Source organism: Alteribacillus iranensis (assembly GCF_900113025.1).
GTDB classification, from domain to species: Bacteria; Bacillota; Bacilli; order Bacillales; family Marinococcaceae; genus Alteribacillus_A; species Alteribacillus_A iranensis.
Genome location: NZ_FONT01000006.1, coordinates 173,014 through 219,133, shown reverse-complemented (window position 1 = coordinate 219,133; position 46,120 = coordinate 173,014). Strand labels below are relative to the sequence as shown.

46 protein-coding genes, 1 tRNA gene, 1 riboswitch and 1 other annotated feature (1 of these 49 cut by a window edge) are annotated in these 46,120 nt (G+C 40.8%); of the genes, 15 read left to right on the top strand and 32 right to left on the bottom strand.

All coding sequences use genetic code 11. The annotated features are described in order from the left end of the window. Positions 1-179: 179 nt before the first annotated feature. The 6 genes from BM095_RS13870 to BM095_RS13845 form a co-directional block, all read right to left on the bottom strand. Positions 180-368, bottom strand: coding sequence for a hypothetical protein (locus BM095_RS13870; protein ID WP_091663047.1), 189 nt, complete (start codon positions 366-368; stop codon positions 180-182). Positions 369-546: 178 nt separating this feature from the next. Continuing rightward, positions 547-2,898 carry a DNA translocase FtsK gene (locus tag BM095_RS13865; RefSeq protein ID WP_245757914.1) on the bottom strand — a complete coding sequence of 784 codons (2,352 nt, stop codon included), beginning with the start codon at positions 2,896-2,898 and terminating at the stop codon, positions 547-549. A 124-nt stretch (positions 2,899-3,022) separates the two neighbouring features. After that, a complete protein-coding gene (gene ytpR / locus BM095_RS13860; RefSeq protein WP_091663045.1) occupies positions 3,023-3,649 on the bottom strand; it encodes a YtpR family tRNA-binding protein in 627 nt (208 codons plus the stop codon). Between the two features lie 62 nt (positions 3,650-3,711). Next, positions 3,712-4,509 carry a DUF1444 family protein gene (locus BM095_RS13855; protein ID WP_091663042.1) on the bottom strand — a complete coding sequence of 266 codons (798 nt, stop codon included), beginning with the start codon at positions 4,507-4,509 and terminating at the stop codon, positions 3,712-3,714. A gap of 126 nt (positions 4,510-4,635) precedes the next feature. Next, a complete protein-coding gene (locus BM095_RS13850; RefSeq protein ID WP_091663040.1) occupies positions 4,636-4,965 on the bottom strand; it encodes a thioredoxin family protein in 330 nt (109 codons plus the stop codon). A 10-nt stretch (positions 4,966-4,975) separates the two neighbouring features. Then, complete coding sequence (locus tag BM095_RS13845) at positions 4,976-5,986, bottom strand: PTS transporter subunit IIC (RefSeq protein WP_091663037.1); 1,011 nt, start codon at positions 5,984-5,986, stop codon at positions 4,976-4,978. 132 nt (positions 5,987-6,118) lie between these two features. Between BM095_RS13845 and BM095_RS13840 the strand changes: the two genes are divergently transcribed. Continuing rightward, complete coding sequence (locus BM095_RS13840; RefSeq protein WP_091663035.1) at positions 6,119-6,565, top strand: YtoQ family protein; 447 nt, start codon at positions 6,119-6,121, stop codon at positions 6,563-6,565. Positions 6,566-6,687: 122 nt separating this feature from the next. Here the strand turns inward: BM095_RS13840 and BM095_RS13835 are convergent, their stop codons facing one another. Beyond that, positions 6,688-7,209 carry a DUF84 family protein gene (locus BM095_RS13835; protein WP_091663032.1) on the bottom strand — a complete coding sequence of 174 codons (522 nt, stop codon included), beginning with the start codon at positions 7,207-7,209 and terminating at the stop codon, positions 6,688-6,690. Then, positions 7,209-8,282, bottom strand: a complete 1,074-nt coding sequence (locus tag BM095_RS13830; RefSeq protein ID WP_091663102.1) for a M42 family metallopeptidase — start codon at positions 8,280-8,282, stop codon at positions 7,209-7,211. The genes BM095_RS13835 and BM095_RS13830 overlap by 1 nt, the downstream gene beginning before the upstream one ends. Positions 8,283-8,433: 151 nt before the next feature. On the opposite strand from BM095_RS13830, the gene BM095_RS13825 reads away from it, so the two are divergent. Beyond that, complete coding sequence (locus tag BM095_RS13825) at positions 8,434-8,739, top strand: PepSY domain-containing protein (RefSeq protein ID WP_091663030.1); 306 nt, start codon at positions 8,434-8,436, stop codon at positions 8,737-8,739. Between the two features lie 50 nt (positions 8,740-8,789). On the opposite strand, the gene BM095_RS13820 is transcribed toward BM095_RS13825, so the two are convergent. The 3 genes from BM095_RS13820 to BM095_RS13810 form a co-directional block, all read right to left on the bottom strand. Beyond that, complete coding sequence (locus tag BM095_RS13820) at positions 8,790-9,632, bottom strand: YtnP family quorum-quenching lactonase (protein ID WP_091663027.1); 843 nt, start codon at positions 9,630-9,632, stop codon at positions 8,790-8,792. A gap of 527 nt (positions 9,633-10,159) precedes the next feature. Beyond that, positions 10,160-10,807, bottom strand: coding sequence for a tRNA (guanosine(46)-N7)-methyltransferase TrmB (gene trmB, locus BM095_RS13815; RefSeq protein ID WP_091663024.1), 648 nt, complete (start codon positions 10,805-10,807; stop codon positions 10,160-10,162). 12 nt (positions 10,808-10,819) lie between these two features. Then, entirely contained in the window at positions 10,820-11,653 is an 834-nt protein-coding gene (locus BM095_RS13810; protein ID WP_177194830.1) for a phosphotransferase family protein, read from the bottom strand. Positions 11,654-11,993: 340 nt separating this feature from the next. On the opposite strand from BM095_RS13810, the gene purU reads away from it, so the two are divergent. Further along, positions 11,994-12,866: a formyltetrahydrofolate deformylase gene (gene purU / locus BM095_RS13805; protein WP_091663021.1), complete on the top strand. Its 873-nt coding sequence runs from the start codon at positions 11,994-11,996 to the stop codon at positions 12,864-12,866. Between the two features lie 55 nt (positions 12,867-12,921). Here purU and BM095_RS13800 read toward each other — a convergent pair whose 3' ends face one another. From BM095_RS13800 to thpR, 4 genes are read right to left on the bottom strand one after another with little or no spacing between them, the layout of a single operon-like run. Next, positions 12,922-13,875 carry a nuclease-related domain-containing protein gene (locus BM095_RS13800; RefSeq protein WP_091663019.1) on the bottom strand — a complete coding sequence of 318 codons (954 nt, stop codon included), beginning with the start codon at positions 13,873-13,875 and terminating at the stop codon, positions 12,922-12,924. Positions 13,876-13,892: 17 nt separating this feature from the next. Continuing rightward, positions 13,893-14,582, bottom strand: coding sequence for an LrgB family protein (locus BM095_RS13795; protein ID WP_091663016.1), 690 nt, complete (start codon positions 14,580-14,582; stop codon positions 13,893-13,895). Beyond that, positions 14,575-14,940 carry a CidA/LrgA family protein gene (locus tag BM095_RS13790; RefSeq protein ID WP_245757913.1) on the bottom strand — a complete coding sequence of 122 codons (366 nt, stop codon included), beginning with the start codon at positions 14,938-14,940 and terminating at the stop codon, positions 14,575-14,577. Before BM095_RS13790 ends, BM095_RS13795 begins: the two co-directional genes overlap by 8 nt. 40 nt (positions 14,941-14,980) lie before the next feature. Further along, the gene (gene thpR / locus BM095_RS13785; protein ID WP_091663013.1) at positions 14,981-15,538 is read right to left on the bottom strand and encodes an RNA 2',3'-cyclic phosphodiesterase; all 558 of its coding nucleotides are present in this window, start codon (positions 15,536-15,538) and stop codon (positions 14,981-14,983) included. A gap of 167 nt (positions 15,539-15,705) precedes the next feature. Between thpR and cysK the strand changes: the two genes are divergently transcribed. Further along, positions 15,706-16,644 (top strand): cysteine synthase A, encoded by a 939-nt coding sequence (gene cysK / locus BM095_RS13780; protein ID WP_091663011.1) that lies wholly within the window; start codon positions 15,706-15,708, stop codon positions 16,642-16,644. Between the two features lie 353 nt (positions 16,645-16,997). Further along, a complete protein-coding gene (locus BM095_RS13775; RefSeq protein ID WP_091663010.1) occupies positions 16,998-17,216 on the top strand; it encodes a DeoR family transcriptional regulator in 219 nt (72 codons plus the stop codon). A 101-nt stretch (positions 17,217-17,317) separates the two neighbouring features. On the opposite strand, the gene BM095_RS13770 is transcribed toward BM095_RS13775, so the two are convergent. The 4 genes from BM095_RS13770 to BM095_RS13755 form a co-directional block, all read right to left on the bottom strand. Continuing rightward, the gene (locus BM095_RS13770) at positions 17,318-18,034 is read right to left on the bottom strand and encodes a pseudouridine synthase (protein WP_091663007.1); all 717 of its coding nucleotides are present in this window, start codon (positions 18,032-18,034) and stop codon (positions 17,318-17,320) included. A 278-nt stretch (positions 18,035-18,312) separates the two neighbouring features. Further along, the gene (gene ftsW, locus BM095_RS13765; RefSeq protein ID WP_091663005.1) at positions 18,313-19,452 is read right to left on the bottom strand and encodes a putative lipid II flippase FtsW; all 1,140 of its coding nucleotides are present in this window, start codon (positions 19,450-19,452) and stop codon (positions 18,313-18,315) included. A gap of 148 nt (positions 19,453-19,600) precedes the next feature. Then, positions 19,601-21,220 carry a putative polysaccharide biosynthesis protein gene (locus BM095_RS13760; RefSeq protein ID WP_091663001.1) on the bottom strand — a complete coding sequence of 540 codons (1,620 nt, stop codon included), beginning with the start codon at positions 21,218-21,220 and terminating at the stop codon, positions 19,601-19,603. 118 nt (positions 21,221-21,338) lie between these two features. Next, positions 21,339-21,761, bottom strand: coding sequence for a secondary thiamine-phosphate synthase enzyme YjbQ (locus BM095_RS13755; protein ID WP_091662998.1), 423 nt, complete (start codon positions 21,759-21,761; stop codon positions 21,339-21,341). A gap of 122 nt (positions 21,762-21,883) precedes the next feature. Here BM095_RS13755 and BM095_RS13750 point away from each other — a divergent pair, with 122 nt between their 5' ends. After that, positions 21,884-23,152 (top strand): BaiN/RdsA family NAD(P)/FAD-dependent oxidoreductase, encoded by a 1,269-nt coding sequence (locus BM095_RS13750; RefSeq protein ID WP_091662996.1) that lies wholly within the window; start codon positions 21,884-21,886, stop codon positions 23,150-23,152. 545 nt (positions 23,153-23,697) lie between these two features. Here BM095_RS13750 and leuS read toward each other — a convergent pair. After that, the gene (leuS, locus tag BM095_RS13745; RefSeq protein ID WP_091662994.1) at positions 23,698-26,118 is read right to left on the bottom strand and encodes a leucine--tRNA ligase; all 2,421 of its coding nucleotides are present in this window, start codon (positions 26,116-26,118) and stop codon (positions 23,698-23,700) included. 350 nt (positions 26,119-26,468) lie between these two features. Next, positions 26,469-26,699, bottom strand: a binding site (T-box leader). Positions 26,700-26,912: 213 nt separating this feature from the next. On the opposite strand from leuS, the gene BM095_RS13740 reads away from it, so the two are divergent. Beyond that, on the top strand, positions 26,913-27,470 hold the full coding sequence (locus BM095_RS13740; RefSeq protein WP_091662992.1) for a beta-class carbonic anhydrase: 558 nt from the start codon (positions 26,913-26,915) through the stop codon (positions 27,468-27,470). Between the two features lie 27 nt (positions 27,471-27,497). Here the strand turns inward: BM095_RS13740 and BM095_RS13735 are convergent, their stop codons facing one another. Continuing rightward, the gene (locus tag BM095_RS13735; protein ID WP_322787618.1) at positions 27,498-28,277 is read right to left on the bottom strand and encodes an alpha/beta hydrolase; all 780 of its coding nucleotides are present in this window, start codon (positions 28,275-28,277) and stop codon (positions 27,498-27,500) included. A gap of 109 nt (positions 28,278-28,386) precedes the next feature. Between BM095_RS13735 and BM095_RS13730 the strand changes: the two genes are divergently transcribed. Next, positions 28,387-28,908, top strand: a complete 522-nt coding sequence (locus BM095_RS13730) for a gamma carbonic anhydrase (protein ID WP_091662991.1) — start codon at positions 28,387-28,389, stop codon at positions 28,906-28,908. Between the two features lie 70 nt (positions 28,909-28,978). Here the strand turns inward: BM095_RS13730 and allB are convergent, their stop codons facing one another. After that, a complete protein-coding gene (allB, locus tag BM095_RS13725; protein ID WP_091662989.1) occupies positions 28,979-30,379 on the bottom strand; it encodes an allantoinase AllB in 1,401 nt (466 codons plus the stop codon). Between the two features lie 252 nt (positions 30,380-30,631). Then, the gene (metK, locus tag BM095_RS13720; protein ID WP_245757912.1) at positions 30,632-31,843 is read right to left on the bottom strand and encodes a methionine adenosyltransferase; all 1,212 of its coding nucleotides are present in this window, start codon (positions 31,841-31,843) and stop codon (positions 30,632-30,634) included. Positions 31,844-32,035: 192 nt separating this feature from the next. Beyond that, a riboswitch (SAM riboswitch) is annotated at positions 32,036-32,147 on the bottom strand. A gap of 519 nt (positions 32,148-32,666) precedes the next feature. Here metK and pckA point away from each other — a divergent pair. Together pckA and BM095_RS13710 are read left to right on the top strand one after the other, a co-directional pair. After that, entirely contained in the window at positions 32,667-34,271 is a 1,605-nt protein-coding gene (gene pckA / locus BM095_RS13715) for a phosphoenolpyruvate carboxykinase (ATP) (RefSeq protein WP_091662986.1), read from the top strand. A 663-nt stretch (positions 34,272-34,934) separates the two neighbouring features. Then, complete coding sequence (locus BM095_RS13710) at positions 34,935-35,882, top strand: IS30 family transposase (protein ID WP_091662984.1); 948 nt, start codon at positions 34,935-34,937, stop codon at positions 35,880-35,882. Positions 35,883-35,941: 59 nt separating this feature from the next. Here BM095_RS13710 and ytkD read toward each other — a convergent pair whose 3' ends face one another. The 4 genes from ytkD to BM095_RS13695 form a co-directional block, all read right to left on the bottom strand. Beyond that, positions 35,942-36,418: an RNA deprotection pyrophosphohydrolase gene (ytkD, locus tag BM095_RS13705; RefSeq protein ID WP_091663091.1), complete on the bottom strand. Its 477-nt coding sequence runs from the start codon at positions 36,416-36,418 to the stop codon at positions 35,942-35,944. Between the two features lie 60 nt (positions 36,419-36,478). Beyond that, complete coding sequence (locus tag BM095_RS13700; protein WP_177194829.1) at positions 36,479-36,949, bottom strand: YwpF family protein; 471 nt, start codon at positions 36,947-36,949, stop codon at positions 36,479-36,481. Positions 36,950-37,132: 183 nt separating this feature from the next. Beyond that, entirely contained in the window at positions 37,133-37,288 is a 156-nt protein-coding gene (locus BM095_RS16640; RefSeq protein ID WP_177194828.1) for a hypothetical protein, read from the bottom strand. A gap of 126 nt (positions 37,289-37,414) precedes the next feature. After that, positions 37,415-38,578, bottom strand: a complete 1,164-nt coding sequence (locus BM095_RS13695; RefSeq protein WP_091662981.1) for a MalY/PatB family protein — start codon at positions 38,576-38,578, stop codon at positions 37,415-37,417. Positions 38,579-38,832: 254 nt separating this feature from the next. On the opposite strand from BM095_RS13695, the gene sda reads away from it, so the two are divergent. Beyond that, a complete protein-coding gene (gene sda / locus BM095_RS13690) occupies positions 38,833-38,994 on the top strand; it encodes a sporulation histidine kinase inhibitor Sda (RefSeq protein ID WP_143083235.1) in 162 nt (53 codons plus the stop codon). A 60-nt stretch (positions 38,995-39,054) separates the two neighbouring features. Here sda and BM095_RS13685 read toward each other — a convergent pair whose 3' ends face one another. Both BM095_RS13685 and BM095_RS13680 read right to left on the bottom strand, forming a co-directional pair. Continuing rightward, positions 39,055-40,101 (bottom strand): glycoside hydrolase domain-containing protein, encoded by a 1,047-nt coding sequence (locus BM095_RS13685; protein ID WP_091662975.1) that lies wholly within the window; start codon positions 40,099-40,101, stop codon positions 39,055-39,057. Between the two features lie 159 nt (positions 40,102-40,260). Next, positions 40,261-40,336, bottom strand: a tRNA-Ala gene (locus BM095_RS13680). Positions 40,337-40,465: 129 nt separating this feature from the next. On the opposite strand from BM095_RS13680, the gene BM095_RS13675 reads away from it, so the two are divergent. After that, on the top strand, positions 40,466-41,488 hold the full coding sequence (locus BM095_RS13675; RefSeq protein ID WP_143083234.1) for a potassium channel family protein: 1,023 nt from the start codon (positions 40,466-40,468) through the stop codon (positions 41,486-41,488). On the opposite strand, the gene BM095_RS13670 is transcribed toward BM095_RS13675, so the two are convergent. Together BM095_RS13670 and yugI are read right to left on the bottom strand one after the other, a co-directional pair. After that, entirely contained in the window at positions 41,489-42,844 is a 1,356-nt protein-coding gene (locus tag BM095_RS13670) for a glucose-6-phosphate isomerase (protein WP_091662970.1), read from the bottom strand. A 214-nt stretch (positions 42,845-43,058) separates the two neighbouring features. Beyond that, positions 43,059-43,481, bottom strand: a complete 423-nt coding sequence (gene yugI / locus BM095_RS13665; protein WP_091662967.1) for a S1 domain-containing post-transcriptional regulator GSP13 — start codon at positions 43,479-43,481, stop codon at positions 43,059-43,061. A gap of 258 nt (positions 43,482-43,739) precedes the next feature. Here yugI and BM095_RS13660 point away from each other — a divergent pair, with 258 nt between their 5' ends. The 3 genes from BM095_RS13660 (at position 43,740) to BM095_RS16430 (ending at position 46,005) form a co-directional block, all read left to right on the top strand. Further along, positions 43,740-45,083: a sodium-dependent transporter gene (locus BM095_RS13660; protein ID WP_091662964.1), complete on the top strand. Its 1,344-nt coding sequence runs from the start codon at positions 43,740-43,742 to the stop codon at positions 45,081-45,083. Positions 45,084-45,154: 71 nt separating this feature from the next. Further along, entirely contained in the window at positions 45,155-45,769 is a 615-nt protein-coding gene (locus BM095_RS13655) for an isochorismatase family cysteine hydrolase (RefSeq protein ID WP_091662961.1), read from the top strand. 47 nt (positions 45,770-45,816) lie between these two features. Then, a complete protein-coding gene (locus BM095_RS16430) occupies positions 45,817-46,005 on the top strand; it encodes a hypothetical protein (protein ID WP_143083233.1) in 189 nt (62 codons plus the stop codon). Positions 46,006-46,115: 110 nt separating this feature from the next. Here the strand turns inward: BM095_RS16430 and BM095_RS13650 are convergent, their stop codons facing one another. Then, a protein-coding gene (locus BM095_RS13650) for an S-ribosylhomocysteine lyase (protein WP_091662959.1) crosses the window boundary here: on the bottom strand, positions 46,116-46,120 show its end. 466 nt of this gene lie beyond the right edge of the window; 5 of the gene's 471 nt are visible here — the last part of the coding sequence; its start codon lies beyond the right edge, outside the window; its stop codon occupies positions 46,116-46,118.

Here is a 46,120-nt window from a genome sequence, read left to right as displayed (position 1 = left end):
ATGAGGCACAATGGAAAGTGTGCCACTTACAGGCGATTCATCTCCCACTTTACACTTCGTAGGAAGTGGAAGTCTTCTCGCCTAAAAAGATAAAAGAAACTGTCCCTAACAAGGCATGACCAGTGCGAAGTCTGGCGCCCACCTTTTCGGAGACAGTTTTCCTCATGTTCCTATCATTTTTAATGACACACAAAATCTTTACCGCGTTCCATGATAACAGCCTCGACAATTTCTTGTACATCTGTTTTACTCACGTCACGCAAACCATCTTGCAGCACGATTGGGACATGCTTTTCTTCTTCTTTCAACAACTCTAAAAATGATGGATGCATAAATTCTACCAATACATCGAGCTGAATCTGTTCCATAAGAGCTCCTCCTTTTCTATTTAAGAAGTCTACTTACGTAAAAAATTCAGCCTATACTGCGATAATTGCTGCGTTGCCATAGAAGTTAAATTGGTTGTCAAAAGGCTGGTCTTGGTTCTATAGATCTGTGTACTATTTCATCATATATAAAATTCTCCACAATGACAAGGAGAGCGGCTCATATAGTGATATTTTCTTCAATCTCCCGCGAAGTCATCAATACACGACGTGGTTTGCTTCCCATTGCTTCTGATATAATCCCGCGTTGTTCCATCGCATCAATAAGTTTAGCAGCTCTATTGTATCCAATGGAAAACCTTCTTTGAAGTAAAGAAGAAGACGCGCTTCCTTGGTCCGCTACGAATTGACAAGCCTCTTCAAAAAGTTCATCAACATTATCTTGATGATCTGCTTTTTTCTTCAATTCTTCTTGATCAAACAAATAAGATGGCTTTTGTTGAGACTTTGTGTAATCCGTTACCACTTCAATTTCTTCGTCTGAAACAAAAGTTCCCTGCACTCGTATGGGCTTAGCCGACCCGTTTTCATAAAATAACATATCCCCTTTACCAATTAACCGCTCTGCTCCTCCTATGTCAAGAATGGTACGTGAATCTGCCTGTGAGGAGACCGCAAATGCTGTCCTGCTTGGAATATTTGCTTTGATCAATCCTGTTATAACATCTACAGACGGCCGCTGGGTCGCTAACAATAAATGAATTCCGCAGGCTCGAGCTTTTTGGGCGATACGACAGACCGCATCTTCAACGTCTTGGGGAGCTACCATCATTAAATCTGCAAGCTCATCAATTACGATCACAATATAGGGCATCTTTTGAGCGTGATTTTGCTGTTGTTCCATGCGCTCATTGTATTTTTTTATGTCTCTTACCCCTTCATGGGCTAATTTCTCGTACCGTTCTTCCATTTCCTCCACAGCCCATTTCAATCCAGCCGTGGCCTGTTTTGCGTCATTAATGACTGGAGTGACAAGATGAGGGACGTCCTTATATGATGCAAGTTCAACCATTTTAGGATCTATTAACATTAACTTCAATTCATCAGGTCTCGCTTTGTAGAGAAGGCTTAATAAGATCGAATTAATACACACGCTCTTTCCCGACCCCGTGGCGCCCGCTATTAAACCATGTGGCATTTTCTGCAAATCAGAAACTACAGGGTTCCCTGAGATATCAAGCCCCATCGCCACAGTTAACGGAGACGTACTCCTTGTAAATACATCCCTTCTTAGTATTTCTCTGAGAAATACTGGTTTGCTTGATTGATTCGGGACTTCAATACCTATCGCACTCTTACCCGGGATAGGAGCTTCCATTCTTAAGTCTTTTGCTGCAAGTGCAAGCTTAATGTCATCCGTTAGGTTTGTTATCTTATTTACCTTTACTCCTGCCTCCGGTTGTACTTCAAACCTTGTAACGGCTGGTCCTTTCGTTACGTTAATAACTTTTGCTTTCACATTAAAATTGTGGAGCGTCGCTTCTAACTGTTCCTTTTGATTTTGCAGATCAACGCTGTCTTCATCATCTACACGTGGCGGAATATTTAATAAGGACAGACCTGGAAATTGATACGTACCATTTGTACTTCTGTACACAGGATCATTTTTTTTTGTTTTCTTTCCTTGATTAGGGTACATCAATACATTGAAAGGTACTGCAGTGGTCTTATCATTGTCCGTTTTCTTTTCTTTTTTTCTCTCTAATGCTTGTTGTCTTCTTCGCTCACTGCGACTTAGGTGGTTCTCTTCTTCAGACTCTGCGCTCACCTTGCTCTCTTCTTTATATGTTTCTGACTGTATGTTTTCCTCTTCAACTATTTCCTTTTCCTCCGCGTGGTCTCCCCCGTAATCATTCCCGCTATCTAACTCTAAGCTGTTTATTATATTCTGTTCTTTTTGTTCTGCAGGTTTCACCAGATCATGAGTTGATGCATCGTCATGCTTTGGCTCTCTAAGCGATTCTTCTTGGAGAGGTTGTTTAGATTCAATTTCCGGATCTCTTAGTATCATTTCCGTTGTTTTTCGGTAGGCATCCGGATGGAGGGAGTATTTTTGATATCCAAAAACAGGAGAAGGTATACTCCCAGCTTCAAAATTATTGCCCTGGAAAAACGATCGTTTCTGAGCAAACTCCTCTTTAACAGTATTGTTCCTCTCTTTTTCTCTTGTTTGATTCACTTGTTTCTGAGGAGCTTCTTCTCTTTTCTCGCTTGTAGGCAACGATTCTGAAACTTCTACACTCCTCTCTTTTTTCTTTCTCATAGCTCGTTGTTCTCTTATGTCAGTCAAGCGATTCCCTCTAGCACTCTCCACTCCTTGTCTAGGATAATGGTGAACCATTTTTACTCCAGAAGCTTCTCCACAAGCCACTCTTGGGCCTTTCTCCCGTCCAGTCCCACTAGAACGATTAGCTGCATGGTTTTCTTCCCTTCGTGGGCTGGATACTTCGGTTTCTTCTCCAAATAAATAATTCTGTAAACGTTTTATTATATGTTTAAAGGAACCGGCCACATTACCATCTCCTTACAATTTTATCTTCCATGTTCTTCTAGATTCTATTGTAGCGGAGGCAGAAAAAAACCACTAGCCTTTGCCAGTGGTTTTTTTGAAATCAGACGTTTTTCTCATCTCACAGTTAATGTGCTAACCTTTGCTTCTGCAGTAAAAAGTCTATTCCTACTTCATATTTATCTTCTAGGACTAGGATCCCTTTCTCTTGGGGAGCATCAGCGATAGCAAGCTCTTTTGCTGAACAAATCATTCCATTGGAGGGAACACCTCGAAGCTTCGATTTCTTTATCTTCATTCCTGTTGGCATAACTGCTCCAGTCAATGCAACCGGGACTTTTTGACCTTTATCTACGTTAGGAGCTCCGCATACGATTTGTAACGTTTCTTCTCCAGTATCTACTTGACATACACTTAATTTATCAGCATCTGGATGTTTCTTTTTATCTTTTACGAAGCCCACTACGAATGCAGGTTGTGTCGGAAATTGAATTTGCTCTTGAAAGCCATTTTCTTCTAGTGCCTTTTGAAGAAGCTCTTTAAGTTCGTTAGTGATTGGAAGCATTCCTCTGCCCTCTACTGTGCCATAGCGGGTAGCCTGGAATATATGATACCCCGCTGTTTCACCGCTGTCTTTGTGATAGAGGCGAGCCACATCTCCCTTCCGTTCAACGACTCTTTTTTCTTTTTCTATCTCTTTTAAAGAAATGAGTAAAACGTCTCCGATTCCAAGATCGTTATAGAATGCATTCATTTTTTACTTCTTCTCCCTTTTTATCCAAAATTTCCTATCCTATTGTATCATAATATAGTTCTCTATTTTTCCGGTTTCTTACGGGCTAATATAAAAATGGGTTCGAGTTTATTATTCTCGTATAAAAATGGCAGCGCAGTAATAGGAACCCGGCCATCAGAATAAAAACGAAACGTCATTTGTCCTAATATATCGTAACCTGTTTTGTTACGAATGTCCGCTATTATTAATACATCTTGATGCGGAACAGATATCGCCATTTCCCCTTTTATTTTGCCTGCCATCATTTCAATAAATTTTTCATTGAGTATTCGGCTGGCATCATACCCGTCATTTGTGTTTACAAAATAAAAAGTATTTCCGGCAACTTCGTCCGATTTATAAGACACATCCATAGCACGTATATTAAACAGGGCAGCCTCTGAAATTTGCTCAGCTGTATACCCTTCCTTCTCTACTGTTTCTCGTTCTAGCATCGTATACGCTTCTCCTAAATCCAAAGCGTAATATATACGTGTCTCTGCCGTATGTTCAGAGAATAAAAGTTCTTTTCCATCTTTTGTTTTTGTTGGAAAGGAAGTGGAACGGACAACAGGAAAAATATACTTCTCTTTTCCGGTTATCTTGACTTCTTTTTCCATAACTTCAAAAGAAGATTGAATAATTCGAGCGGCCTCTTCTAGTGCTTTTTCCTTGTTCTCTGTGTTTTTAGCTAATAATTTATTAATGTCGAGATCCATCCCTTTTTTCAAGGCGATATGTTCCACTCTCATGATCGCTTTTTCCTCGTCGAAAGAAAAAGATCGGTTTGGACCTCGAAGGCGTTGTTCTAATTCTTTTCTGAATTTATTAGTATCCATGCCATCGCCTCCTCGTTACAGTGTACCATCAATGCTATGCACGTCAAAATAACACAACCTTAACCAGTGTCTCCTGCATAATATAAAACAATGAAACACTCGCCAATTCCGCGAGTGCTCCCTTTGTTAATGATCTATCTTCTCTCTTGTTTCATTCAGATAAGATTGAACATCTTCTGGTGTTTTTCTATCTTTGCTTACGAATCGTGATACTTCTTCTCCCCGGTGGAACGTAATAAAGCTTGGAATGCCAAACACTCCATATTCTTGACATACATCTAATAGAGCATCTCGATCTGCATGATAGAAAGTAAAATCCTGGTTGTTTTCTACGAGGTTCGGAATAGCTGGATCGAGGATGCGACAATCAGGACACCAATCGGCTGAAAACATAACAACTACTCTTTTGTTTTCTTTTGCTTCTTTAAAATCAACTTTGTTATTTAATTCTATCATTGGTTTCCACCTAACCTTGATCAATTTTCATATCTCCGAATGTAATCCAATCTTTCTTTCTCATCCATTCCGATAATAACAGACTAACGACAGCTGGACCAATAATTTGCAATAAGAGTACTCCCCATAATACTTGTGACGAAAAGCCCATCACTGTAAACGTCATAATTTGGCCTACTAGTCCGCTCGTTCCCATGCCGGCGCCAGCTGCATTATTTTCCATCATGAATACCATAGTGGATAAAGGAGCAAACACGGCTCCAGCTACGGTAGGCGGGATGAGAATATGTGGCTTTTTTAATATATTAGGGACTTGAAGCATTGACGTCCCGATACCAAGAGCAGCTAATCCGCCAACCCCATTTTCTCTATAACTGCTAACTGCAAAACCAACCATCTGTGCTGCACAACCAACAGTAGCTGCTCCCGCTGCTATCCCTTCCAAATCAAGCATAATAGCAATGGCCGCACTTGAAATGGGAGCTGTTAATGCTAATCCCATCAAAATTGCTACAATAATACCCATTATGAAAGGTCTTAACTCAGTTGCCCACATAATTAGCTCTCCAAATCCAGTCAACCCTGCATGAATAAAGGGTCCAATAAAATGAGCTACTGTAAAACCAACCAATATGGTTACAAAAGGTGTAACAATAATATCAAGTTTGGTTTCTTTTGACACTAACTTTCCAATCTCTACGGATAGGAGAGAAGCAATAAAAGCACCAGCCGGTCCCCCTAACATCGCTCCGGCTGCACCAGTAATTACAGCTGAAAATACGATAAGCGGAGGCGCTTGTAAGCCTACAGCAATAGAAACACCTATAGCTGGACCCATGAGATCCATGGCGAGCTGCCCCATGTCGATAAAAAATGGCCATTGCAGCTGTTCTCCAATTGTCTTAATAATTAAACCGATAATTAAAGAGGAAAACAACCCCAACGCCATATAGCTTAAAGCCGTCACTGTATATGTCTTTACAGATAAGTTTACACCCTTACGCAAAAAAAAGGAACGCATTCTTCTTCCCCCATATCTTTCTTGTGATCTTTTTCACGATCATATCATAACCTGTTTGCTTTCTAAATAGCAAGCATATTAAGATTATAATAGAACGCGTTGCAACACATCTAATAAAAAGGAGGAAATAACATGGAACTTAACGTATATTTAGCTGGTCAAATTCACGACGATTGGCGTGAAGAATTACGTGCAAAATCTGAGAAAATGGGACTTCCTTTACATTTTTTGGGGCCGATGGAGAATCATGAGCGTTCGGATAACATTGGTGAAGAAATATTAGGAGAACAACCAGACAATATATTTAAAGATGAAGCAGCCAGCAGCCTGAATAACCTTCGCACTCAAATACTTATGCAGAAAGCGGACGTTGTCATCGCTTTATTTGGTGAAAAATATAAACAATGGAATACGGCTATGGACGCCGGAGCTGCTGCTGCCCTTGGGAAACCATTAATTGTTATTCGCCCGGAAGAGCTTCATCACCCCGTCAAAGAAATAGCAAATAAGTCACAGCTCACTGTAGAATCGATGGACCAAGCCTTACAAGCATTATCTTATATTTTCGAGACGAAGTAACTTCTACGACTATCTAAGAAAAGCGCAAGGCGTCTGTAGCTGAACAACACTCCACGAATGTTATACCTTCCAATCTTTTAAAGAAACCAGGCAGCAACATTGCCCTGCCTGGTTTCTTTAAATCACTTATGGGGATAACGATAACACCATTGGCCATATAGCATTTCAACAATATGGGAAAACATTTTCGTACGGTCGATTTTACCTGCTGTAAATATACCAATAGCCCCTTCAGCCTGACTAATTCCTTCTTGCTCGGTAAAATCCTTCATTGCGCTTTTTAATTCTTTTCCATCATATAAATCAGCCGCGATATTTTCGGGTAATTTTATTTTTGCTCCTGCCGCTGTAGCAACAAATCCATCAATAGTAACCAATGCTCCCCAGTTACAGAGGTATAAGCCATCCTCCATTGGCTGAACTCCGCCTTCTAACCCAATTCCTGTTTTTTCCCCATACTCATCGATCACTACTTTCGCTCGTAAAACAGCTCCTTTTTTTGTTTCTTCGTCAGAGAATGGTTGAGCTGAAACACCACTATCTACGGAATAGCTATTCAACACATAGTCGTTTTCATGAAACACCTTTTGAACAGCTTTCATTTTTGCTTTATTTTTAGATCCTATCCCAATTGTTTTATTCATTACACTTCTTTCCTGATTTGTTCGAGAGTGGATTGATCTGTATTCTTCACTAGTTTTACTACAAGCTCTTTCGCAGCCGCATAATCATCAACATGGAGAATGGAAGCGGCGGTATGAATATATCTTGAACAGACACCAATCACCGCTGAAGGTATCCCTTCATTTGCTATGTGTACGCGTCCCGCGTCCGTCCCTCCCTGGGATACGAAATATTGGTAAGGTATATTGTTAGACTCTGCTGTGTCCAGAACAAATTCTCTCATTCCTCGATGAGTCACCATCGTTCTATCAAATATGCGCAGCAATGCACCTTTCCCAAGATGGCCGAACGCATTTTGACCTCCAACAGCATCATTAGCCGGACTAGCATCAAGTGCATAAAAAATATCAGGCTGAATCATATGAGCCGCTGTCGCAGCTCCTCTCAAACCAACTTCCTCCTGAACAGTCGCACCAGAATACAAAACATTAGGAAGAGATTGATCTTGCAACTCTTTCATAAGCTCGATGGCCAATCCTACTCCGTAGCGATTATCCCATGCTTTCGCCAATATTTTTTTGTCATTTGCCATTGGGGTAAAGGGACAAATCGGTAAAATTTGTTGACCTGGACGAATACCAATTCGTTCGGCATCTTCCTTATCGTCTGCGCCGATATCAATGTACATCTTATTTAACGGCATTGGCTTCTTTCGTTGGTTTTCATTTAACAAATGAGGTGGGGTAGACCCTACTACTCCTACTACAGGCCCGTTTTCCGTAAAAACTTCTACTCGTTGGGCAAGCAGTACTTGGCTCCACCAGCCGCCAAGAGGCTCGAAACGGATAAGTCCTTTTTTATTAATAGATGTAACCATGAAGCCGACCTCATCCATGTGACCGGCCACCATTACTTTCGGACCTTTTTCTTCACCTTTTTTCACGCCAAATATGCTCCCGAGCTTGTCTTGAATAATTTTATCACTATACTTTTCTAATTCGTTTCTGACAAACTTACGAACTTCATGTTCGAATCCCGGGGCTCCTGGTAACTCCGTTAATGTTTTAAACATACTCATTGTTTCCTGATTCATCACCTTTATCAAACTCCCCTTTCCGTATTAGCGCCATTTCCATTTTACTGGAGAGAGGGGCATTTTTCTACTGAATGAATGATTTGCGTTTGGAAAAAGAGTTTCGATAAGCTATACTTAAAAGAAACAGTAGGAAGGAGAGATCTGTACAATGAAAGCAAGAAATATTTTATTAGGAGTTGGGATAGGATTTCTAGCTGGATATGCATTAAAAGAATACACCGGCGGAGATCAAATTTCTCCAGAAAAAGCACTTAAAAATGTGAAAGAAAATGTAAAGGGTCAGGTTCCGGTGAATGGATCTTGGATTCATATGACAACGGAAAACTATACAAAAGATGACCTGAATTATAAAGTGTACCGTGGCGGCATCTCCAGTACAAAAGACGGCGAAACAAAGCAGCTAGATTTTGTAGTTGACGCTAAAACAGGCACCATTTTAGAACTTACTTCTTAATCGATATAGTAGCCGCTCCTCTATTTACAGGAAGCGGCTTTTATCTTCTTTCACTTCTCTCTTAAAACTTTGTTCTGTATGTTCCCACTGCTGTCAAATTGAACGGCTCTATACTTATAGTCGTGATAGAACGTAAACCACGCTTCATTGTTATAGCCTATATCCATATACTGTTCCTTTACTTTTATTGAATCGATAGGGTAATCATCGTAGGCCATCACCCATAGCACATTTTGGTGGGCATGAGTAGCCATATTATCAGCCATATGTATGAGCAGTTCGTCTTCCTGTTCAATAGTAATCACGCTCATTCCATTACTATGTCCCCCAGTTCTCGTCATCGTGATACCTGGAGCAGGCTGTACTTCCTGCGAAAAAGAATAGACATTGTTTTGAACAGGTTTCCAATTCTGTTCCCAGTATGTATTTCGTGACCGAATATTGGGAAACCTCATTTCCTCCCATTCTATATCAGATACATAAATTTTTGCATTTTCAAAAGTAGGAACCTCATTCTCACCCACTTTCTTGACAAGTCCGTTGGCGTGGTCGAAATGCATATGTGTCATAAGTACAGCGTCAATGTCGGACGTCTCTAATCCTAGTTTCTTTAAATCTTCCTCTATAAAAGATTCTTCCGTTACCCCTTGATTTCTTCTGTGCTTTTCGCTTAACCGATCATTTCCCAAGCCAGCATCAATAAGTAAGTTATGCCCGTTTCCTTGGATGAGAATAGGATCTGTTCGCAACTCGACTTGATTTTTTTCGTTGACTGGATATTTTTTGGACCAAAGGGGTTTGGGAACGACACCAAACATAGCTCCCCCGTCAAGATGAGTCACCCCGCCACGTAGCCAAGTTAGCTTATACTCACCTAGGCGCATTGTTTCCATCATAAACTCTCCTTTCAGTAAAATAATTCATACAATCAACCTCTTTGTACACTATAGTGGCATTTTATTAGAAAAAGCGCAAGGATCCCACTAATCAGCGAGATGTATGGGAGAGATATCTGCCGAGATGCCTTATATAGTCGCAGAACATCTAAGGATGTAGAGGGCGATGACCCTGACATTTGGCTTCACGAAGAGATGTTCTTATGTTTTAGAAAATCCTTCGAAAGGAGCTTTGACTACTAGCTGCTCTGGGCGAGTGCTTTCATCATAAACATGTAAACATGGTTTAAGACTCCTCGGAAAACAACAACTTTCTGTTAGTCTCAAAACTCATAGTAATCTCCCCCTCCCACTCAACCAGAAAAGCATATAGGGCCCGGATCGTACGCCATACATGTTGTGTTTCCATTCCCTCTAAAAAAACCTTCCGTCATATGCGGAAGGTTTTTTGCACGTTCTCTATCTTTAAGCGAAACTATCTTATTTCAAGCGCTTCAAGATATGCCCCGCTAGAAGCAGGGAAATCATTCATTCATATTGGCAAATGCAGCCTCGAGCCTAAAAATAGGCTGACCTTTAGCGGCAAATTTCTCTTCGTACTCTGTCATTACATTTTCAGACGCTAGTTTGCTGGTATGTAAATCTAAAGATATGTTTTTTAACTTCATTCCATACTGAGACATGCTTTCCAATGAGTATTCAAACAACCCTTGATTGTCTGTTTTCATATGAATTTCACCTTCTGGCCGTAACACTTTCTCGTACAGAGTTAGAAAGGACTGATAGGTCAGCCTTCTCTTCTCATGGCGCTTTTTAGGCCAAGGATCAGTAAAGTTAATAAACAGACGATCCACTTCCCTATACTGAAAATATTGGAGTACATCAGCAACATCCCCCAAAATAAACCGAATGTTATCGGACGGGTTTTCAACGAGCCGCTCCACTCCCGTAACAAGCACACTCTCGTACTTCTCTATCCCGATGAAGTTAACCTCGGGATATTTCTTGCTCATCTTATCAAGAAATTTTCCTTTTCCCGTTCCGACCTCTATGTATAGGGGATGATCATTTTGAAAGACCTCCTTCCAGTGCCCTGAAGGAGGAGCTGTTAATACGTATTCCGGGTGACTGTCCAAATACTCTTTTGCCCATGGTTTATGGCGAAGTCTCATTGAACTTCCTCCTTACGACTGATGAAAAGGATCCGCTAGCAGCTGATGCAACTGTTCGAGCCATGAGCTGGCCTGCTGCGGACTCGTATTAATGTAATAAAGGACATGATAAAGCGTATGGGAAATGACGTACCAGTACATTCTTCGTTCCAAATCGGCAGTTAGAGATACTCCATAATTATGAAGCCACTGCTTCCATTCCATACGAGGAACATATTCATACAGCAGCAATCCTAAATCAAATGCAGGATCGGCTACTGCAGCACCGTCCCAATCAATCAAGTATAATTCATTAGAGGAATTAATCATCCAATTATTGTGATTAATATCCGAATGACAAACTACCATTCTGCGCGGTGCTACTTTGCTCCGATGGGAAATGAGATACTCTAGTGCCGTAGTAACGTCAGAATGGGCAGCTCCAAAGGTCAAAAATTGATTTTGGAGTTCCTCCGTGATGGTATAAGGCGTCAAAGGCTCATTTCCAATACGTTTAAACATATCAAGAAGTTCACTAGAGGTATGGATTTTACTTAATAACCTTGCTACGTCTGGGCGATTCATATCAGACGGGCTCAACTCACGACCATCAACCCATTTTTGCGCTGTTATGACGTCACCGTTTTCAAGTCGCTTTGTCCATAGCAGCTTTGGAACAATTCCTTCAGCAGATAATACAGCTAAAAAAGGAGATGAATTTCGCTTCAAAAATAACTTCTGTGTGGCAGAACAAGCAATGTACGCCTCTCCTGTCGATCCTCCTGCCGGTTTCACTTTCCATCCATCTTCCAATAACGCTTCCAACACTTTCACCCTTGTTTCTGTAAGTTGATCAAAATAGTTCATGGCGTGATCCTTTTCTGAAATATTACCGCAAACTGATAAAGTGAATCTTCATGAGATAGGTTTACTCCCCGTCCACTGACCATTTATGCGGGAAAAAACGTAGAAGTAAGCAGAGCCTCTTCAGGAGAACTCTGCTTAACGAAAGCCAGAACATTACAATGTATTAGTGTTAAACATGTATATATATTTTTTTGGGAATCGCTTTTTATACTACCAAAGAAACTTATTTTCCGTCAATAAAGAACTTTAGAAAGACAGCTTTCGCGAACACTTTTTTTTCATTATAGGGAGTGGTAAAGTATAATAAAACTTATTTTCATAAAGTGGGGGAAACTGACCAATGATTGATCAATCAACATCTAACAAAGCGCGACTTTTGATTTCTTGTTCGGATCAACCAGGAATTGTAGCTTCTATCTCAGAATATTTATTTAATCACGGAGCTAATATTATTCAATCTGACCAATATAGCACAGACCCTGAAGGCGGGATGTTCTTTATGAGAATAGAGTTTGCCCTTCCTGAGTTTGAAGAACGTTTTCACTCGGTTCGAGAAGACTTTTCAGCTATTGCAGAGCGTTTTCACATAGATTGGCGCTTAGAAAGTGAGCGGAGAACGAAAAAGATGGCTATATTTGTCTCGAAAGAAGACCACTGTTTACTTGAGCTGCTATGGCGATGGCGTTCTGGAGAGTTACAAGTTGACATACCTCTCGTCATCAGCAATCATCCTGATTTAAGAGAGATCGTTGAGAGTTATCACATTCCTTTTTATCACATTCCTGTTACGAAAGAGACGAAAGCAGAGGCAGAAGCTCAAGCAGAAAAATTAATCAAAGAGCATAAGGCTGATTTTATTGTCCTCGCTCGTTATATGCAAATTCTGTCTTCTGATTTCGTTGATACTTTCGAACATAGGATTATAAATATTCATCACTCTTTCTTACCTGCCTTTATAGGTGCAAACCCTTATAAAAAGGCATTTGATAGAGGTGTGAAGTTAATTGGAGCTACCGCACACTACGTGACGGATGACTTAGATGAAGGTCCCATTATCGAACAGGAAGTGTTACGTGTGAACCATCGATACTCTACCGAAGAACTAAGAGTGGCGGGTAGAAATGTGGAAAAAATCGCTTTAGCCCGTGCGGTTAATTGGCATGTGAACGATGAAGTGCTCGTACATAAAAACAAGACTATTGTTTTTAATTAATTATTGTAAAATACAAATCGTTCTCTCCTATCAATAAAGAAGAGAACGATTTGTATCATTCATCCCTGGGTGTATCACTCTCTTCTTCCACAACGTCCTGGCGAGGGGCCGCTGAGGTCAAAGAGTGATTTAACAACCTTTCTGAAATATCTAATTGTGTTTTCTTGATCGGTGAAGGATGACGCTTTCTTTTTTCTATCCATTTCTTTATATTCCTCTTATCAACCACCTCTATAAATAAAGATGACGGATAATCAATCATTGCCTCAGGAGCATAAAGAATCCCTTTAATTGTCGTAGATCCTGTTATTGACGAAAGAGACGTCTCTATTATTTGCCTCATTCGATGTAAAGACGAAAGGGGGCTAACTACTTTCCTTCTCTCTTGGTTAATATACTCCGTCCAATACCTCCCCGTTCCAGGGGTGTAGATGCTAGTAGACTTTCCAGGCAACTCAACTAGAGTGAACACTTCAGTCGGGCTAATAATAACAATATCCATTTCCACATTTGCTCGCCCGGTTTTCATAATAGGGTAATACATGACCATATAATTATCCGGTAGTTCTCTGAGTAAATATCGCAAACGGCGATCATACTTGTATTTAATATCTAAAGAAGATTCTTCTATTAGGGAGGAACTGGCCCACTTTAATTGGGCTTGAAACAATTCTTCATAAAAGACCTCTTTTAAGTCTTCTAAAGATTTACTACGATAATAATTAGTTAGGCTTTCTGCTGGAGGTGTATTCTCTTCTGTCGGTGTTTCCCGATTCGTGACTTTTTTTAGCCGAGCCACTGTGCTTGAAAATATATTTCTTTCTTTAGGTTCAAACCAATTGTGCTTTTCTGCTTCCTTTTCCCTCGACACCATACGATTCGCCCGTTCCCAATCGCTTTTCATTCTTTGCCAACGTTCTCGCTTCAGCCTAGAAAATTGACTAGGATAGCGTTGTATGTCTTGTTCATATCTTGACGTATAATCTGAGATTTTTATGAGATGTGCCATACCTTTCACCTTTTCTTTCAAGACATAAGAGGGTAAAGCAGCGGGATCAGAATAGATACAATGACAGCAGACATTGTCATAGCTATTGAACTTGCTGCTCCTTCCTCCTCACTCTTCTCAATGGCTTTTGCTGTGCCAATACCATGAGATGCATTTCCTAAACCGATGCCTCTCGCAAGTGCATGATCGATTTTACACCATTTATACACATAAGGAGATAAAACAGCTCCTCCGGTTCCTGCTACCATTACTAGTACTACTGTTAATTCGGGTATCCCATGGATAGAGAGCGAAAGATCCATCGCAATCGGCGTCGTGACCGATTTTGGTACCATGGATGCTACTAATTCTTGATCGACACCAACCCATTTTGCTAAATACCCTCCTGTGGAGATACCAATAATTCCTCCAACTGTCACACCGACGGTAACATTTAAAAAGTTTTTTCGTACCATATGTCTTTGATTATATAATGGATAAGCTAAAGCTACTACAGCCGGCCCTAATAAATGCTCAATGAAGCGGCCTCCCGTCATATATGTATCATAAGAGACATTTGTCACTAGCAAAAAAAGAATAATCGTTAACGTGCTTGTTAAAATAGGTAAAGTAAACGGAGAATGAAAACGTCGATAAACTTTCAGAGCTGCAATGTATACAGAAAGAGTCCCTATGATTGTTATTACAGACCACAACCAATTACTCATGACGAGCCCTCCTATGAGTTAGTAGTTGAACCGTCCACCCCGACAGAGCCATCACGAGAATCGTGCTCACTAAGGAAATAACAAGCAGCCATAAACCAACACCTGCAAACAAGTTTAAGTAGGAAATCACTCCTACGGTCGCCGGTAAAAACAATAAAGGCATATGTGAAATTAAAAGCTGCGACCCTCTCTCCACCCAATCGGGCCGTAACACTCTAGTGTAAAAAAATAGAAAAAGCATCAGCATTCCAATAATACTTCCTGGCAACGGTAGATTTAGCCACTGCTGCAGCCACATACCAAAATAATAAAACAAGTATAATATTCCTACATGAAGAAGTACACGTATCACTTCCACATAGGTCCCCCCTCTCCTAATTAATGATCATGAACACACTTTAAAGCATTCTGTTTAATTTAATAGAATGGATTTCTTCGTATTTAGGGGTCCGGTTTAAATGGGTTTGAAACAGAGAGAACGTATCCACCTGCCATTGATTGGATTGAATTAGAGGCAACTCAGATTTGGAGAATGGCTCTTTTCTGTCCCACTTCCTCGCTACCGTAATATGAGGACGATACGGTCTATTTTCCTGCCGAAACCCCAATGTTTCTCCATGATGAGATAAATGGTGCTGCAACTTCTGAAGTCGTTCGCTTTTCTCCACCCCAATATGCAGAATGCGTGGGGAATCAACTTTTCCGAACACTCCTGGCTCTGTCAGAGTAAGAGGAAAAGCGGCAAAATCTTCAGCCACACGGTCTGCTTCTTTTATAAATAATTGCAGCGTCTTCTCATCTGCAGCACCTAGAAACAAAAGAGTAATATGGTAATCTTGAGGGTGTACCCATTTTTTAAATAACAATTGACTTTGAGCTGTTTTTGTCCATTGGTTTATTTCGCTTCTGATTTTTGCAGGAAGAGGTACAGCAAAAAAGTAATGAGGAAGTGTCATTGATTTCCCTCCTAATTCTCGTTTTATGTGGGCATACTTCCCATTATACCGAACGTACCACAGACTTTAAATTACGATCAGTGTTATGCGATTTATTGGTTTAAATGTGTTAAAATGATGAGAGATAATACTACGCAGGAATATAGTTGGAAAGGAACGTGTCTAGTGTGGGATACACATTTAATAACATATCTGAGCTTGTTGGCGGTACACCATTAGTAAAATTAAATCGCCTTCCTGCCGCAAATGGGGCAGACGTTTATTTAAAACTTGAATTTCAAAACCCAAGTGGCAGTGTAAAAGATAGAGCTGCCAAAAACATGATTATCCAAGCAGAAAATGAGGGTCTCCTTACGGATGAATCTGTAATCATTGAACCGACATCTGGGAACACGGGTATTGGCCTAGCTATGAATGCAGCAGCGAAAGGATATAGATGCATTCTCGTCATGCCAGATACCATGTCCCAGGAGCGTATCAACTTATTAAAAGCGTATGGAGCAGAAGTCGAATTAACGCCTGGTGAGAAAAAAATGCCAGGTGCTATTGATCATGCTCATGAATTGGTAAAAAAAATTCCGCATAGCTTTATGCCGATGCAATTTGAGAATGAGGCCAACCCTGACGCCCATCGTGCCACGACTGCGGTCGAAATCAAAGAAGCAATGAATGATTTGGGAAAAGATTTGGGAGCTTTCATTGCTGCGTCTGGCACCGGTGGTACTGTGACAGGAACAGGAGAAGAATTAAAGAGATTTTATCCTGGGCTTCCTGTATATGTTGTTGAACCATTTGGATCGCCTGTTCTTTCAGGCGGAAAACCTGGTCCTCACAAATTAGTCGGAACTAGCCCTGGATTTGTCCCACCTGTTTTAAACCAAGACGTTTACAACAAGATCTATAAAGTTACGGATGAAGATGCTTATGAAGTAACTCGAGATCTTGCACGAAAAGAGGGCATTTTAGTCGGACCTTCATCGGGGGCAGCTTGTTATGCTGCCATGGAGACTGCTAAGAAATTATCACCCGACAAAGCAGTCGTTGCTATTGCTTGTGACACAGGCGAACGGTATTTATCCACTGATTTATTTGACTTTGAATCCTAATGTCCAATATATACAAGTCACGTTAAAAGCCATGGCTATCCCTTTCAAATGGGGCCATGGCTTTTTAACCTTTTCATTCTTGTTTTTATCCTCTTTATTATATTCTCTTATGCACCAATTTCGATACCGTTACTTAATTTGCGAATTGCGCGAAATTGGTATATAATATAGTATGAAACAACGCATATTCAATATATGAATTCAATACAAATAATATAGCTAACGTCGTACTATTCGTTCCAGTAACCAATCTTCTTAAGTTAAAAATTACTAGTTTGATGTATCTTTTGCCTCTCTTCGCAGATAGTAAAGATGACCAGCGTGTTTTTATATGAAGCTTAAGGAGTGGTTTTTTGAGACCTTCAACCGACCGAATGATCACCCGTGTAAAATCCATTTATTTTTACATTAAAGAGAAAGGGACGGTGACAACAAAGGAACTGGTTGACGAATTCGGAACGACTCAACGTACGATACAACGTGATTTGAACGTCTTGGAATATAATGAACTTGTCCATAGTCCAGTACGCGGAAAGTGGAGTGTCACTCGTAAGAAAGTAAAAGTATCTTAAATAGATAGTGACACACTAGAAAAGAGGTGTAGTTTTAAGGTCTTAAACTACACCTCTTTTCTCGGACAAAACCCTAACCCCGAGCTTGCATCTTACCTCTTTCACTCTTCTACATGCCCCTTCGCTTTTTCTAACTCATCTTGAGAGAGATCACGATATTCTCCTTTGCCTAATTTAGGGTCTAGTGATAGATACCCTATCTTCACTCTTTTCAAGAACAGTACTTTATTTTCTCTTGCTTCAAACATTCGTTTCACTTGGTGAAACTTACCTTCTGTTATAGTCACCTGTATATGCCTTCCTGACTGATCTAAGCTCTCCAACTGAGCAGGCTTTGTTTGATAACCGTCGTCTAACAGAATCCCTTCTTCAAAAGCCCTCATGTCGTTTTCTGTGATACTCTTAGCGAGTTCTGCTTGATATACCTTTGGAACCTTCTTATTCGGCGAAGTGAGTGAATGAGCAAATTTCCCATCATTTGTTAGCAAAAGCAATCCTTCTGTATCCTTGTCAAGTCTCCCTACAGGAAATGGCTCTCGAACAGCGTCTTCAAATTCTAATAGATCAATGACAGTGTTGTGTAAATTATCTTCGGTAGCTGATACAACACCTTGGGGTTTGTTTAACATTAAATAAATGAACTTTTGATAATGTAATGTTTCCCCTCTTACTGTAATCTCCTGTGTTTCTGGATTTACATGTGTCGCTCCATTTTTCAGTTTTTCTCCGTCCGCTTCCACCGTGCCGCTCTTCAATAATTTTTTTACTTCTTTTCTACTTCCAAATCCGGTGTTAGCCAGTAATTTATCGATTCTCATTCTTTCGCTCCTTCTCCTTTATTAAAAAGCCAACATAATATTATGTGTCCAAACTACAGCTTCCTTCTCAAAATATCGTTAACTATCTTAATCATTATCTTTGAAGTACTAGCACTTTCCTTTCAGATCCATTCTTCTATTTTCTACTCATAAGCAAAGACACTTCTAAACAGGAGAACTTCCCGTGCTCGCGCTTTGTAAGGAGTTCTTCTTTTAGAAAGTGCCTCTTCTCTGGTATATGTTCTAGTTTAATTCAAGTTAGTAGGAGTCCTCTTTAATCATGCTGCTTGTGAATCTTCACTTTTTCGTTTCTCTTTACTGTTTTCTTTAGAGATACTTGCTAGTATCCCAATAGCAGAAAATGATACGAGCAATGATGATCCTCCGTAACTAAGGAATGGGAAAGGGAGTCCTGTTATCGGCATCAAACCAGTGGCAGCCCACGCATTCACCAGCGCTTGAGAAACGATCTGAAAAACGATCCCGAAAGAGAGAAGTGTACCAAATGTAGTTTTGTTTCTCACCCCAATTAGTATACCGCGCCAAGCGATAGTTAACAAACAGACCAACACGAACAAAATCCCTAGTATTCCTAACTCTTCTGCAACCACCGCTAATATAAAGTCAGTATGAGGCTCTGGCAAAAAATGCATCTTCTGCACACTCTGTCCTAAGCCTGTGCCCGTTAACCCACCGTGGGCAATTGCAATGTATGCTTGAATCAACTGATATCCGCTTCCACTCATTGTTTCTGCCATCTCAAAGGGATCGCGAAAAGCGGTTAAACGTTGAATACGGTATGGTTCACTTATCGCAAAATAAGCGATAACTCCGGCTGATAACGTAACTAATACAGCTAGATGCCTCCATCTCGCACCGGATAAAAAAACAATGATACCCGCCGTCATCAGAATAGATGCCGCGGTACCAAGGTCCGGTTGCAGCATAATTAATGAAAAAATGAAGACCACGACAACGAGTGGCGGGATAACGCCGCTAATAAATTTATTAATATACTGTTGTTTTTTCGAGTATACTTGCGCCAAGTAAACGATCACAGCGAGCTTCACAAATTCAGCCGGTTGAACACTGAATGGGCCAATAGCAAACCAACTTGTCGCTCCATTCACTTCCCGACCAATAAATATGACAAGAAGAAGTAATAGCATAGACCCTATAATTAAAAACGGCGATAATTTTTTTAAAAAACGATACCGAAAATGCATAAAGAACATCAAAAGACAGAGGCCGACCGCTAACCAAATGAGCTGTCTCACAAAGAAGTGAGAAGGATCCCCATACAAATCAATAGCAAGCGGAAAACTGGCACTATAAATCATGATGACACCGAATATACTTAGTAGCACCGCTGCTGAAATAAGCCACCAATCATAATCTCTATACATTCTTTTTAACATTGTTCCTCCCGGCTTTCTGCTTGACGCCCTTATCATTCCGTCCCCATATCGAATATGAAACGATCAGCAAAATTGTTGTTACATTATACCATTAAGGCTCTTTCATAAAAAAGAGTCTTTTTCGCTAATATAAAGCTCTTTCGAGTTCTCACTTTTTCAGGATAGTAAATCGGTCACCTAATACTTTTCCTGCTAAGCCACTTTTCACACTAAGTATAAAGTATAGCCCAGCTCCTGTTACCACACTAAACAACTCCACAAGGAAGGCATTTCCCCATGACTGAAGAGGAAACATAGTAACTGCCCCTTCCTTAACCAGAAGGACAGCGGCTGACATGATGACAGTAAACAAAGATATGAATAAAAAGTGTTTTCCTACGTTTTTATACTCAAAATCGGTAAATTTTCCAATAGCCCACATATTGAATATTACTGCAACACCGAAGCCTAACAACGTGCTAAAACTCGCACCCGCTGGCCCTCCAATATAAATCAACGGATATGCGCTGATCACTTTAATTATCAAACCTGCTACAAGAGATACAACGGCATAACGCTGACGATTTATACCTTGTAATACTGCTCCTGTCACTGAAAATAGAGAAAATAACACAGCAACCGGTGCGTAATAACGTAAAATATACCCTCCTACTTCCATATCTTCAAATCCAAATAATACTGCGAATGTAGGGTAAGACAATACGCTTAAACCTGCTGCTGCCGGGATCGATAAAAACAAAATAACTTGATATGTCTGCGTAATCTGTTGTTGTAATAATTTTGTATTCTTATTCGTGAAGGACTCTGTAATCGTTGGAATTAACGTAACAGACATGGCCGTTGCGATAGCAACTGGTATTAATATCAATTTATGAGATGATCCAGCAAATGCTCCATATGCAGTTTCTGCCTCTCCTTGGCTAAAACCTCCCGAAGCAATTAGCGCATTGTTAAATGTGAACATATCTACTAATTGAAATAAAGGGATAGCCAGTCCGACAAAGGAAAGCGGCAGAGCGTAAGATATTAATTCTTTATACATCTTAGTCAGAGGTATGGGCTCCGTTTCAACACTGTTCTCAACTTGTTTTTGAATAAAGCCCTTTCTTTTTTTCCAATATACTGCTAAAACTACTAATGCTCCCAAACCACCAATAAAAGCCCCAAACGTTGCAAAGCCAATAGCCGTTCCTAAGTCACCATTCCATATGTATAAAACAGCATACGCTACAGAAAGAATAAAAATAATTCGTACCACTTGCTCAATTACTTGAGAGACAGCGGTAGGCCCCATTGACCGAAATCCCTGAAAGTAACCCCGTATAACGGACATTGCCGGTATAAGTATTAAAGCAACACTAACCATACGTATGGTGAAGACAACATCTCCCCGCTCATTCCCCTGAATGTCATCGGGATTCGATATCACCCAATCAGAAATAATGGGAGCTGCAAAAAACAATACGAGAAACGCTGCAAATCCAGTCAGCGTCATAAATATAATTCCCGAACGAAACAACCTCTGCCCCGTTCTGTAATCACCTAACGCATTATATTTAGATACGAACTTTGATACAGCCATCGGGACACCTAGCGTAGCTAAACTTAAAAGAATGGTATAAGGAGTATACCCATATTGATACAATGCAAGCCCTTGTTGTCCGACCATAGCTGCAAACGGAAAAATATAAATCATGCCAAGAAATTTTGACATGAACGTCGCAAGTGACAAAATCATCGTCCCACGCAAGAATTTCGAATCTGACATTATTTCATCTCCAATAAGACAAAATGTAATCTGCCAACGCAGAAAACATTCTTACATTCTTCTACTTACATCCCCAAAAATTTTACCATACCTTTCATATAAATCGTATTCCTACCCTCTAAACCGAGCCGTTGTTATTTTCATCCTGTAATCCATTTATTAATACAGAGCGTGTTCTTGGACCATCGAATTCACAAAAATAAATTCCCTGCCACTTACCAAGCTGCAATCGCCCTTGCTTTACGATCAAAGTTTGTTGGGTCCCTACTGTACTTGCTTTTAAATGAGCCGCTGAATTTCCTTCCGCATGTCTATATTGAGAATGATCCCAAGGGTATACTTCATCCAACCTCATTAGCATGTCGCGTTTCACGTCTGGATCCGCATTTTCATTTACCGTTATACCTGCCGTCGTGTGGGGACAATACACAATAACTAGACCATTATTAAAGGATGTTTCTCTTAAATATTCGTTTACTATATGTGTAATTTCTATCATCTCATCTCGTTGTCCTGTGTGAATCGTTCTTTCTTTTATCATTTTCATTCCTCCAACGTGTGAGTATTGATATGTTTAGTGTATCATTACATTATGTTTGCTTTCTCCTTTTGCGGGAAAAATAAACATCATTCTATTACATTTCAGTTAGGCAGGTAAACGGTATGAACTACGATACAATTATTATTGGCGGCGGGCCATCTGGACTGATGGCAGCAGTTGGAGCTGCCGAACATGGTTCAAAGGTTCTTTTAGTAGAAAAAGGGAAGAAGTTGGGCCGTAAACTGGCCATCTCTGGAGGAGGCCGTTGTAATGTCACCAACCGGATGGACCAGAAAGAATTGATTGAACATATACCTGGCAATGGAAAGTTCATGTATAGCCCCTTCTCTATCTTTAATAATGAAGATATTATTTCCTTCTTCGAGGGATTAGGTATTCCGCTTAAAGAAGAAGATATGGGCCGCATGTTTCCCGTAAACGATAAAGCCATTACAGTTGTCCACACTCTTTTACAAAAAATAAAAGACCTGAACGTAAAGACTCTTCTGGAGACAAGAGTGTCTCATTTACTGTATGAGAAAGATAAGGTTACTGGAATCTCGTTAGAAGACGGATCACATATACATGCTAAATCAGTTATCGTCGCAACCGGTGGTAAATCGGTTCCTCACACTGGGAGCACCGGAGATGGCTATCCTTGGGCGGAATCAGCCGGTCACACAATAACAGACTTGTACCCTACAGAGGTTCCTATTACCTCAGAAGAACCGTTCATTAAAGATAAACGCTTGCAAGGGCTTTCTCTTGGTGATGCTGAGCTTAGTGTGTATCAAAAAAAGAGGAAACAGGTCGTCAGCCATCGTGGTGGTTTAGTATTTACTCATTTTGGCGTCTCTGGACCTATCGTATTACGCTGCAGTCAATTTGTAGTAAAGCAATTGAAAAAATCAAAAGAGAAAGAAGTTCAATTAGGATTAAATACGTTCCCAGATACAAACGAAGAAGAAATGTTTCAACAACTTGTCCACATAAAGAAAAAAGACGGGGCGAAAACAAGCAAAAACGGATTCAAAAGCCTAGTAGCAGAACGTCTTCTTCTATTTTTCCTAGAGAAATCAGGGATTCCATTCAATCAACCATTACGAGATATCTCTAATGACTCTTTGCGTAGGCTGGCTCAGCACTTGACTGATTTTCGATTTATGGCGAATGGAACCCTCTCTTTAGAGAAAGCTTTTGTAACAGGAGGCGGGGTGTCCATAAAAGAAATTCATCCGAAGCGAATGGAATCTAAGTTTAAGCAAGGGTTATTTTTCTGTGGAGAAATATTAGATATCCACGCCTACACTGGTGGATTTAATATAACATGTGCCTTCTCCACAGGTTACACAGCTGGAAAAGCTGCTGCTGATTATTTAAATGATAAATAAATACCCACAACCTGTGGATAAAATGTTAGGAACTTTTCCTCAACACAAACTCCCTAAAATTCGACATTTTATTCATAGTGTGGGTAACCACTATGGTTATTAACAATGATATTCACAAAAAATAGAGTTATCCACAATTTTATGCACAAATACACATGTTCGCACGTGGACATCCTTTCGTACTGAGTAAATAAAACGCAAGCTTCCTGTTCCTGACAAATGTCTAGGAAGCGCCGAGGCAACTTTGTCGTGTATGAACGGAAACCCTTTCAAACCGATAGAGGTGACGAGGCTTCTCCAAAAAAATTAATACTATATTTATTATGCTATTTTCCAAAAAAAAAGAAATACCCTCCTCCTCCACATCAGACACGAGTATCGCTGTAGCTATTGCCTACTTGCGACTTCAATATCGACGTTTCTATAGAGATATTCCTGCGGCAGTGTGCCGCAGGAATAGTTAGGTATTTCTTAATGGATATATCTACTCTCTTCTTTGTACTTTGTTTACCTAACAGCTTAGTGTCAGGAAAACTATGACTGCATCAAGTAGCCACAATATTAACGAGCTTACCGGGAACAGCAATAACTTTACGGATCGTTTTCCCTTCTATATGTTCTTGGACTTTTTCATTTTCTTTCGCCAATACTTCCAACTGATCTTTATCTGCATCTTTTGGCACTACTGCTTTCGCTCGTACTTTTCCATTTACCTGTAAAACAATTTCAATATTATCCTCTACAAGCATGCTTTCATCATACATTGGCCATTCCTGATAAGATATAGTTTCATGATGACCGAGCATCTCCCATATCTCTTCACCAAGATGAGGAGCAATTGGTGAAAGAAGCTTAATGAATCCTTCCATAAACTTCTTTGGAAGTACTTCTTGTTTGTACGCCTCATTGACAAACACCATAAGTTGACTAATAGCAGTGTTAAAACGCAAGTTGGTATAATCATCTGTGACTTTTTGTACTGTCTGATGATACGTACGTGCAAAGCTATCACTGCCCTCTGCTTCCTGGATACCTTCGCTCAGTTTACCCTCATCATCTGTAAAAAGACGCCAAACACGATCAAGAAAACGTCGTGCACCATCTAATCCGTTCTCTGACCAAGCTACAGAGGCATCTAAAGGCCCCATGAACATTTCATATAAACGAAGAGTATCCGCTCCATGTGTGTTAATAATGTCATCTGGATTGACAACATTCCCTTTGGATTTACTCATTTTCTCATTATTTTCCCCAAGGATCATTCCTTGGTTGTACAAACGCTGAAACGGTTCCTTCGTTGGTACTACTCCAAGATCGTACAGGACTTTATGCCAAAAACGGGCGTAGAGTAAATGCAAGACCGCGTGCTCCGCTCCACCTATATAAATATCAACAGGCAGCCAGCGGTTGAGCTTTTCCTCATCTGCCAGTTTCTCCGTGTTATTCGGATCTATAAATCGTAAATAATACCAACAGCTGCCCGCCCATTGAGGCATTGTATTTGTTTCTCTGCGTCCCTTCTTGCCTGTTTTCGGATCAGTCACTTCAAGCCAATCTTGTGCGTTAGCTAATGGAGACTCTCCTGTACCAGAAGGCTTAATTTCATCCATATCAGGCAGCTCAAGAGGTAATTCTTCCTCAGACACTGTTGTCATTGTCCCATCTTCCCAGTGTATCACCGGGATTGGTTCTCCCCAATAACGCTGGCGGCTGAATAGCCAATCGCGAAGACGGTAAGTAATTTGTTTTTTGCCTTTCCCTTCGCTCTCTAGCCAATCAATCATTTTCGTTATTGCTTCTTCAGTGTGAAGACCATTGAGAAAGTCGGAGTTAACGTGCGGACCGTCTTCTGTGTAAGCTTCTTCCTGCACGTTTCCTCCTTCCACGACTTCTACGATAGGAAGCTCAAACTTTTGTGCAAATTCGTAGTCACGCTCATCATGGGCCGGAACCGCCATAATAGCCCCACTGCCATAACTAACGAGAACGTAATCAGCAATCCAGATAGGAAGCTTCTTTCCATTCACTGGGTTGACAGCATAAGCCCCTGTGAACACGCCTGTTTTTTCTTTTTGAAGCTCTGTTCGCTCCAGTTCACTTTTCGTAGCTACTTGCTTCTGGTAAGCTTCCACTTCTTCTTTTTGCTCTGGTGTTACAATCTTATCTACTAATTCATGCTCGGGAGCAAACACACAGTAGGTGGCGCCAAACAAAGTGTCTGGACGTGTGGTAAATACGGTAAATGTTTCACTGGAGCTGTCAATGGTAAAGTCGACGTCAGCCCCTTCCGAACGCCCTATCCAGTTTCGTTGCATATCCTTTACACTTTCCGGCCAATCGAGCTCTTCTAAATCTTCAAGAAGACGCTCCGCATACTCTGTTATTTTCAGCATCCATTGTTTCATAGGCCTACGTTCTACCGGATGACCGCCACGTTCACTGACTCCATCGATTACCTCTTCATTCGCTAATACGGTTCCGAGTGCCGGGCACCAATTAACCGCCACTTCGTCCATATATGCCAGTCCCTTATTATATAACTGGATAAAAATCCATTGGGTCCATTTATAGTAATCAGGGTCTGTCGTGTTAATTTCTCGATCCCAGTCATAAGAAAAACCTAGCGATTTAATTTGTTTCTTGAATGTTTCAATGTTAGACTGGGTGAATTCTCTCGGGTGCTTGCCAGTATCTAGTGCAAACTGTTCAGCAGGTAGTCCAAAAGCATCCCACCCCATTGGATGCAGCACATTCCACCCTTGCATCCTTTTCATGCGAGACAGGATATCCGTTGCTGTATATCCTTCCGGGTGTCCCACATGAAGCCCAGCACCTGAAGGGTATGGGAACATATCTAAAGCGTAAAAGTCTGGACCTTCGCTAGCTTCGTCACTCGTTTTGAATGTTTTGTTCTTTTCCCAATAGTCCTGCCACTTCTTTTCAATCTCTTTATGAGGAAATGCCATCTTAATTTGCCTCCTTCTTATTTACAAACAATGAAACAGTGTCTAAAACTTTTTTCATGTGTGAGGTCACTTCGTTATCCATTCAGAGAATAGATATGGTATGTACTCATGGAAATACTCCATGAAACGATTCATACTGTCCGCTGCTTCATCCATTCCAACGTGCTAAGTATATTTAAGAAATGAGCAAAGCGTCTGCTTTCGCTGGCAATAAGCGCTAGAAGCTGCCAATACAGCTTATCGCCGTTAGATGGATAGAAACAACTTCGAGCTGGTGACTTCTAAATAGGGAGGCCGAGAATACTTTTTCAAAGTTTTTACAAAAAACCTCCCGACCCTTATTGTATGAAATAAGGGACGAGAGGTCATAAGTTCCCGCGGTACCACCCTGGTTGGTGCGCACACAGCACACCCGCTCTTGTATCTTTAACGCAGATTAACGGCAAAAAGTACTGCTCAACCTTATTCCTCTTTGCAACTAAAAGGTGAGTTCACAGGCCGTCTTCGTCTAGCTTTCACCACCCGCTAGCTCTCTGTCTCCCCCGACTTGACCGCTACTGCTCCTTTATTATCGCTTTTTATATACGCTCAATTTTCTTGTCAATACCTGATATTTTATGAATTTTTTCGCTATCTGTCAAGTTCCTTACACTATCAGCTATACGGCGTGGCAGCTCAGCATACGTTCAATGTATGAGTGAACAACTTGACAAATGATACAGATCCATGAAATATAAACATACAGGCACGTTTACGCTACGAACGCAAGACAACTTTCTTAAGGCGGTGTAATAATGTCCATGATGGATGCTATTTTAGAGTATAACAAAACATTCGTAGAAGAAAAGAAATACGAGCAATTTCAAACTACCAAATTTCCCAACAAAAAGTTGGTCATTCTTACATGTATGGATACAAGATTAATGGAGCTTCTCCCTCGGGCATTAAACTTATCCAATGGGGACGCAAAGATCATTAAAAACGCCGGAGCTGTTATCTCACACCCATTTGGGAGTATTATGAGAAGTATTATCGTTTCCTTATACGAACTACAAGCACAAGAAGTTGCTATTATAGGACACTATGACTGCGGGATGACAGGTCTTCAATCTAAGACCATTTTAGAAAAAGCGAAAGCGCATGACCTTGATATGTCTAATATTGAAGTCGCTAAGTATACAGGCATCGATATAGATAGTTGGCTGAAAGGCTTTGACAGTGTGGAGGACAATATACGTAACAGCGTGGATATTGTGAGACGCCATCCTTTACTGCCCAAAAACACGCCGGTTCACGGGCTCGCTATCTGTCCGGAAACGGGAAGACTAACCGTTATTGATATGGAAGAATAACATAGGGGGCTGATTGTAAGCCCCACTTTACATTCTTACATGTAAAAAATTTATCATGAAACGCAAAACCTCTTCTCGTTCAGGCTCATTTAATAATTCATGATAGAGCCCTTTCCATTCTTTGATTGAACGATCTTTTGTTTCTAACCTATTGAACCAGCGATGAGTAGCGTGCTGGTCCACAATATAGTCTTCTCCAGCCTGCATGACTAATAGCGGAATATCAGGAAAGCGATCTGTCTGATGATAAGCTATCCTCATCGCCTTTACCATTTCTTGATACCAACGAGCCGTAACTGTTGTTATGTTTAGCTCATCTTCTTGATACTCTTTTCTAACATCTGGATTCCTCGTTATCCTTTCAGCATGTATACCTGTCTTGGCAGTTAACGAAGGTGTAACCCTGTGTAACATCTTTGTTGCGAGCTCAGCCATTCGATTTGGGTATTCATACAGCCCTAGACAAGGAGAGGACAAGACGAGCCCCTTTACAGGCATATATTTCTCCATTAATGCACGAATGCTAATAAGCCCTCCCATACTATGACCGAATAAAAAGATAGGTAACTCATAGGAAGAGGCTTCCTTATACCACTCATACACTGCTTCTATGTATTGATCAAAACTATCAATATGCCCTCTTTTCCCCCGCGTTCTCCCGTGGCCTGGCAAGTCTCCGCTGACAACGTGAAACCGTTGCTGGTTTAGTTGATTGAAGAGCCATTTGTAGCGCCCATGATGTTCACCAGCTCCGTGAATAACTACCACCGTCCCTCGCGCTCGTTCACTCATCCATTGTTTCATCATCACGCGATCTCCCTTTCCTTGCAAAATAATCTCAGTGGTATTCTCTGTCTATTTTACTACTATTTTTGATAAACTGGTATTAACTTCTTGTCACATTGGAGGGAATGGTATGATTTATCCTTATAAAGATGTCTGGCCTCAAATTGCAAATACAGCTTACATTGCTGATTACGTTACTATTACAGGAGATGTAACTGTTGGGGAGGAAACTAGCATTTGGTTTAACACAGCCATACGAGGAGACGTAGCCCCTACTTACATCGGAAACAGAGTAAGTATTCAAGATAACTCTGTCCTGCACCAAAGTCCAAATAACCCTCTTATTATTGAAGATGACGTTACAATTGGACATATGGTTATTTTACATAGCTCCATTATTCGAAAAAATGCCCTTATCGGCATGGGCAGCACCATTTTGGATAAGGCCGAGATTGGAGAAGATGCATTTATAGGTGCTGGCAGTCTTGTTCCACCGGGAAAGGTGATCCCACCACGAACACTAGCGTTAGGTCGGCCGGCTAAAGTGGTGAGAGAACTGACAGAGGAAGATTTTAAAGAAATGGAACGCATTCGCCAAACCTATGTAGAAAAAGGTCAATATTATAAAGAGATCACCCAAAAACGAGAGTAAATCTCGAACAACATACTGCCAAAAACACTTTACCACACACTGTTTTTGGCAGTATTAACAGCTAACGCATTTAATTAGAGATAGGTTTCACAAGTGTTCCTTGACCTGGTTCTCCTACAATGTCCCCTTCTCTCATCACGAATTCCCCATTAACGATGGTACTCACCGGCCAACCTTTTATGTGAAAACCGTCATACGCTGTGATTTTACTCTTACTGTGCAATTTTTCTCTTTTTATGACTCCTTCTTTATTCATATCGACTATCGTTATATCCGCATCTGCTCCAGGGGATAGAGTGCCTTTTTTTGGATACAACCCGAATAATTTAGCCGGCTGCTCAGACAGTACGCGCACCAAGTCTGAAAGCGACAGTCGCCCTTCATTTACTGCGTTTAACATCAAGGGTGGTAATGTTTCAACTCCGCACATGCCAGCCGGGATAGACCAGAGATCACCGTCTTTTTCCTCTTCAGTATGTGGGGCGTGATCGGAACAGACGTGGGAGATAGTTCCTTCCCTGATTCCTTCCCAAATCCTATCTTGATCCTCTTTATATTTCACAAGAGGATAGATCTTCATTTGTGGCCCAACTCGCTCATAATCTTCAACAGATAAAAACAGATAGTGAGGACATGTCTCTACTGTAACAGGATATCCTTCTGCCTGCGCCTCTTTTATAAGATCTACAGCTTTGCCGCTGCTCACATGAAGGACATGAAATCGCGCTCCCGTTTGTTTTGCCATTTCTATACCAGTCTGCACAGCTAAAACTTCAGCTAAAGCAGGGCGAGTTGCTACAAAATCCTCATAAGTAGAGCCCCCACGCTCTTTCATCTGAGCTGTCAATGTTTGAATAAGATCACTGTTTTCGCCATGAACGGCAAATATCTGCCCTGTCTTGGCTACTCTCTCCATCATTTCATACACTTCTCCATCATGAAATGGTGGAATAACATCCTCTTCCCCCTCTTTATAGTTATACATTAATTGATATGTTTGTTTATGTACGGCATATCCCCAGAAAAATTTAAAACCAATCACACCTTTTTGATGCATCTCTTCAATATTCTCATTATTTAAGTGACCAAGACATATCCCCCATAATCCATAGTTAACCATCGCTTTAGACTGCAGATTCTCGTGTTGGCGGTCAAAATTTTCAGCATTATTTACAGGAGGCGTCGTGTTAGGCATTTCAAATATTGTTGTTATTCCCCCTGCAGCTGCAGCACGAGTAGAGTGAAAAAAGTCTTCCTTGTAGGTAGGGCCCGGATCGCGTGAATGCACATGTGTGTCAATGAGGCCGGGGAGAACGTATTTACCTTCCGCGTCCACAACCTGAGCCGATTGTCCCGGCAAGTCATCTTTTGATACGGCTGTTATCTTCTTATTTTTTATGTAAATATTCCCCTGAACCATACCGTTAGGAGAAACGATTGTCCCGTTAGCAATTTTCATATCCCACTCCATCATAAGTGCCTCCTTAACAATATTTTGTTATTCCCTTTCTATTCTACCACTAGTTTACTCTTATCCTTTCGTTATGTTGGATAAAAAAAGAAATGCCTCCCTATTTGCTTTAGTAAAACGTGGCACTCGACAGCAAGAAATATTTATATTGCTGCCGCTGTGCCACCTTACTATAGCTTTTTGTGAGCCTCCCGATTCTTTTCAGCAGGTTCTCACTTTGCAGGTTATCCGGCATTTCCTCATTGCGTTTTTTTATTGTCTTGATTCTCTTGCCATGTCTCTTAATATTTCAGCTTTATCTGTTTTCTCCCATGGCAGGGCGACATCCGTACGTCCGAAATGTCCATATGCTGCTGTCTGTTTATAAATTGGACGGCGCAAGTCCATCATTTTTATAATACCTGCTGGTCTCAAATCAAAGTTGTGTCTCACAAGTTCAACAAGCAAACCTTCCGAGACCTTGCCCGTTCCGAAAGTTTCGATTGAAATGGAGACCGGTTGGGCTACTCCAATAGCATAAGCAAACTGCACTTCACATTTGTCAGCTAAGCCAGCTGCCACAATATTCTTGGCAACATAACGAGCAGCGTAAGAAGCAGAGCGATCTACTTTCGTAGGATCCTTACCGGAGAATGCGCCTCCTCCATGACGCGCATACCCTCCGTAAGTATCAACAATAATTTTTCTTCCTGTTAATCCGGCATCCCCTTGCGGACCACCAATAACGAATCGACCCGTTGGATTAATAAAATAATTCGTATCTACATCTAAAAGCTCTTCTGGGACGACGGGCAGAATGACATGTTCTTTTAAGTCTTGATCAATTTGTTCTAAAGTAACATCAGCATGGTGCTGCGCAGATATTACAATAGTATCTATCCGGAGCGGCTGGCCACTCTCATCATATTCAACCGTTACCTGAGTTTTCCCATCAGGTCGCAAGTAAGGAACAATACCTTCTTTACGAACTTTGGTTAAGCGTCGGGCCAGCTTATGGGAAAGTGAAATGGGCAAAGGCATTAATTCTTCAGTCTCATTTGTCGCATAACCGAACATCAGTCCTTGGTCCCCTGCACCAATCGCTTCCAATTCTTCCTCAGTCATATTACCTTCTCTAGCTTCTAGGGCTTGGTCCACTCCCTGGGCAATATCTGCGGACTGCTCATCAATAGAAGTTAAAATAGCGCATGTTTCATAATCGAACCCATATTTTGCTCTTGTATAACCGATATCCTTTAAAGTATCTCTTGCTATTTTCGGAATATCGACGTATGTAGAGGTTGTAATTTCTCCTGCTACTAATATTAGTCCTGTATTTGTTACTGTCTCACAAGCCACGCGCGCGTTTGGATCGTTTTTTAATATTTCATCCAAAATAGCATCAGAAATCTGATCACATATTTTGTCCGGGTGGCCTTCTGTGACAGATTCAGACGTAAATAACCTGCCTTCTCTATTTGACACACTATTTCCTCCTTCTTTATAAGTATTTACGGTACTCATTCCCCAATTTCACCTTACAAGACGATGTAAAAATGTGATGGGCTGCTGTCACCTATTTCACCTATATCGGTAACCGCAAAACATTATCGGTGTAAAAACAAAAGACCCTTTCCTATGAGAGGAAAAGGGTCTGTCATTACGTTCACCTTTCGCCTCTTATCTTCCAAGACGACATTCGCCTTTCCAGGTTAGCACCTTTTCCCCTAAATTGAGGTTGGTTGCCGGGCTTCGTAGGGCCTGTCCCTCCACCAGCTCAGGATAAGAGTATCCGTTCGCGATTATCATAACGTACGTACCGGCCGCTGTCAAATATAAACTCTCACATCCTGATTCTTGCACAGATTAGAGTGTGAGCAGAGGCGTTTATGACTTATCATGATTTTGTGACTGATATTTAGTAAGGTTTTTATAAGAGAACAATGAAAAACATTCCCTAACTAAATGCCTGTATTATTTTACTCTGTACGGCAAATCCTGTATACAAATACGTCTTTTTTGAAAAATACATCGGACTCTTCAATTGTATATAAGAAAAGGTGATTTCTTGTTGCCCTTCGGCATAATATCTGCAACCTCCATTCGCAACACTTTATAAGGCATAACATTCCATTTTATTCACCTTTTCTTGCAAAAGAACTTACAAATAAACAAAAAGAGTTGACAAGGTAAGACACAAAATCTTTAACAAAAATATTTAAATAGTATAGACTATATAAATAAATGTGTTATACTATTTCATAAATAATTAAGAGCACACATTAACCAAAGAAAGGGTTTTGCCGCCATGACGACGATCAATTTCTCAAATGAATTGTCTGAGCTAATTCATGGAGAAAACGTCCTAAATGATTTACCTTTATCTAAACTGATCGAAAAATCTCTTACACGAAAAGAAGGCATGCTAACTTCTCAAGGTGCTTTGAGTGTAGAGACTGGAAAATATACAGGACGCTCCCCGAAGGACAAATATATTGTAGACGAAGAGTCAGTTCGCGATGATATTAACTGGGGATCTGTTAACCAACCTATTAGCAAAGATATCTTTTCATCTTTATACAAAAAAGTAATAGATTATCTCAAGGATAAGAATGAATTATTTGTCACACGTGGCTATGCAGGAGCAGACCCTGCCTATCGTCTTCCTATTAAAGTTGTTAATGAATACGCGTGGCATAACGTTTTTGCACGACAGTTATTTATCCGTGCAACCGAAGAAGAACTAAAGGATCACAACGCTGAGTTTTCCATCGTTTATGCTCCAGACTTTAAGGCTGATCCTGAAGTTGATGGGACTAAGTCGGAAACGTTTATCATTACTTCTTTTGAAGAACGTATCGTCTTAATTGGCGGGACAGAATATGCGGGTGAAATCAAAAAGTCAGTTTTCTCTGTTATGAACTACCTTCTGCCGAAAAAAGGTGTACTATCCATGCATTGCTCTGCCAACGTTGGAGAAGAAGGAGACACCGCTCTCTTTTTCGGTCTATCAGGAACCGGTAAAACAACCCTTTCCGCTGACCCAAATAGACATCTAATTGGAGACGACGAGCATGGATGGTCTAATAATGGCGTTTTCAATATTGAAGGTGGATGCTACGCTAAATGTGTGAACCTTTCTTATGAAAAAGAACCGCAAATATGGAATGCGATCCGCTTCGGAACGGTGTTGGAAAATGTTTATGTTGATGAAAAAACCGGTAAGCCCGACTATAACAACACAGAGTTAACTGAAAATACAAGAGCCGCTTACCCAATCGAGAATATTCCTAATACCCTTAGCCCAAGCATGGCAGGTCATCCATCAACCATTATCTTTTTAACTGCTGATGCATTTGGAGTACTTCCTCCCATTAGCAAATTGACGAAAGAGCAGGCTATGTATCACTTTTTAAGTGGATACACGAGTAAACTTGCCGGAACAGAGCGTGGAATTACCGAGCCAGAAGCCACATTCTCAACTTGCTTTGGTTCTCCGTTCCTCCCTCTCGACGCTTCCGTGTATGCGGAGATGCTCGGTGAAAAGATTTTAGAACATGATGTAAATGTCTTTCTTGTAAACACAGGGTGGTCAGGCGGACCTTACGGTGTCGGTTCAAGAATGAAGCTTCCATACACGAGAGCCATGATTCAGGCAGCTCTGCTTGGAGAGCTAGATGGCGTCCAAACGACAAAAGATCCGTTCTTCGGTTTATATATTCCAACTCAATGCCCTGGGGTACCGGATGAAGTGTTACAGCCAAAGCAGACTTGGAATGACCCGAAAGCTTACGATAAAAAAGCTAAAGAGCTGGCAGCCAAATTTCAGGAGAACTTCACAAAGTTTGAGAACGTTTCTCAGGAAATCAAAAATGCCGGCCCGAAAGTGTTAGCCACGGAAAGCGCCGAATAAAGGAAAAGGGGCTGTATCAAAAGGTCATAAAAAATGACCTTTTGACAGCCCTTTTTTCAATTCTATAAGCTTCGTTGTTAAAATGAACTTCTCCCCTTTCGTATAAATGGCTCTTCAGGTTCGCTTGCACCACGGGCACAAGGGCGACATCAGTTCAAACGACGCTACGCTTGTTTTCGCTGTGTCTTCTTAGCCGCAGGGCAAGGCTTCAGCTAACCGACGGAAGACCGCCGTCGGTGGATCTTCAGCTCTTGCTTCGACGCACAGGACGTGCTAGTGTCGGCGTTGGCCACAGGACGTGGCCGCATTTAGCCGACGTCCCGCAGGCGTCTCACCTGATCGCCAACCAAAAATAAGGGATGAAAAAAACTTCAACAATCTTTTTTTTATATGACTAATTGTAATATCAAGTGCAACACCTTATGGTCATGGAGCTGTCAAGATACCGTGGAATACCGAAGTGAAGCGAGGATATGCCGCGAAAGATCTTGAACAGCTTACTCCCTTAAGATACTGTTCGCCGGCGTTCAAAGCGACGACAGTTCGTCTTTGACGCCTTAACTATCTGGTGAATACGGGGAAACACGGACCAAAAAAAGCAGCTCATGACAGCTTCGTGTACAATGTTAGTTACCACACAAACAAAAACACGGGGGTGCTGTCATGAGCTACCAACACCTTAGCACATTTGAACGCGCACGTATAGAGACCCTTCGCAGTCTCAATTATTCTATTCGATCTATCTCAAAAATGATTCATCGGAGTCCGTCTACGGTGTCTAGGGAGTGTCGTCGAAACACGGTGGGGAATAACCCCTACTGTTCAGAAACTGCACAATGCCGGTATCATAAGCGCCGGCGACACTGTCACCCTCAAGGAAAATGGACGAAAGACTTGGCTCAGAAAATTGATGAAAAATTAGATCTGACCTGGTCTCCTGAGCAGATTGCTCACCGATTATTCAAGGGATCACTAAGCTTTAAGACCATTTACAGGTGGCTCTACCAAGGTCTTCTCACGAAGAACGTGGCTGCCTTACGACACAAAGGAAAGCGTCAAAGATCAAAAGAAACCAGGGGTCGATTTAATGTAGGTACGTCTATTAAAAAGCGTCCGAAAGAGATTCGAAAACGAAAGACCTTCGGGCATTGGGAACTTGACAGTGTAGTATCTAGTCGAGGAAAAATCAAAGGATGCTTAGCGACGTTTGTCGAGCGCAAGACACGTTGGTATATCGCCTTGAAGATGCCCAATCGTACAGCAGCCTCGATGGAAAACGCTATTCGGACCCTTCATGGAGTATTACCTGAACGATCCTTTCAAACTGCCACCGTCGATCGCGGGAAAGAGTTTGCCTGTTACCCGACGATCGAGAATGATCTAAAAATAGACGTCTATTTTGCTGATCCCTATTCTTCTTGGCAACGAGGCAGTAATGAAAATGCAAATGGACTTCTGCGGGAATTCTTTCCGAAAGCAAGTGATTTGGCCAAGGTCACGGAAGAGGAATTAGAACGAGCATTAGCTCTTATCAACGGACGTCCTAGAAAATGTTTAGACTGGAAAACCGCCCACGAAGCGTTTGAGCAAGAAGTGTTGCACTTAGCTTGACAAACCGTCTTATATAAAAGAGCAGAACGCGCATATAAGACTTATCTCCCTTCACATAACTATTGCAAATAGCCTGTCTTCTCTATGTAACTAAGTGCACGTGTAAGTACATCATCTTTCATAATGAAACTGAAATCTTCGTCCTGCTGAATTCCCTCTGGGAGAGTAGATAAAAGGACTGGTCCTTTTGTTTCTAGATAGTCTTCTTTTTTCTCTAACTTATCGATAGTTGCAAAAAACAAGCTCTTTACTATTACCTCTGATCTCCCATGAACCCGATATTGTCCAATCTGATTAATATTAGCTATAACTCCTCCAGTCTCTTCCCATACTTCTCTCATTGCCGCCTCTTTTGCAGTTTCTCCCTTTTCTACTTTCCCTCCTGGAAATTCAAGGCCTCGGCGGCTGTGACGAGTGAGCAGCCATTTGTTCTCATAGCGGCAAATCACCCATACATGACCAGGATTTTTCGAAAAAGGGGAATCATCAAAAACAAGATTTACTTCATTCTCATAATAATCAATAAAGGTGTGTATTTTCATTCTTTCATCATCCTATTTCAGCGTATATAGGTTTGGAAAGATAACCGATGAGATTCAAGAATCAAATGATGCATAGATGTTCTCTGCTAACTTTCTTGACCATTCCGCTTTATCTTCTTTTCTATTCGTGAATTCTTCCAACAATGATTCCCCATTGTAGCCTGCATGAATCAATTCTTGTAAAATTAAGTTAGAAATATCCTCTTTGCCTGAAGTCATCTTTGCTACGATCATCACACTAATCTTTTCGCTCAATGTCACGGTTTTTTTAACTTCTCCTGCCATCATGGCTGGCTCATTCTTCCGATCTGTGATAAGCACTTCCATCACTAGTTTATTCTTTTCATTTTTTATTTTCTCAAAAAAATCTCGTTCTTCATGAGGGATAACTGCTTCTATCAACCAGGAGCCATCTTTTTCTTCTCTGTTTATAATGAGCCCCTCTTGTAATGGAACAACCTTCTCTTCAACTGTTCCTTGTTTCATCAGTAACAACTTCAACGATACCAATCGAAATGTTTTCATTGTTCTCTCCTTGGATAAATATGACATGGAAAGATGATTTTCTTAAGCGATAAAATTCACGTTCAGAGAGCAATCTAAAAAGCGCAAATAAGCGATTAGCCTTTATCATTTCCTAAACTACAACAAGAAAGACTGCCAACATAACTGAGACAGTCTTTTCTTATCTCTCCGCCTGCTGCCTCTTCATTTACAGCAAACCGTAGTTTCTTTGCTTTGATCTTCCCCCGCTTGTCTTTCTGCCATCCACGATAAAAAATGTTCCTCATCATTGTTTAGAGGCCGTTTTAGACCTTCTGTGAATTCCGCTAGGAGGGCTTCCTCGTAAAATTTTGATTTCATATAAACAGGACTCCTTTTGCAATGATAATGAAAAACATTTTACTGCAAATGAACTCCACACTGTCTCTTATATCTTTATTCCATTTTTTTATAAATATGATGTCACGTAGTAAAGGGTGGCCCTGATTATATTTTATCATATGCTTGCTTTAATCTTCTTACACCTTCTTCAACATTGGCACGTGGACAGGCAACATTGATACGTACATAACCAGCTCCCTCTTCTCCAAATATATGTCCATCACTCAGAGCTAATTTCCCTTCCTGTCGCAGCCATTTTTCTAATTCGGATGCTGACATGTTCAAGCCGCGCATATCAATCCATACTAAATACGTGCCTTCCGGCTCAATGACTCTCAACTCAGGCATGTTTGTCTCTATAAACTCTTTTAGGTAACGGACATTTCCGCGAAGATATTCTAATAATTGTTCAAGCCAGTCTTCTCCTTGTCGATATGCTGCTTCAGCCGCCACGATAGAGAACGGGTTATCCATTCCTACAAACTGTCGCTGTAATTGGTTTTCATATTTCGTTTTGAGACTATCTTCTTCGAAAATAACATAAGATAACTGTAAGGAAGCTAAGTTAAAAGTTTTACTAGGTGCCATACAAGTAATTGTTTGTATTTGCTTTCCTTGAGCAGCCTGAGCGAATGGAATGTGCTTTCCTTCTAAGACTAGATCTGCATGAATTTCATCTGATACTACAAGGATATTGTAAGTTTCGCATAAGTCAGTGAGTCTTTGAAGCTCTTCCTCCGTCCACACCCTGCCTATCGGGTTGTGCGGGCTGCATAATAACAGCATTTTTGCCCCATTTTTCATTTGTTCCTCTAAGTTCTTAAAATCAATGGTAAACCCTTCCCTCTCCTCTTTTAAAGGATTACGAAGCGTTTTTCTTTTGTTCATTTGAATTAGTGAATAAAAAGGATAGTACACCGGGGGCTGAATGATAATTCCATCGCCCTCTTCTGTAAAAGCCTGTATAATATGATTAATTGCAGGCACTACCCCCGGAGTAAATACAAATTGACCGGTCTCTAATGTTCTTCCAAAACGCTTTTTGTTCCAATCTACTATCGCCTGTCGCAACGATTCCGGCTTCCGGTAATAACCAAATACGCCATGATCCAAAACACTTTGCATAGCCTCGCGCACGGGCTCAGGAGCTTTGAAATCCATGTCAGCAACCCACATTGGCCATAAATCTGAAGCTCCATAGCGCTCTCCTGTAGCATCCCATTTCATTGAATTCGTATTCTTTCTATGTATTACTTTGTTAAAATCCACGATGACTCCTCCTAACACCCATTATAAAAGATAGTTATTTTGTAAGTTTGCCTCTTTTCTTATACATTTTCAAGTTCTACTCATTATTATCAAATGAATGAAAACAATATACACTTTTTATTGCATTTAGTAATAGTTTCCGTTACACTAAAAAGGAAAGCCTTAAGATATGTCATTTTATGTTATCTTCTTATATAGAAAGTTTAGCATATTTTTCATATAACAGTACACATATTGTAAAGGAGATCTCTTGTATGCAGCACATTTCAAACCGCGTCTTGAGTGAGGCATATGAAAAAGCGCTGGAACTTCGCTTGGAAGAGGACTTTATTGAACTCTTGCGCTCTGAAATGGTGCGCCGGGGAATGACACCTTCTGAGCAAACTGCCAGCTCACGTTTACAGTTGACTAAATAGAAAACATTTTTTATACGATCGAAGCGTCTCTCCTAGTCAGGAAAGACGCTTTTCCTTTTATCACCACAAAACATTCTGCAAATCTTCTCTAAATAAATTCGTATCAACATTGCAAGCTTCTGCCTGAATGCCATATTGCCACCCCCAAGCCAAAGACTCATCAGGTGCTTCAGGATTAAATGCCGGTGCCTCCTCTTTTGTAGTTACACCTACTTCAGGTGCGGAGGTCCATATATACGTTTCTTCACGAAGCGTTTCTACTTCTTCAACGGCCTCCTGAAAAGCCGTGGATATTTCTTGCTCGGAATCAAAAACACCATATATCCCTGCTTCATACTCTGAGTTACTTAACGTTTCATACCATCCTTCAATGAATGCTGCATCCACCGGATAAGTGGGTTCAATATCTGCAAATAATGCCACTCCTTCAGGAACTCCCATCTCTCTTGCCATATCAATTGCGGTCTCGGCTTCCTCTTCTCCGGTTTCATATCCTGTAGCGTCATTAAAATGGTTATAAATCAATAATATTTTAGCATTGTTCGAATGAAGACGCTCCATCTCCTCGTTTGTCAAACCTCGCGACACACCTTCTTTATCACCTAAATATCTCCCCCACACTTGGGGTTCCCCAAAGTTTTCTTCCACACAGGAAATCAGATCAGCGTCTACGGCAGAAGTCGTGTCTGTTCCCCACACGTAGTTTTGATCCCCGGTATCACCATTGGCAGTGTTACCGTTTGATGTAGTGCCGCTATTCCCTTCTTCTCCTCTATTCGACTCACTACGCTGCTCACTCATAGACTGAATATCATTGACTATATCATTATTCACTTTGACATCCACACTTACATCTATTCTATTTAAGGCTTCATTATTTATTTTTGCTTTTTCCTCTTCTCCTGTATTTGAACGATTTTCAATCGAGGTGCTAACATCGGATGCATCACCTTTTATGTGGTTGGATATTTGATTAGAGATAAGAGTATCTGCCTCCCCTGCTCGATGAAACTCTTGTGAAAAGAGAGAAGGCAATATAAAGAGAGCAAATGAGAGAAGTAGAATTAAGAAGGCAGCCGCCCATAAAAATAATTTTTGTTTTATCATATCCTCACGCCTTTCTTCAGCATCCTATGACTGCTAATGAAGACTGTGAGGGCTGTCTTTGTAAATATTCACTCAGTGACAGCAGCAAAAAACGACACTATTCCCTTTGAAAGAAACAGTGCCGTTCATTAAGTATCTAGTAATTGTAGAGTAAATTAGTGGTGGAGCATAGCGGGCTCGAACCGCTGACCTCAACACTGCCAGTGTTGCGCTCTCCCAGCTGAGCTAATGCCCCTTAACACAACAATTCTATTATAAAGAGTTATACATGCTATGTCAATGTTCACTTGTCGCAAGAATGAAAGTGAACGAACTCGTCAATAATGTTTTTATCACTCTACTCTGACTAAGAGGAGGCATCGTGTTGTTACAGTACGTCACTCGAATATATTTTAAAGCTCCTGTATTGCTGCGCCTCTTCTTTATTGTGGTACTTATCATACTAACATTTGGGTTTATCTTGTACCGCTTGGAGCCGCATACGTTTCCTGATTACTTTGATGCTGTATGGTGGGCTGTTATTACTGCTGCAACTATCGGATATGGTGACTATGTACCAAGTACGTTACCAGGAAGGGCTGCAACCATTCTATTAGTTATTTTTGGTATCGGATTCGTTACATACTTTTTTACGAATCTAGCTGCGTCTTCCATTGCAGAAAGAAAAAGCTGGCGAAAAGGAACGTTGCCTTCTCACTTTAAAAATCATTATATAGTTGTAGGCTGGAATGAGAGGTCAAAACAATTTGTTCAGCAGATGAAACGAATATATCCCGAGCGTCCTATTCTTTTGATTGACTATTCATTGAACGAAAGTCCCTTTTTCAATGAAAAAGGGACTCAGTTCATCAAAGGAAATCCGACTTTCGAGGAAACACTTTTGAAAGCAGGATTAAAAGATGCTCGTGCACTTGTTATAACCGCTGAGAAAGAAACCCCTGAACAATCCGCGGATGCTCAAACCATCTTAACTTTGTTAGCAGCAAAACATTCTTCCGCTAACATTTACACCGCCGCAGAAATATTGACACCTGAACAGATATCAAATGCAAAGCATGCAGGAGCAGACGAGATCATCGCGTCCAATTTTATTTCAAGCCTATTAATGACAGAAAGCCTGGAAAAGCAAGGAATTGCTGAAACCATGATTACATTACTAGATGCTGAGCGTTCTCCATATCTTCTTTCTGTAACCTGCCCCGATGATTGGGTAGGAAAGACGTTTGAAGACATTAGCCGTATCGCCCGGCAGGAAGAAGATCTCATTCTAGGACTCAGCGGGAATGGAAAAACATTGTTAAATCCTCCAAGAGAGACTAGGGTACAAGAGGATTACTCTCTATTTATACTGACTTCACAGAGTAAGTGGCGGGACTCAAAAAATTGATTACTTTTTGGTCCGTCGTAATAGTATCTCGGCCTCTTTTTCATAACCTGGCTTTCCAAGAAGAGCAAACATATTTTTCTTGTATGCTTCCACTCCTGGCTGATTAAATGGATTCACTCCTAGTAAGGAACCGCTCATTGCGCAGGCTTTTTCGAAAAAGTATACGAGATATCCGAAATAGTATTCATTTAACTTCGGTATACTTAATACTAAGTTAGGAACCTCTCCATCAGTATGGGCGTAGAGAGCTCCTATAAAAGCTTTTTGATTGATATCATGTAATGATTTTCCAGATAGATAGTTCAATCCATCGGAGTTATCCTCTGTCTCTCGAACCGTGATGTTTTCTGTATTGCTTTCAATATGAAGTACCGTTTCAAACATGTGCCGGTGACCCTCTTGGATGTATTGTCCGATGGAATGGAGGTCTGTCGAGAATCCTGCCGAAACAGGAAAGAGACCTTTACCATCTTTCCCTTCACTTTCTGCAAATAACTGCTTCCACCATTCTGACACGTAATGAAGCTTTGGCTCATAATTAACGAGCATCTCCATCACTTTGTGTTGTTTATATAAGAGGTAACGGCAAGCTGCGTACTGATAGGCATCATTCTTACTAATGCTTTTCTCCGACAATTGCTTTTTGGCCTCCTGTGCACCTTCCATCATGCGCTTGATATCTAGACCCGCTGCAGCGATGGGCAGTAACCCTACGGCTGTGAGGACAGAATATCTTCCTCCCACATCATCAGGAACCGTGAATGTCTCATACCCATGGAGAGAGGCCATATGTTTCAATGCCCCTTTTTCTTTATCGGTTGTGGCATAAATTCGATGTGCCGCTTCCTCTCGTCCATACTTTTTCTCTAAATAATCACGGAGTAAGCGGAATGCTATGGCCGGTTCTGTCGTCGTTCCCGATTTAGAGATAACGTTAATAGACACCTCTTTATCTTGAATAACATCAATTAAATCTTTGAGATAGCTTTGACTAAAATGATGGCCCGCAAAATATATCTCCGGTCCATTCCTTTTCTCAGGTTTAAGCTGATTACGAAATGTATGCGATAAGCTGTCAATCGCAGCTTTTGAGCCCAAATAAGAGCCGCCCACCCCTATAACAATCAATACATCTGAATCACTTCTAATTTTCTCTGCCGCTTTCTCAATTCTTTTAAACTCGGTACGGTCGTATTGTTCGGGGAGATCGACCCAACCAAGTGCATCAGAAGCGTTTTTATCCCTTTTATGTAAATGTTCATGTGCTTTGTGTATAGATGCCTCTATGTTAATCATGTCTTTTTCATTGATAAAAGGTACAGCATTACTGTAATCAAATGTTATTTTGTTTGGCACGGCAGTCTCCTCCTATTCCCTACGCCCCATGTTACATTTTTAGGCTGTTTACATAGACTTTGCTGTGTAAGTCACAGAAACCCATTTGGCTTATAAGGTTCCACCTTCATAGGGAGCCATGATGAAAGTGAGCCATCTACTAATAATATAAAGATATTTTTATGAAAAAAGAAGGGTGAACAGAAGTTTTTATCCTCTGCTTACCCTTCTCCCCTTACTTACGAATTCTTTTATTTAAGTCAGCTTGGATCTCATTCGACTGTTTCAGCCAGTCTTTTAGTTTATCTTCGAGAGTGTTAAACCCTTGAGCCTTATCATTACCGCTTCGATTTCCTCCGCTTCGTGGACGATTATTATTGCTAGGCGCACGACGCTCCGTTTTCTCCGGTGCAGGAAGGGTTTCTCGAATTGATAAAGAAATCTTACCTGATTCCTCGTCAATAGATTTAATCTTTACTTTAACCGTTTCACCTACTGACAACACTTCGTTAATATCTTTTACGTAACCATGAGCCACTTCAGAGATATGAACTAGTCCTTGTTTATTCTCATCAAGAGCAACAAATGCTCCGAATGGTTTTATTCCTGTTATTTTACCTTCTACAATACTGCCTACCTCATACTGCTGTACCGACATTCAAACAACTCCTAATTATTTTTTAACCAAGTCATTATACCATGATATTCGTATTTCAGCAATTATTAGGGACAGGAGTAGAGGTTACGTTTTGTATGATTTCACTATTTTGTCTGTGGTCCCTCTAGAGATGATGGTATCCACTGACACCTCACAAAAAACGTAGCAGCTAATAAGTGAGAAAGGTTGACATGGAAGTTCTTATTCCTATAATGTGTTAAATTGTTACTCGAAAAGTACACTTGAAAGGTGATTGTGATGAAATCTGGGGATCAATGGAAATCGAAAATAGGTTTTATTATGGCAGCAGCTGGTTCAGCCATCGGATTGGGCGCCGTATGGAAGCTACCATACGTAACCGGTACAAATGGTGGCGGAGCTTTCTTTTTCATGTTTCTAGTGTTTACTTTAATACTCGGAACCACACTTATACTTGCTGAGTTTATTATTGGTAGAAAAACACAAAAGCCCCCTATACCTGCTTATAAATCCATAGCTCCGCATACTCCTTGGTACCTTGTTGGGGTACTTGGTATTGTGACTTCCTGCTTAATATTATCTTTTTACGCCGTTGTCGGCGGCTGGATATTCACTTACTTTATCCGTAGTCTTACGGGCCGTCTAACTGAACCGGTTTCGGGAAGTTATGAAACATTATTTTCATCTATTATTTCTAATCCATGGGAAGTAGGATTAGCACATGTTACCTTTATGTTGATTACTATATTGGTAGTCCAAGGTGGGATACAAAAAGGGATTGAACGTGTAAGCAGTATCATGATGCCTGCCTTGTTTGTTATTTTTATCATTTTAGTTATCCGTTCGTTAACGCTTGAAGGCGCAGCGGAAGGCATTTCCTTTTTCTTACGGCCAGATTTCAGTGCTATCAATAGAGAGACCATTTTGTATGCTCTTGGCCAGGCATTTTTCTCTTTAAGCCTTGGAGTTTCCATTATGGTAACGTACAGCTCTTATTTAGATAAGAGGGAAAACCTTATTCGCTCCGCAACCTCAATCGTTGGTTTGAGTGTGCTCATTTCATTACTGTCAGGATTAGCGATATTTCCGGGCGTCTTCGCATTTAATCTTGAACCAAATGAAGGACCTAGTTTAATCTTCACCGTTTTGCCTGCAGTATTTAGTGAAATGGCCTTAGGTTCTGTCTTTCTATCTTTATTTTTACTGTTATTGCTTTTCGCCACATTAACTTCTGCATTTTCACTTTTAGAAATTGTGGTGTCTTCCATCGTATATCGCTTTCCCAACAAACGCAAAATAGCTGCGTGGGGGAGTGGAATTGTTATTTATGTGCTAGGAATTCCGTCAAGCCTATCTTTTGGTCTGTTAGCTGATTGGCTTCTATTCGGAAAAAACTTTTTTGATGCAACTGATTTTCTCGTGAGTAATATTTTGTTACCTCTTGGCGCCTTACTCATTGCTATCTTCGTTCCACGAAAATTATCAAACCCAGATATGAAAGAAGAATTGCTTCGCGGTTCCTCTGCCAATGAAATATTTTTCAAAGGTTGGCTGTTTATATTACGCTTTATTGTTCCTTTGGCAATCATTGCGGCATTTCTTAATGTGTTGGGAATATGGTAGAAACGTGCTTAAAATCACCTCTGTCAGGGAACAGTATAACGAATAGTAAAACGAAAACTGGAGGAGATAGGATGGCGGAAGACACGCCACATGTTGGAGAGAAAGCCAGTATTGCTTTATTAATTGTTGATATGATCTCTAGTATGGATTTTGATGGTAGCGATAAATTATTTGATCAAGCGTATGAGGCTGCTCTCCACATAAGTGACTTAAAAACAGAAGTGAAGAAATATAACATACCTGTTGTATATGTTAACGACAATTATGGCCGTTGGCAGAGTGATTTTAAGGAATTGGTCGCCAGTGTAAGAGAAGAAGGAGTCAAAGGCAAACCGATCGCCGATCTACTTTTTCCTGACAAAGATGATTATTTTGTCTTAAAACCTCAATTCTCCGCATTTTTTGCTACTCCTCTGGAGTTGCTTCTTGAACATTTAGAGGTTAAAACACTGATCATTACCGGTGTATCTGGCAATATGTGCATACAGTTCACAGCCAATGACGCATATATGAGAGATTATCAGACACTGATACCTGCTGATTGTACCGCTTCCATCACAAAAGAAGAAAATGATCAAGCCTTGGACATGATGAAAAATGTGCTGAAAGCGGACATAACCCCCTCCACAGAATATGAGATGCCCTCTGTTATCAAACAAGCAAAACGGCACCACTCCAAAAAATGAACCTGACATTTGTCAGGTTCATTTTCTTAAAAGATAGAATGTATAACATGCACGGAGTGACATCCAGCTTCAGTTCCCAGTCACTCGGATGCCCACAGGACGTGGGTCAGTTCGACGTTGTCACAGGAACTTCCGCAAGAGGCGGTGGTTTCTACGTTGCCCACACGATGTGGGCGGTTGTAGTAGAAGTTCCTTTTTCTTTAGTCGAACTTCCTTCTCCAGCGCTTGTCGCATAACGGTTCTTCTGCCAGAAACGCAAAAGCCAACGCTTCCTGCGTAAGCCAACGAAGAAGCTGGCACGTCCTGTGCAAGTGCCTTGCGCTTCTCTTGGTGGTTCACTATTCGTTTAAA

Bases quoted from the DNA above. Each gene is read 5' to 3' on its own strand.
- BM095_RS13735 (WP_322787618.1), bottom strand. From the start codon at position 28,277: ATGATGAAACAATGGATGAGTGAACGAGCGCGAGGGACGGTGGTAGTT.
- BM095_RS13845 (WP_091663037.1), bottom strand. From the start codon at position 5,986: ATGCGTTCCTTTTTTTTGCGTAAGGGTGTAAACTTATCTGTAAAGACA.
- BM095_RS13770 (WP_091663007.1), bottom strand. From the start codon at position 18,034: ATGAGAATCGATAAATTACTGGCTAACACCGGATTTGGAAGTAGAAAA.
- BM095_RS13760 (WP_091663001.1), bottom strand. From the start codon at position 21,220: ATGTCAGATTCGAAATTCTTGCGTGGGACGATGATTTTGTCACTTGCG.
- allB (WP_091662989.1), bottom strand. From the start codon at position 30,379: ATGGAGTGGGATATGAAAATTGCTAACGGGACAATCGTTTCTCCTAAC.
- BM095_RS13730 (WP_091662991.1), top strand. From the start codon at position 28,387: ATGATTTATCCTTATAAAGATGTCTGGCCTCAAATTGCAAATACAGCT.
- trmB (WP_091663024.1), bottom strand. From the start codon at position 10,807: ATGAGACTTCGCCATAAACCATGGGCAAAAGAGTATTTGGACAGTCAC.
- BM095_RS13740 (WP_091662992.1), top strand. From the start codon at position 26,913: ATGTCCATGATGGATGCTATTTTAGAGTATAACAAAACATTCGTAGAA.
- BM095_RS13835 (WP_091663032.1), bottom strand. From the start codon at position 7,209: ATGAATAAAACAATTGGGATAGGATCTAAAAATAAAGCAAAAATGAAA.
- BM095_RS16430 (WP_143083233.1), top strand. From the start codon at position 45,817: ATGCACGGAGTGACATCCAGCTTCAGTTCCCAGTCACTCGGATGCCCA.
- BM095_RS13655 (WP_091662961.1), top strand. From the start codon at position 45,155: ATGGCGGAAGACACGCCACATGTTGGAGAGAAAGCCAGTATTGCTTTA.
- BM095_RS13810 (WP_177194830.1), bottom strand. From the start codon at position 11,653: ATGAACTATTTTGATCAACTTACAGAAACAAGGGTGAAAGTGTTGGAA.
- sda (WP_143083235.1), top strand. From the start codon at position 38,833: ATGCAGCACATTTCAAACCGCGTCTTGAGTGAGGCATATGAAAAAGCG.
- BM095_RS13825 (WP_091663030.1), top strand. From the start codon at position 8,434: ATGAAAGCAAGAAATATTTTATTAGGAGTTGGGATAGGATTTCTAGCT.
- BM095_RS13685 (WP_091662975.1), bottom strand. From the start codon at position 40,101: ATGATAAAACAAAAATTATTTTTATGGGCGGCTGCCTTCTTAATTCTA.
- BM095_RS13795 (WP_091663016.1), bottom strand. From the start codon at position 14,582: ATGAGTAATTGGTTGTGGTCTGTAATAACAATCATAGGGACTCTTTCT.
- BM095_RS16640 (WP_177194828.1), bottom strand. From the start codon at position 37,288: ATGAAATCAAAATTTTACGAGGAAGCCCTCCTAGCGGAATTCACAGAA.
- BM095_RS13660 (WP_091662964.1), top strand. From the start codon at position 43,740: ATGAAATCTGGGGATCAATGGAAATCGAAAATAGGTTTTATTATGGCA.
- yugI (WP_091662967.1), bottom strand. From the start codon at position 43,481: ATGTCGGTACAGCAGTATGAGGTAGGCAGTATTGTAGAAGGTAAAATA.
- BM095_RS13830 (WP_091663102.1), bottom strand. From the start codon at position 8,282: ATGAATCAGGAAACAATGAGTATGTTTAAAACATTAACGGAGTTACCA.
- thpR (WP_091663013.1), bottom strand. From the start codon at position 15,538: ATGACACTTCCTCATTACTTTTTTGCTGTACCTCTTCCTGCAAAAATC.
- BM095_RS13855 (WP_091663042.1), bottom strand. From the start codon at position 4,509: ATGGATACTAATAAATTCAGAAAAGAATTAGAACAACGCCTTCGAGGT.
- purU (WP_091663021.1), top strand. From the start codon at position 11,994: ATGATTGATCAATCAACATCTAACAAAGCGCGACTTTTGATTTCTTGT.
- BM095_RS13800 (WP_091663019.1), bottom strand. From the start codon at position 13,875: ATGGCACATCTCATAAAAATCTCAGATTATACGTCAAGATATGAACAA.
- pckA (WP_091662986.1), top strand. From the start codon at position 32,667: ATGACGACGATCAATTTCTCAAATGAATTGTCTGAGCTAATTCATGGA.
- BM095_RS13710 (WP_091662984.1), top strand. From the start codon at position 34,935: ATGAGCTACCAACACCTTAGCACATTTGAACGCGCACGTATAGAGACC.
- leuS (WP_091662994.1), bottom strand. From the start codon at position 26,118: ATGGCATTTCCTCATAAAGAGATTGAAAAGAAGTGGCAGGACTATTGG.
- BM095_RS13850 (WP_091663040.1), bottom strand. From the start codon at position 4,965: ATGATAGAATTAAATAACAAAGTTGATTTTAAAGAAGCAAAAGAAAAC.
- BM095_RS13750 (WP_091662996.1), top strand. From the start codon at position 21,884: ATGAACTACGATACAATTATTATTGGCGGCGGGCCATCTGGACTGATG.
- BM095_RS13870 (WP_091663047.1), bottom strand. From the start codon at position 368: ATGGAACAGATTCAGCTCGATGTATTGGTAGAATTTATGCATCCATCA.
- BM095_RS13700 (WP_177194829.1), bottom strand. From the start codon at position 36,949: ATGAAAACATTTCGATTGGTATCGTTGAAGTTGTTACTGATGAAACAA.
- BM095_RS13840 (WP_091663035.1), top strand. From the start codon at position 6,119: ATGGAACTTAACGTATATTTAGCTGGTCAAATTCACGACGATTGGCGT.
- ftsW (WP_091663005.1), bottom strand. From the start codon at position 19,452: ATGTTAAAAAGAATGTATAGAGATTATGATTGGTGGCTTATTTCAGCA.
- ytpR (WP_091663045.1), bottom strand. From the start codon at position 3,649: ATGAATGCATTCTATAACGATCTTGGAATCGGAGACGTTTTACTCATT.
- BM095_RS13755 (WP_091662998.1), bottom strand. From the start codon at position 21,761: ATGATAAAAGAAAGAACGATTCACACAGGACAACGAGATGAGATGATA.
- BM095_RS13820 (WP_091663027.1), bottom strand. From the start codon at position 9,632: ATGGAAACAATGCGCCTAGGTGAGTATAAGCTAACTTGGCTACGTGGC.